This window comes from Sporosarcina koreensis, assembly GCF_042655825.1.
Classification (GTDB): Bacteria; Bacillota; Bacilli; order Bacillales_A; family Planococcaceae; genus Sporosarcina; species Sporosarcina koreensis.
On the sequence record NZ_JBHSNP010000011.1, the window covers coordinates 1 to 57,671 of the forward strand.

At 44.4% G+C, this 57,671-nt stretch carries 58 protein-coding genes (1 of these 58 running past the window's edge); 40 read left to right on the top strand and 18 right to left on the bottom strand.

Going from position 1 to position 57,671, the window contains the following annotated elements; all coding sequences use genetic code 11:
* Nucleotides 1-140: 140 nt before the first annotated feature.
* Nucleotides 141-1,886, bottom strand: coding sequence for a B12-binding domain-containing radical SAM protein (locus ACFPTP_RS06585; protein ID WP_381443126.1), 1,746 nt, complete (start codon nt 1,884-1,886; stop codon nt 141-143).
* A 196-nt stretch (nt 1,887-2,082) separates the two neighbouring features.
* Between ACFPTP_RS06585 and ACFPTP_RS06590 the strand changes: the two genes are divergently transcribed.
* Nucleotides 2,083-3,177 (top strand): ATP-binding protein, encoded by a 1,095-nt coding sequence (locus tag ACFPTP_RS06590; protein WP_381443128.1) that lies wholly within the window; start codon nt 2,083-2,085, stop codon nt 3,175-3,177.
* Nucleotides 3,178-3,261: 84 nt separating this feature from the next.
* Complete coding sequence (locus tag ACFPTP_RS06595; protein WP_381443129.1) at nt 3,262-3,702, top strand: MarR family winged helix-turn-helix transcriptional regulator; 441 nt, start codon at nt 3,262-3,264, stop codon at nt 3,700-3,702.
* Nucleotides 3,703-3,799: 97 nt separating this feature from the next.
* Here ACFPTP_RS06595 and ACFPTP_RS06600 read toward each other — a convergent pair whose 3' ends face one another.
* Entirely contained in the window at nt 3,800-4,441 is a 642-nt protein-coding gene (locus ACFPTP_RS06600; protein WP_381443131.1) for a hypothetical protein, read from the bottom strand.
* Nucleotides 4,442-4,490: 49 nt separating this feature from the next.
* Entirely contained in the window at nt 4,491-4,679 is a 189-nt protein-coding gene (locus ACFPTP_RS06605) for a YkvS family protein (protein WP_060210187.1), read from the bottom strand.
* Between the two features lie 308 nt (nt 4,680-4,987).
* On the opposite strand from ACFPTP_RS06605, the gene ACFPTP_RS06610 reads away from it, so the two are divergent.
* The 5 genes from ACFPTP_RS06610 (at nt 4,988) to ACFPTP_RS06630 (ending at nt 9,534) form a co-directional block, all read left to right on the top strand.
* Complete coding sequence (locus ACFPTP_RS06610) at nt 4,988-5,167, top strand: aspartyl-phosphate phosphatase Spo0E family protein (RefSeq protein WP_381443133.1); 180 nt, start codon at nt 4,988-4,990, stop codon at nt 5,165-5,167.
* A 16-nt stretch (nt 5,168-5,183) separates the two neighbouring features.
* Complete coding sequence (locus tag ACFPTP_RS06615; protein ID WP_381443135.1) at nt 5,184-6,119, top strand: AAA family ATPase; 936 nt, start codon at nt 5,184-5,186, stop codon at nt 6,117-6,119.
* The gene (locus ACFPTP_RS06620; RefSeq protein ID WP_381443136.1) at nt 6,119-7,324 is read left to right on the top strand and encodes a DUF58 domain-containing protein; all 1,206 of its coding nucleotides are present in this window, start codon (nt 6,119-6,121) and stop codon (nt 7,322-7,324) included. The genes ACFPTP_RS06615 and ACFPTP_RS06620 overlap by 1 nt, the downstream gene beginning before the upstream one ends.
* Complete coding sequence (locus ACFPTP_RS06625) at nt 7,270-8,511, top strand: hypothetical protein (RefSeq protein WP_381443138.1); 1,242 nt, start codon at nt 7,270-7,272, stop codon at nt 8,509-8,511. Before ACFPTP_RS06620 ends, ACFPTP_RS06625 begins: the two co-directional genes overlap by 55 nt.
* Nucleotides 8,512-8,661: 150 nt before the next feature.
* Nucleotides 8,662-9,534 (top strand): NAD(P)-dependent oxidoreductase, encoded by an 873-nt coding sequence (locus ACFPTP_RS06630; RefSeq protein ID WP_381443139.1) that lies wholly within the window; start codon nt 8,662-8,664, stop codon nt 9,532-9,534.
* A 167-nt stretch (nt 9,535-9,701) separates the two neighbouring features.
* On the opposite strand, the gene ACFPTP_RS06635 is transcribed toward ACFPTP_RS06630, so the two are convergent.
* Nucleotides 9,702-10,169 carry a YkyB family protein gene (locus ACFPTP_RS06635; protein ID WP_381443140.1) on the bottom strand — a complete coding sequence of 156 codons (468 nt, stop codon included), beginning with the start codon at nt 10,167-10,169 and terminating at the stop codon, nt 9,702-9,704.
* A gap of 219 nt (nt 10,170-10,388) precedes the next feature.
* Between ACFPTP_RS06635 and ACFPTP_RS06640 the strand changes: the two genes are divergently transcribed.
* From ACFPTP_RS06640 to ACFPTP_RS06705, 14 genes are all read left to right on the top strand, one after another.
* Nucleotides 10,389-12,095 carry a putative bifunctional diguanylate cyclase/phosphodiesterase gene (locus ACFPTP_RS06640; RefSeq protein WP_381443142.1) on the top strand — a complete coding sequence of 569 codons (1,707 nt, stop codon included), beginning with the start codon at nt 10,389-10,391 and terminating at the stop codon, nt 12,093-12,095.
* 129 nt (nt 12,096-12,224) lie between these two features.
* The gene (gene fadH, locus ACFPTP_RS06645) at nt 12,225-12,983 is read left to right on the top strand and encodes a 2,4-dienoyl-CoA reductase (protein ID WP_381443143.1); all 759 of its coding nucleotides are present in this window, start codon (nt 12,225-12,227) and stop codon (nt 12,981-12,983) included.
* Nucleotides 12,984-13,055: 72 nt separating this feature from the next.
* Entirely contained in the window at nt 13,056-13,292 is a 237-nt protein-coding gene (locus ACFPTP_RS06650) for a hypothetical protein (RefSeq protein ID WP_381443145.1), read from the top strand.
* A gap of 118 nt (nt 13,293-13,410) precedes the next feature.
* Entirely contained in the window at nt 13,411-13,848 is a 438-nt protein-coding gene (gene cbpB, locus ACFPTP_RS06655) for a cyclic-di-AMP-binding protein CbpB (protein ID WP_381443146.1), read from the top strand.
* Nucleotides 13,849-13,938: 90 nt separating this feature from the next.
* Nucleotides 13,939-15,426 (top strand): MDR family MFS transporter, encoded by a 1,488-nt coding sequence (locus tag ACFPTP_RS06660; protein ID WP_381443148.1) that lies wholly within the window; start codon nt 13,939-13,941, stop codon nt 15,424-15,426.
* Entirely contained in the window at nt 15,413-16,303 is an 891-nt protein-coding gene (locus tag ACFPTP_RS06665) for a LysR family transcriptional regulator (protein ID WP_381443149.1), read from the top strand. The genes ACFPTP_RS06660 and ACFPTP_RS06665 overlap by 14 nt, the downstream gene beginning before the upstream one ends.
* 80 nt (nt 16,304-16,383) lie before the next feature.
* On the top strand, nt 16,384-18,801 hold the full coding sequence (locus ACFPTP_RS06670) for a hypothetical protein (RefSeq protein ID WP_381443151.1): 2,418 nt from the start codon (nt 16,384-16,386) through the stop codon (nt 18,799-18,801).
* Nucleotides 18,798-19,727 (top strand): ABC transporter ATP-binding protein, encoded by a 930-nt coding sequence (locus tag ACFPTP_RS06675; protein ID WP_381443152.1) that lies wholly within the window; start codon nt 18,798-18,800, stop codon nt 19,725-19,727. The genes ACFPTP_RS06670 and ACFPTP_RS06675 overlap by 4 nt, the downstream gene beginning before the upstream one ends.
* A complete protein-coding gene (locus ACFPTP_RS06680; RefSeq protein ID WP_381444187.1) occupies nt 19,724-20,572 on the top strand; it encodes an ABC transporter permease in 849 nt (282 codons plus the stop codon). Before ACFPTP_RS06675 ends, ACFPTP_RS06680 begins: the two co-directional genes overlap by 4 nt.
* Nucleotides 20,573-20,585: 13 nt before the next feature.
* Entirely contained in the window at nt 20,586-22,040 is a 1,455-nt protein-coding gene (locus ACFPTP_RS06685; RefSeq protein WP_381443154.1) for a hypothetical protein, read from the top strand.
* Between the two features lie 22 nt (nt 22,041-22,062).
* Complete coding sequence (locus ACFPTP_RS06690; RefSeq protein WP_381443155.1) at nt 22,063-23,055, top strand: AAA family ATPase; 993 nt, start codon at nt 22,063-22,065, stop codon at nt 23,053-23,055.
* Nucleotides 23,055-23,927, top strand: coding sequence for a DUF58 domain-containing protein (locus ACFPTP_RS06695; protein WP_381443156.1), 873 nt, complete (start codon nt 23,055-23,057; stop codon nt 23,925-23,927). The genes ACFPTP_RS06690 and ACFPTP_RS06695 overlap by 1 nt, the downstream gene beginning before the upstream one ends.
* A gap of 14 nt (nt 23,928-23,941) precedes the next feature.
* On the top strand, nt 23,942-25,708 hold the full coding sequence (locus tag ACFPTP_RS06700) for a vWA domain-containing protein (RefSeq protein ID WP_381443157.1): 1,767 nt from the start codon (nt 23,942-23,944) through the stop codon (nt 25,706-25,708).
* Nucleotides 25,692-28,286 (top strand): VWA domain-containing protein, encoded by a 2,595-nt coding sequence (locus tag ACFPTP_RS06705; RefSeq protein WP_381443159.1) that lies wholly within the window; start codon nt 25,692-25,694, stop codon nt 28,284-28,286. Before ACFPTP_RS06700 ends, ACFPTP_RS06705 begins: the two co-directional genes overlap by 17 nt.
* A 42-nt stretch (nt 28,287-28,328) precedes the next feature.
* Here ACFPTP_RS06705 and ACFPTP_RS06710 read toward each other — a convergent pair whose 3' ends face one another.
* The 7 genes from ACFPTP_RS06710 to ACFPTP_RS06740 form a co-directional block, all read right to left on the bottom strand.
* The gene (locus ACFPTP_RS06710; RefSeq protein ID WP_381443160.1) at nt 28,329-29,525 is read right to left on the bottom strand and encodes an MFS transporter; all 1,197 of its coding nucleotides are present in this window, start codon (nt 29,523-29,525) and stop codon (nt 28,329-28,331) included.
* Between the two features lie 142 nt (nt 29,526-29,667).
* The gene (locus ACFPTP_RS06715) at nt 29,668-30,738 is read right to left on the bottom strand and encodes an ABC transporter substrate-binding protein (RefSeq protein WP_381443162.1); all 1,071 of its coding nucleotides are present in this window, start codon (nt 30,736-30,738) and stop codon (nt 29,668-29,670) included.
* Nucleotides 30,735-31,535: an ABC transporter permease gene (locus tag ACFPTP_RS06720; RefSeq protein ID WP_381443163.1), complete on the bottom strand. Its 801-nt coding sequence runs from the start codon at nt 31,533-31,535 to the stop codon at nt 30,735-30,737. The genes ACFPTP_RS06715 and ACFPTP_RS06720 overlap by 4 nt, the downstream gene beginning before the upstream one ends.
* Nucleotides 31,519-32,343, bottom strand: a complete 825-nt coding sequence (locus tag ACFPTP_RS06725; RefSeq protein ID WP_381443164.1) for an ABC transporter permease — start codon at nt 32,341-32,343, stop codon at nt 31,519-31,521. The genes ACFPTP_RS06720 and ACFPTP_RS06725 overlap by 17 nt, the downstream gene beginning before the upstream one ends.
* Nucleotides 32,336-33,439 carry an ABC transporter ATP-binding protein gene (locus tag ACFPTP_RS06730; protein WP_381443165.1) on the bottom strand — a complete coding sequence of 368 codons (1,104 nt, stop codon included), beginning with the start codon at nt 33,437-33,439 and terminating at the stop codon, nt 32,336-32,338. The genes ACFPTP_RS06725 and ACFPTP_RS06730 overlap by 8 nt, the downstream gene beginning before the upstream one ends.
* A gap of 16 nt (nt 33,440-33,455) precedes the next feature.
* Entirely contained in the window at nt 33,456-33,998 is a 543-nt protein-coding gene (locus ACFPTP_RS06735) for a helix-turn-helix domain-containing protein (RefSeq protein WP_381443166.1), read from the bottom strand.
* Between the two features lie 155 nt (nt 33,999-34,153).
* Nucleotides 34,154-35,608 (bottom strand): hypothetical protein, encoded by a 1,455-nt coding sequence (locus tag ACFPTP_RS06740; RefSeq protein WP_381443167.1) that lies wholly within the window; start codon nt 35,606-35,608, stop codon nt 34,154-34,156.
* A gap of 150 nt (nt 35,609-35,758) precedes the next feature.
* Between ACFPTP_RS06740 and ACFPTP_RS06745 the strand changes: the two genes are divergently transcribed.
* Both ACFPTP_RS06745 and ACFPTP_RS06750 read left to right on the top strand, forming a co-directional pair.
* The gene (locus ACFPTP_RS06745) at nt 35,759-36,208 is read left to right on the top strand and encodes a TlpA family protein disulfide reductase (protein ID WP_381443168.1); all 450 of its coding nucleotides are present in this window, start codon (nt 35,759-35,761) and stop codon (nt 36,206-36,208) included.
* 90 nt (nt 36,209-36,298) lie between these two features.
* Nucleotides 36,299-36,958, top strand: a complete 660-nt coding sequence (locus tag ACFPTP_RS06750) for a potassium channel family protein (RefSeq protein ID WP_381443169.1) — start codon at nt 36,299-36,301, stop codon at nt 36,956-36,958.
* 290 nt (nt 36,959-37,248) lie between these two features.
* Here ACFPTP_RS06750 and rnjA read toward each other — a convergent pair whose 3' ends face one another.
* From rnjA to def, 3 genes are all read right to left on the bottom strand, one after another.
* Nucleotides 37,249-38,916: a ribonuclease J1 gene (gene rnjA, locus ACFPTP_RS06755; RefSeq protein ID WP_381443170.1), complete on the bottom strand. Its 1,668-nt coding sequence runs from the start codon at nt 38,914-38,916 to the stop codon at nt 37,249-37,251.
* 5 nt (nt 38,917-38,921) lie between these two features.
* Nucleotides 38,922-39,131 carry a DNA-dependent RNA polymerase subunit epsilon gene (locus ACFPTP_RS06760; RefSeq protein ID WP_252503735.1) on the bottom strand — a complete coding sequence of 70 codons (210 nt, stop codon included), beginning with the start codon at nt 39,129-39,131 and terminating at the stop codon, nt 38,922-38,924.
* Nucleotides 39,132-39,419: 288 nt separating this feature from the next.
* On the bottom strand, nt 39,420-39,977 hold the full coding sequence (gene def / locus ACFPTP_RS06765; protein ID WP_381443171.1) for a peptide deformylase: 558 nt from the start codon (nt 39,975-39,977) through the stop codon (nt 39,420-39,422).
* A gap of 135 nt (nt 39,978-40,112) precedes the next feature.
* Here def and ACFPTP_RS06770 point away from each other — a divergent pair, with 135 nt between their 5' ends.
* The 8 genes from ACFPTP_RS06770 to ACFPTP_RS06805 all read left to right on the top strand — a co-directional run bounded on the left by ACFPTP_RS06770 (nt 40,113) and on the right by ACFPTP_RS06805 (nt 48,173).
* Nucleotides 40,113-40,754 (top strand): YkyA family protein, encoded by a 642-nt coding sequence (locus tag ACFPTP_RS06770; protein WP_381443172.1) that lies wholly within the window; start codon nt 40,113-40,115, stop codon nt 40,752-40,754.
* A 250-nt stretch (nt 40,755-41,004) separates the two neighbouring features.
* Nucleotides 41,005-42,120 carry a pyruvate dehydrogenase (acetyl-transferring) E1 component subunit alpha gene (gene pdhA, locus ACFPTP_RS06775; protein WP_381443173.1) on the top strand — a complete coding sequence of 372 codons (1,116 nt, stop codon included), beginning with the start codon at nt 41,005-41,007 and terminating at the stop codon, nt 42,118-42,120.
* 3 nt (nt 42,121-42,123) lie between these two features.
* A complete protein-coding gene (locus ACFPTP_RS06780) occupies nt 42,124-43,101 on the top strand; it encodes an alpha-ketoacid dehydrogenase subunit beta (protein ID WP_381443174.1) in 978 nt (325 codons plus the stop codon).
* Between the two features lie 45 nt (nt 43,102-43,146).
* Nucleotides 43,147-44,493: a dihydrolipoamide acetyltransferase family protein gene (locus ACFPTP_RS06785; RefSeq protein ID WP_381443176.1), complete on the top strand. Its 1,347-nt coding sequence runs from the start codon at nt 43,147-43,149 to the stop codon at nt 44,491-44,493.
* Nucleotides 44,494-44,497: 4 nt separating this feature from the next.
* On the top strand, nt 44,498-45,910 hold the full coding sequence (gene lpdA / locus ACFPTP_RS06790; RefSeq protein WP_381443177.1) for a dihydrolipoyl dehydrogenase: 1,413 nt from the start codon (nt 44,498-44,500) through the stop codon (nt 45,908-45,910).
* Between the two features lie 145 nt (nt 45,911-46,055).
* Nucleotides 46,056-46,913 carry a polysaccharide deacetylase family protein gene (locus ACFPTP_RS06795; protein ID WP_381443178.1) on the top strand — a complete coding sequence of 286 codons (858 nt, stop codon included), beginning with the start codon at nt 46,056-46,058 and terminating at the stop codon, nt 46,911-46,913.
* 12 nt (nt 46,914-46,925) lie between these two features.
* Entirely contained in the window at nt 46,926-47,882 is a 957-nt protein-coding gene (locus ACFPTP_RS06800) for an NAD(P)H-dependent flavin oxidoreductase (RefSeq protein ID WP_381443179.1), read from the top strand.
* A gap of 18 nt (nt 47,883-47,900) precedes the next feature.
* The gene (locus tag ACFPTP_RS06805; RefSeq protein ID WP_381443181.1) at nt 47,901-48,173 is read left to right on the top strand and encodes a UPF0223 family protein; all 273 of its coding nucleotides are present in this window, start codon (nt 47,901-47,903) and stop codon (nt 48,171-48,173) included.
* Between the two features lie 36 nt (nt 48,174-48,209).
* Here ACFPTP_RS06805 and ACFPTP_RS06810 read toward each other — a convergent pair whose 3' ends face one another.
* Entirely contained in the window at nt 48,210-48,836 is a 627-nt protein-coding gene (locus ACFPTP_RS06810; protein ID WP_381443182.1) for a YktB family protein, read from the bottom strand.
* Nucleotides 48,837-48,995: 159 nt separating this feature from the next.
* Between ACFPTP_RS06810 and ACFPTP_RS06815 the strand changes: the two genes are divergently transcribed.
* From ACFPTP_RS06815 to ACFPTP_RS06825, 3 genes are all read left to right on the top strand, one after another.
* Nucleotides 48,996-49,193, top strand: coding sequence for a hypothetical protein (locus tag ACFPTP_RS06815; protein ID WP_381443183.1), 198 nt, complete (start codon nt 48,996-48,998; stop codon nt 49,191-49,193).
* Nucleotides 49,194-49,332: 139 nt separating this feature from the next.
* The gene (locus tag ACFPTP_RS06820; protein WP_381443184.1) at nt 49,333-50,124 is read left to right on the top strand and encodes an inositol monophosphatase family protein; all 792 of its coding nucleotides are present in this window, start codon (nt 49,333-49,335) and stop codon (nt 50,122-50,124) included.
* Nucleotides 50,125-50,137: 13 nt separating this feature from the next.
* The gene (locus tag ACFPTP_RS06825) at nt 50,138-50,263 is read left to right on the top strand and encodes a hypothetical protein (RefSeq protein WP_381443185.1); all 126 of its coding nucleotides are present in this window, start codon (nt 50,138-50,140) and stop codon (nt 50,261-50,263) included.
* A 25-nt stretch (nt 50,264-50,288) separates the two neighbouring features.
* Here the strand turns inward: ACFPTP_RS06825 and ACFPTP_RS06830 are convergent, their stop codons facing one another.
* A complete protein-coding gene (locus ACFPTP_RS06830; RefSeq protein ID WP_381443186.1) occupies nt 50,289-50,474 on the bottom strand; it encodes a YlaF family protein in 186 nt (61 codons plus the stop codon).
* Nucleotides 50,475-50,570: 96 nt separating this feature from the next.
* Between ACFPTP_RS06830 and typA the strand changes: the two genes are divergently transcribed.
* The 3 genes from typA (at nt 50,571) to ACFPTP_RS06845 (ending at nt 53,877) form a co-directional block, all read left to right on the top strand.
* Nucleotides 50,571-52,412, top strand: a complete 1,842-nt coding sequence (gene typA, locus ACFPTP_RS06835; protein ID WP_381443188.1) for a translational GTPase TypA — start codon at nt 50,571-50,573, stop codon at nt 52,410-52,412.
* Between the two features lie 67 nt (nt 52,413-52,479).
* Nucleotides 52,480-52,812: a YlaH-like family protein gene (locus ACFPTP_RS06840; RefSeq protein ID WP_381443189.1), complete on the top strand. Its 333-nt coding sequence runs from the start codon at nt 52,480-52,482 to the stop codon at nt 52,810-52,812.
* Nucleotides 52,813-53,262: 450 nt separating this feature from the next.
* A complete protein-coding gene (locus tag ACFPTP_RS06845; RefSeq protein ID WP_381443191.1) occupies nt 53,263-53,877 on the top strand; it encodes a hypothetical protein in 615 nt (204 codons plus the stop codon).
* A 384-nt stretch (nt 53,878-54,261) separates the two neighbouring features.
* On the opposite strand, the gene ACFPTP_RS06850 is transcribed toward ACFPTP_RS06845, so the two are convergent.
* Both ACFPTP_RS06850 and ACFPTP_RS06855 read right to left on the bottom strand, forming a co-directional pair.
* Complete coding sequence (locus ACFPTP_RS06850; RefSeq protein WP_381443193.1) at nt 54,262-54,465, bottom strand: YlaI family protein; 204 nt, start codon at nt 54,463-54,465, stop codon at nt 54,262-54,264.
* A gap of 18 nt (nt 54,466-54,483) precedes the next feature.
* On the bottom strand, nt 54,484-54,984 hold the full coding sequence (locus ACFPTP_RS06855) for a peptidyl-prolyl cis-trans isomerase (RefSeq protein WP_381443194.1): 501 nt from the start codon (nt 54,982-54,984) through the stop codon (nt 54,484-54,486).
* Between the two features lie 191 nt (nt 54,985-55,175).
* On the opposite strand from ACFPTP_RS06855, the gene ACFPTP_RS06860 reads away from it, so the two are divergent.
* From ACFPTP_RS06860 to pyc, 3 genes are all read left to right on the top strand, one after another.
* Nucleotides 55,176-55,457, top strand: a complete 282-nt coding sequence (locus ACFPTP_RS06860; protein WP_252503717.1) for an Fpa/YlaN family protein — start codon at nt 55,176-55,178, stop codon at nt 55,455-55,457.
* Between the two features lie 81 nt (nt 55,458-55,538).
* Nucleotides 55,539-56,705 carry an FtsW/RodA/SpoVE family cell cycle protein gene (locus ACFPTP_RS06865; RefSeq protein WP_381443195.1) on the top strand — a complete coding sequence of 389 codons (1,167 nt, stop codon included), beginning with the start codon at nt 55,539-55,541 and terminating at the stop codon, nt 56,703-56,705.
* Nucleotides 56,706-56,730: 25 nt separating this feature from the next.
* Nucleotides 56,731-57,671: the beginning of a pyruvate carboxylase gene (gene pyc / locus ACFPTP_RS06870; protein WP_381444189.1), read on the top strand. 2,497 nt of this gene lie beyond the right edge of the window; 941 of the gene's 3,438 nt are visible here — the first part of the coding sequence; the start codon lies at nt 56,731-56,733; its stop codon lies beyond the right edge, outside the window.

Genomic DNA, 57,671 nt, shown 5'->3' on the forward strand with positions numbered 1-57,671 from the left:
AATAAACGTTTTTGCCCACGCAAAAACACCTCCGATGTTAGTACTTTTTACAAGTGTACCACTCCGAAGGTGTTTTATATTGTCTCAAAAATTCAGGTTAGCCCATTCCTCAAAGCAAGAGGGAAGATGCTTTTTGTTAATTAAACTACCACTTTTTCAAGAAAATGAAATTGAGGTGGTTGTCCTTTGCAGAAGAATGTGACAAGATAACCGTCTTCTTTTTCTGTACCATGTTCATAAATGTCCGTTGGTTTTACGGACACAGGGGTGATGAATGTATGCTTCCGGATATTTCTCTCGGTCAGTCGCGTAGGTGTCGCCATTTGTTCAAGTAGCACCTTATCATCCAACACTGCCCGTTCGATCGCAGCCAACGTATCCGGTTCCATATCATCATTCCACCAAATATGACGAGGTTGGAATGTATGATGCGCCAGATAATCGATTTTCATTAGACTGCGGACGATTTTCATATCCGCTTTCCCGTATTCGAGGAGGAACCCCTCTAGTCTCGTGTATAAGTCTTGAAGCTGATGACCGATTCTGGACCAGCCCATCGTTTCCCAGAATGTGCCGAATTGCTGGAAGAAGTCGAATGGCGTTTCAAACACTTCCGATACAAGATATTCAACTGTACGCGGCATTCGATTGTCATTCCAATACTTTTCTAGGACATCTTCGGTCTGCTTGATCCGTAGAATGTCATCGAATGTGAGGACATTATTGGATAATATTTCGTATGGTGCCTCATCGATGTACGTATAGCCGTATTGTTCGGCCTGAATGCGTAAACCAGTCCCTCTTAATAGCTTGAGGAAACCTAATTGCAGCTCTTCAGGACGCATTGCGAACACATCATTGAATGTATTTCTGAATGAATCATAATCCTCTTCCGGGAGACCTGCTATCAAATCAAGATGCTGTGCGATTTTTCCGCCGTCTTTTACCATATTGACGGTTCTTGAGAGCTTTTCGAAATTCTGTCTCCGTTTAACAAGTTCATTCGTCAAATCATTTGTCGATTGGACGCCGATTTCAAAACGGAAAATGCCGGCAGGGGCATTCTCATTCAAGAAGTTGATGACTTCCGGACGCATGATGTCGCCGGTTATTTCAAATTGAAAGACTGTTCCCGGCAAATGTTCATCAATGAGGAATTGAAACATCTCCATCGCATAGCTTCGGCTAATATTGAATGTGCGGTCGACGAACTTGATTGTTTTCGCACCATTTTTCATCAAGTAACGGATGTCATCTTTTACCGAATCGCGGTTGAAATACCGGACACCGACTTCGATGGAAGATAGGCAGAACTGACAAGAAAACGGACAGCCTCGGCTTGTTTCGATGTATGTCACCCGATTGGCGAGATGGGGGACATCTTCGGGAAATCTGAAAGGGGATGGCAGCTCGCGCAAGTCCAACTTTGGTCCTGGTGCTGTCGATCTCAACTTGCCATCTTCCATATAGGCGACCCCTTGTACTTCATTGATGCCGATTTTACCCGCGTGGTAATCGAGCAGTTGTTTAAACGTCCTTTCTCCTTCACCGATGACGATGAAATCGATTTCAGGAACTTTTTCCAACCATTTGTCAAAGTCATACGTCACTTCAGGTCCTCCGGCAACGATGACCAGGTCCGGATTCGTTTTCTTTAAGGTTCTGATGACCTTGATGGACTCTTCAATATTCCATATGTACAAGCTGAATCCGACAATATTTGGCTTTTTTTGATAAATATCTGATACAATATTTAAAGTCGGATCTTTAATTGTATATTCCGCCAGTATCGGTTCGTATTCTGGCATTGCAAATGATTTCAAATAACGAATAGCGAGATTCGTATGAATATATTTTGCATTTAATGTTGTTAGGACTATGTTCATATGCCTGCTCCTTTGATATAATACTTATTACGGATGAAAATTTTAGTCTTTTTGTACCATTTTATTACGACAGATAATATGAAATAATCAGAATTGAGGGTGCTTTATTTAATTAAAGTGCGATTGAAAAGGTTTCGTCCGCATGAAATCTTGTCGTTTCACATACTGTTTGGTAATAGGCACAGGAGGTATCAAATTGAGTGATTTCGATAAAAATCTTAAAATATACTACAATGCATTCAAACACTCTTCAAATTTTTTGTTGGTAGTGGATCCTTTTGGCGAAATCATTGATGTGAATGAGATGCATTCAGTGTTTATCAATCAAACGAGGGATGAACTGATCGGACGTAACATCGCAGAAGTGTTAGCCATCGTCGATCCGGACAAAAATGAACCAATTCAAGATCACCTTGCAAAGGTGAAGGAGCATCGCTGTGTCCAATCCATAACAACTTATCAAAGATCAGCGGACGATACAAGATATTATCATATAACAACCTACTATGACAATGATACAGATATGTTTATTTTTCAGTTGTCGGACGCTACCGAAAAAGAGAACCTCCAAGTGCAATTAGCGCATTCGGGTTCATTATCCGCGGTCGGACAAATTGCGGCAAGCATTGCCCATGAAATTAGAAACCCGATTACAACATTGAAGGGATTTACCCAACTGTTGAAAGTATCGGCTACCGAGGATTCAATCCGCTATATTTCTGTTATCGAGGATGAAATCGAAAGAATGGAAAACATTCTAGGGGAAATGCTTGTCCTCTCAAAACCGTCCGAAAAGAAGAAATCCATCTTCTCGCTGGAAGTGTTGGTCGGGGACATGGTTTCAATACTTTCTCCAAAGGCGGTCATGGAGGGAATAGAAGTTGTTCAGCAGACGGAATTGAGCAGTAATCCACTCATTTTCGGCGATCCGGATAAAATGAAGCAAGTACTTTTGAATTTATTTAAAAATGCATTGGAGTCGATGCAGGTCGGGGGGAAGCTTTCCATCCATTTGTCAGAGTCTGACGAAAAACTGGTCCTCTCCATTACAGATACGGGAAAAGGGATGACTCGCCATCAAGTGAGCCAAGTGTTCATGCCTTTCTTTAGCTCAAAGCCTGGCGGAACAGGGCTGGGGCTGCCTTTCGTCCTAAAAGCTATAGAAGACCATGGCGGAACGATCGCTGTGGAAAGTCAAGTCGATATAGGTACGAAATTCACATTGAACTTCCCTAAGGCTAAAGAAGGCGCAATAAATACGATAACAAGCAAGCGGTCCATCGTCTCTTGAACCGATTCGTTTTGACACATTCGTCCATTTGTAGCTATAATAGTGTCGAGTCGTTGACAGGAGAACAAGAGGTGGATCCGAACTATGGAAAAAGATACAGAACGAGCTTTGAAATTATTCATCGTCCTTTCCAGAGCAAGCAAGGTTGTCCTGGAAGAGGCGAATAGACTAATAGAATCCTATAAACTGAATCCTACAGAATTTGCTGTCCTGGAACTTTTATACCACAAAGGAAGGCAGCCGATTCAAAAAATCGGGCAAAAAATATTGCTTAGCAGTGGGTCAATGACGTATGTCGTTGATAAGCTCGAAAAGAAAGGGCTTCTCGAACGTGTGTATTGTACGGAAGATAAAAGGATAACTTATATGTCCATCACTGCTGCAGGCAAGGCATTGATCGAGGAAATTTTCCCGTCTCACGAAGAGAAAATCAGTGAGTTGATGTCCGCCCTTTCCGAATCAGAGCAGGATACGGCAATCGAGTTACTGAGAAAGTTAGGATTATCGATTAAGAATCTTTCATAATTGGAATCATACAAAACGCCGAACAGGCATGACCTGTTCGGCGTTTATTTTGGTATCCGACTAGACTTCGGTCGCCGAGAAAGCGCCCTCCGCTTGGTTATTGAATCGTCTGTCCCATGTTCAAGAAATCAGTTTTGTATTTTTCGTCAGCATTGTCGAACAACGTCAATCTCACGACCATGCCGTCTTTTTCAAATACAACGCCTGTAACAGGTCCAGTTTCCGTATCGACCTTGAACGCTTTAGCATTCTCGATTCCTTTATCAGCAGCATCCGAATAAACATCCGTCAATTCTTCGGGCTCTTCTCCATTGCTCGCCGCTATCAATACATCCTGCATATTATCCAATAAATAATCATATGATCCATCTTCAGCAGGTTGAGTTTCAATTCGCATAAAAGCGTTCGGCTCATCGTCTGCGTACAAACTATCCCGTCCAGGCTCTTCGCTTGTTAACGTATATCCGGGCAATACTTCCATCGCATATGATTGGGCGTCGCTTTTCGTCAGTACAGCATCCGACATATCAGCAGCGGAATCTTCAGCGCCTTCACCTGCAGTGTCTGTACCGGTGTCAGTTGATGTCCCATCCGTCGAGCTGCCGTTTGTCTCATCGACAACTTGTCCCGGTTCATTTGGCGTTGATCCTTCCTGTTGCTCCGCGTTATCAGTGCCACAAGCTGTAAGGAGAATCGCAGCCGCAAATCCTGTGCATACCATTTTCCAATTGAATTTCATTGAAAATCCCTCCTATTCATTTATTGGACGAACGAAATTGGGAAATGTTTCATTCGTCGCTGCCATGGATGATTGTATAGCGTTTATGATTAACAACAGTCTTTTCTTCCAGTTCCAGTTCATCGAAATTTTCCATATACGTCAAATCGACGATTACAGAGTTCTCATTCACTTTCTCTACAATTCCTTGCAAGCCATCTTTAAACTCTATAATATTTCCAACTTCTGCGATTTTCATAATGAAACAGCTCCTTAAACAGATTATCTTTTATAGTTTGCCTTAAAAAAGCCGTGACGTAAAGTGTTTCATATTAAAAAAAGCGTTTTCACTTGTCCCGCTTTAACTGGCAGTACGACTCCCACTTAGTGGGAGGTCAACTGCCAGTTAAAGCCCGATTGGTTCAACTAACAATCAATAGGTGAAAACCCCTCTCAAATGATTGAAGTTTCACTTTATCGGAAAATGTAGTAAATTGAATTTCTTTTTCAGTATAGAATCATGTATAATTATCTTTTAGGTATATCTACACTCGGGAGGTATTGCGCATGAAACAGATATTGGAAGTTGAAATTGAGTCAACGCGCAAGGAATTGATCACCGTGGCGGGCCAAAAAGGCTTATCTTCAATGGAAACTTTGAAAATAAGTGAAGTGCTCGATCGTTTGATCAATGAATATAATTCCCTAGAAGAGATGCCTGAGCATATGGAATGGATAGAGAAATAGAAAGGGTGGGGTACTATTGGTAACAATAAAAGATTTTCGAAAAGAATTGAACCAAGCGGTTATCGGAAGAGAGAAAGAATTCGACTTGATGCTCATCGCGTTATTACAACAAGGGCATGTATTGCTGGAAAGTGTGCCGGGCTCCGGTAAAACGATGATGGCCAAAAGTTTTGCGAATGCATTCAAAGGAGATTTCAAGCGTGTGCAATTCACTCCGGATGTTTTGCCGTCCGATGTGACAGGCATCCGTTATTTTAACCCGCAATCCCAGGAGTTCATCCTGAAAGCAGGTCCGGTCTCAACTAATATATTATTGGCGGATGAAATTAACAGGGCGACTCCCCGTACCCAATCAAGTCTATTGGAATCGATGGAAGAAAGACAGGTGACGATCGATGGGGAAACGCTGTCGTTGCCGACTCCTTTTATGGTAATTGCAACCCAGAACCCGATTGAATCCCAGCAAGGAACGTTTCCTTTGCCAGCAGCCCAGCTGGATCGGTTTTTGTTCAAGTTAACTATCGATTATCCATCTTTTGAAGAAGAACATGCAATTTTGCGGCAATACGGCAAGAACCCTGGACAGATCATGACCGCGGCTGTCATCGATGCTGGGACGGTCGGAACATGGGCAGCTGAAGCCTCGGAAGTGACGGTCCATGAGGATATTGAAAAATATATATTGAAAATAGTAAGGGCGACAAGAGAACATCCTTTCTTGGAACTTGGCTTAAGTTCCCGTGCCGCGCTTGCAATTCTTCAGGCTTCGAGGACGAAAGCTTATATTGATGGCAGGGATTACGTCACTCCGGATGATGTCAAAAGCATTCTGCCGCCGGCCGCTTTGCACCGGATGGAACTTTCGACGGAAGGGGTACTGACGAAAACTATTGAAGAAGTGCTAGATGAGATCACGAATTCCATCACGGCACCGCTTGAGGCGACTGTCTGATGAAGTGGATACGCTATGAACATGGGTTCAGATCGATACACCAAGGGATGGCGATCACCGTAATGTTTTTCTTGTACGCCTTCATCTATATGCAGGTGTGGCTAGCTGCGTGTTTTGCCGCAGTGTTTGCGATGCTCGCCTTTCAGAACATCTATTTTTCCAAGGTTGGACAGGGCCTTTCAGTTAAATTCCGTGCAAAGCAGAAACGGATTTTAATCGGTGATGGGGAAGAACTTGTCTTGGAATTTGAAAATGGAACTGTTCCAATTTGGAATGGAACGTTGACCCTTTCTTTGGAAGATGCAGTAGCACCTAGCTCGGATAATAAAAAACATTACAGTGGAATATATGATCTTACGGTGCCATTTGCGATAGGCGGGAATAAAAAAACGGAAATCCGCATACCTCTTGAAGGCAAAAAGCGTGGATTGTCGAGAGTGACAAGGGTCATGCTTGAAATTCCACATTTATTCGGAGATGGCTTTGTCAATATGGAGCTGAATGAACCGATTTATTATCAAAGCTTGGTGTATCCAAAGGTGACTCCGCTTGGCAGGGAATTGAAGTCATCCCCTTACAAACCGGGGGAAACCGAACAGAAGCAGTCACTGTTCATGGATGCGTTCCAGCCGATTGGTACACGGGATTATATACCGACTGATCGTTTTGATCAGATTCACTGGACAGCAAGCGCCCGGATGCAGAAATTGCAAACAAAGGAATTTCTGCCGGTCAGTTCGCAAAGTGTTGTTCTTATTATGAACGCGATTGAGAAAGACAGAGGTTTTTTGGACTTTGAAAAAAAGTTGGAGCGGCTAGTATCGTATGCGGACTATTGCATGAAGAATGATATTCCGTATTCCGTGGCGATTAATATCCGAAGTTTCGGAGGAAAACCTTATTTATTGTTGCCAAGCGGATCAGGTAAAGTGCAATTTCAAAAAGTGATGGTTATGCTTGCCAAGATATCGGATAAGCATGCGAAATTGCCATACGAGGAAATGCTTTGGCATTTGGAAAGTCATGGGGAGCTTCCGCAGACTGTCGTTTTGATCACCCATGAAAACAACCGAGTCAAAGCTTTGGCAAAACAATGGCAGAAACGTTACGAAGTCATCTTGGACAATTCCCACGAAAGGAATGAAAGGATTTGGGACAATCAACAGAAAGAGACCGGAACCGATTCAACTTATCTGAACGTCTAATTGTCGAAATGTTCCCCCTATCCTATTTATTCATTTTCTTTTTAGGGGAAACTGGTTCCATCATGCCTTATGTTTGGATACTCATTTCAATCATCGCAGGGATTATCTCCTTTTTCCTGTTTTACAATCGCGATTATTCACTTGGTTATGGTGCTGGATTGGCATTGGTTATTACAGCTCCGTTGCTGCTTTTTAACGCGCCGCTTTTGAATGTGCTGATTTTCTTTGTTTACGTATTGTGGAGGATTCAGGCTAATTTCAACGGGTCTAGAATTCAAGGATGGCCATTTTTATCTGTGAATACAATCGTGTTTGTCATTCTTTTCTTCTTGGCACGATTGCTATTTGCCTTTAATAGTCCAGAGGTTTTAATGAAGCAGCAGATTATTCTGTTCCTCGTTACGTCATTCCTTTATTTTTTCATACGGATGATCTCAGTTACCGTGAACAGCCGGCAACTAGGTAACTTCAAGGTGCGGGAAGCAGGCAAGGTTTTCGGTTACATCGTCGGATTGGGAGCACTTGTATTTGTAGCCGTCTTTTTCGCGCTTGATCCTGTGAGAAGGGGCATAATTGGTGTATTGGGCTTTCTCTTTGGAGGCGTTCTCACTCTATTCGGGAAATCGATGGATCCTATCCTTGAGTTTTTCAAATCGGGCGGAGAAAAGTTTATTGAAGAAAACATGGAGGAGCCCGACAGTGGGTTCATTGACTTTGAATTGCAAGATGAACTGCATACGTACGGAGCGACATCTTCCATTTTCGAATACACTTCGTTGGCATTAACGCTAGTCATTCTCATTACGTTAGCGATTCTTCTCATGCGAAGAAAAGGGAAGAAGCAGAATGTGGAACAACTTGAAAAATACTCTTTCTCTTTTAGAGGGAAAAGAGAAAAGCCGCAAGTGGAGCGCCGGTTAATGTATGACTACTCATCAGCACGCGATGAAGTAAGGAAGACTTTTGAACAATTCGAGAAAGAGGCACAAAATTATAATTTCAGCCGCATGCATGGGGAAACCGTAAAAGAATGGTTCTCGCGGATGGGCTGGAAGCAGAATGATTTGATACTATCAATTTATAATGACGTTCGTTATGGCTCGCGCACACCTTCCGAAAAAGAGCATTCTACGTTCATTCAAGAGATTGAACAAATTAAAAAAACTTTTTTCGAAAAAGAGGTTTAAGTTGTTTTCAAACGGGGGACATTATAATTGAACACAGCAACATTCTCATTTCCCCCTTTTGAGGACGGACCCTAATACAGGATCTGTCCTCCTTTTTTTGTCCAAAACGCTTATAATGGATCATGAGAGCGAAAAAGTGGAGGGGTTTAGATGGGGAAAAGGAAAATTGCATTTATCGGAACCGGTGTGATGGGCAGCAGCATCGTCAAACATTTATTGAAAGCCGATTACGAAGTGACTGTCTTCACACGCACAAAGGAAAAAGCGGAAGCGCTTGTTGGCCTTGGAGCAAGCTGGGCTGAAACAGCCGGCAAAGCAACAGCCAATGCGGACATCGTATTGACGATGGTCGGTTATCCTTCCGATGTCGAAGAAGTCTATTATTCGGAGAACGGGATTCTGCAGAATGCCCGCGAAGGAATGATTTTTATCGATATGACGACGTCCAGTCCAGCATTAGCTAAACGGATTGCCGCCGATGCGGAGCAAAAGGGGATCACGTCAATCGATGCTCCCGTTTCTGGGGGAGATATCGGCGCGCAAAACGGGACGCTTTCCATTATGTGCGGAGGGGATGAACGGACATTCGATGAAGTGCTTCCCCTCTTGCAAGTGTTTGGCAAGCAGATTGTCTATCAAGGAAAAGCCGGGGCCGGCCAGCATACGAAGATGTGCAATCAGATCGCCATTGCGACCAATATGATCGGGGTATGTGAAGCGCTTGTCTATGGAAAGGAAGCTGGCCTGGATGCAGAGACAGTTCTCCAATCCATTTCGTCGGGCGCTGCAGGATCATGGTCACTTTCGAACTTGGCACCGCGGATGATCAAAGGAGATTTTGAACCGGGCTTTTACGTCAAGCATTTCCTAAAGGATATGAATATTGCCTTGGCAGAAGCGGAACAGATGAAGCTGCCGTTGCCTGGACTGCAATTGGCGAAGGAAATGTACAATGAACTCGTCGAAGAAGGATATGGCGAAAAAGGGACGCAGGTTTTATACAAACAATATAGGACAGAATAAAAAGAAATCGCCCCGTAGCATATGCTATCGGGGCGATATGTTTATTTTCGTCTAGACTCCGGGTGGCAATTGCTTGGGTCATAAGTCAGCTCTGCTGTACGGCAAATATCGCCGTTTCGCAAATCTGCCTTATGCCTGTCGCAATTAACCGCCACCCTCCGCTTTTGTTATTTTCCATCCAAATATGAAGATCTAAACGATTGTGTATTGGAAACTTTCGGCCTCGGCCGTTTTGGGATGAATGCTTTTTTCCTCGGCTTTGCCGGCGCTTGTTGCTCCCCGACAAAATCAATCAATAATTCCTTGGCGGTTTTTAGATTCATTCGCTCTTGCGGATTGCGGAAAGTTTGGTCTTGCGTGCCTAAATGGGGAAGGGACGTGAAGTCGCCTTTTTCCGGTAAGGTATGAAAGAGGAAATCGCTGCACTTCACAAGCACAGTGGAGCTTTGCTGGCTAAGCTGAGGATTGTCGACAAAATGCAAGCCGATTTTTTTTGCATCACCCGACTGTAGCAGTTGCTGGATCGCTTTGTTTTTTAATGTATATAGTTCACGATTATTCGTTGCTGTTTTCGCATGCCGATTCACAGTATAAATGGCGATGGCGAGTTGACGCAGCGTTTCTTCTTTTTTCAATTGATTCCCCCTCTTTGTTTGTTGCATTTCGTTCAACCCTATCATACTTGTTCCCAAAACTTTTTCAAAGCGATTCGCACAAGATAACCGAAATTTTTGCGAACGGCTATTTTTTTGTCGAAAATGAAGGTATACTTGTAAAATAAAGTAGAAAAATCTGTTTCGGCGTCTATAACAAAATTATTTTACATAGGAGCAGCGACATGCATGGAGGCATTCATGGACAATAACAGACTACAGGATGAACTGATGTTGGAGCGGAAAGCCCGATTGGAATTCGAGCAAAAATACATGTCCGTCATCAATCATAATTTGGATCCGATTATTACAATCAATATGAATGGCCGGATTACATATGCGAATATCGCTGTCCATAAAGCATTCGGCTATCGCTTGAAAGAATTGACGGGCCGTGCCGTTATAGATTTGATCGGTGAAGAGAAAATTGATCACTTTAATAACTTCCTTTCGCATGCATTTTCAGGGGAATCAATTGAAATGGAAGGGATTAAATTTTTCCATAAATGTGGCAAATATTTATCTGCATACATCAAGTCGATCCCGGTTACCGTACGGGGGAATATACAAGAGATCCACTTGATCTTGCGGGATACTTCCTTTCACCACAAAAACAACGAAAGGTTATTATTCCTTTCTTATCATGACCAATTGACGGGTTTATGGAATAGGCGGGCATTGAAAGAGCACTTTGAAGCTGATGCGGAGTACGCCTTCCGAAGTGATGAAATGCTCTCGTTAATCCATTTAGATTTGGATCGTTTCAACACGATCAATGATGCAATCGGTAGAAGTGGCGCAGATGAAATCCTGAAAATGATTGCAGAACGTATTAAGATGGTTATTCCGAAAGCGGCCAAGCTGTATCGGAGTGGCGGGGATGAATATATGATTTTGCTTAAAAACCATTCCATCGAAAAAACGGAAAAACTTACACAAAGGATTTTGAGCGATTTCACAAAACCGTTCTATTTTGATCATCAGGAATATTTCATTTCGTCCTCGATCGGCATTTCGGTCTACCCGGATGATGGTTCGGAATTGGAGGAACTGCTTCAAAAAGCTGAGCAAGCTGTTCGGTTCGTCAAAGAACGCGGTCGTTCCCATTACCGTTTTTACCGTGAAGAGATGAATACGGCTTTCACTGACACCGCCTTAATGGAAGCGCATTTGCGGCGCGCGATCGAGTTCAATGAGCTTGAACTTCACTACCAGCCGCAAGTGAATTTGAAGACTGGTGAAATTGACAGCTTTGAGGCGCTGTTACGTTGGAATAACCGGAAGTTTGGCTTCGTTTCTCCGACTCAATTCATACCGATGGCAGAGGAGTCAGGACTGATTCATTCGATTGGAGATTGGGTGCTGGAAGTCGTTTGCGCACAGTTGAAGGAATGGCAGGATAAGCAGTTCCGGCCTGTCCGTATTGCGGTCAATATTTCACCGAAGCAATTTCGGACCGGCGCATTCGCGGAGAAAGCGAAAAACATCATCGAAAAGCATGGAATTCATCCTTCATCATTCGAGGTGGAAATAACGGAAACTGCCTTGATGAATATGAAAGACACACTTTCAACCTTACAGAAATTGAAGGAAATCGGCGTGACGATTTCTGTTGATGATTTTGGTACAGGATACTCTTCACTCAGCTATTTAAAACAATATCCGATCGATATTATTAAGATCGATCGCTCGTTCATCAAAGACATCGAACTGGATGAAAAGAATGAGGCGATTGCCAAAACGATCATCAATCTGGCCCATAATCTTGGGATGCAAGTCATTGCAGAAGGCGTTGAGAAAGATCTGCAGGCAAAAATCTTAAAAGAAGCAGATTGCCATAAGGCACAAGGTTTTTTATTCAGCAAAGCTGTTCCAGCTTCGGAAATAGAGGAAAAGTATTTTGCATAAAGATTCGTAAGACTTCCTTCAACAGTCAAATCCTGTGAGAAGGGAGTCTTTTTGTAATAGTGGTCGTTTAATAGATAGCTATGATACAATTATGAGTGAATATTCATTCATAAGAAAAGGGGGATTAGTATGTTTACAGACAAAGTGATTATCGTAACAGGCGGATCAAGCGGAATGGGGAAATATATGGCGAAGAAATTCGCTAACGAAGGCGCACATGTCATCATAACGGGACGTGATGCAGACCGCTTGGAAGAAGCACGGAAAGAAATAGGGGAACGAGCACATACTTATCAAATGGACGTGCGCAATATTGAAAACGTACAAGGGATGGTTGAATTTGCCGATGAAAAGTTCGGCAAAATCGATGGGCTCGTGAACAATGCAGCCGGAAACTTCATTGTGCATGCTGAAGAACTTTCGCCGAATGGCTGGAAGTCCGTCATTGACATCGTGTTGAATGGAACATTCTATTGCACAAGCGCGGTCGGAAACTACTGGATTAAAAAAGGTCAAAAAGGCGCCATTTTAAATATGCTTGCAACATATGCCTGGGACGCCGGTCCTGGCGTTGTACACTCGGCTGCCGCAAAAGCCGGTGTCATGTCATTGACAAGAACACTTGCAGTCGAATGGGGACGGAAATTCGGATTCAGGGTGAACGGTATCGCGCCAGGCCCAATTGAACGCACAGGCGGCGCAGAACGCCTATTCCAATCCGAAGAAGCAGTGAAACGCACAATCAACTCAGTCCCGCTCGGGCGTGTAGGCCAACCGGAAGAAATCGCCGAACTAGCAGCGTTCATCATGTCCGACAAAGCCTCCTACATGAACGGCGAAATCGTCACACTAGACGGTGGCCAATGGCTCAATCAATATCCGTTCTAATAAAAATAGTATCAATTTCCTCAATCTGCACACCCTAATTCAAATTGGTGCAGAGGGAGGTTTTTATCCAAAATGGCTATATGGATTATTCCGACAGCGATCGTCTTTGTAATATGTGGCCTAATCGGATGGAAGGCAGTCAGGAAATGGGATGCAATCGCTGCATCGTCGTTCACTGAAAAAGACCACAGAATACCGGAAGCCATTGAAGATCATCCGTTTTCATTGAACCCGATTATCTGGGTGATCGGCGTTACGACCCTGTTCATATTATTTGTCATTTTCTATTATTGGGCCTCTTCCGTTTAGGGAAGAGGTTTTCTTCTGCTCCCTTTTTCATATTTCGATGGGATGTTTACTGACTCTTATGGTATGATAGGGTTGTAGAATTGTTAAGACAGCTTATGTTCAGAAGGAGCGAATTTCAATGATTTCTGTAAATAACAGGGATTTTCTTCAGGTGCCGATTGCCGATTATCTGATTCCCGCTGAAAAAGTGGCATGTGTGCAAGTCGGCAATAACGCGGAACACGCCCTTCTCGTCCTGACGAAAACCGGTTATTCTGCAATACCTGTCATTGATGTAAAGAACCAACTAAGGGGACTTCTAGGGATCGGGATGATTACAGACTCCATCTTGGGATTGGAACGGATCGAATATGAAAAGCTGGCTGATCTGAAAGTCGATCACATCATGCAAACAGACATCCCAGCTATTAAAACAACTGATAAATTCCAAAAAGGATTAGACTTGCTCATCAATCATACATTCCTATGTGTCACTGAAGAAGACGGCACATTTGCGGGCATACTGACGAGAAGAGTCATGTTGAAGGAATTCAAAAAATATCTGTACACGAAGTAATTTTTGTTCCAAGGATTTTTCCTTGAATAGAAGGCTCCAATCGGGGCCTTTTCCTATTTATCGGCCTTTTTGGTGGAAAGGGGAATACGTATGAAACTACATAAAAAGACGAATCGACCGCTTGTCCTCGTATCCGTCATGCTTGCGATGTTTGTCGGAGCGGTTGAGGCGACGATCGTATCAACAGCAATGCCGGCGATTGCAGGTGAACTTGGGGGCTTTTCAAGATACAGTTGGATTTTTTCTGCCTATTTGCTTATGAGTACAGTGACCGTCCTCATTTACGGCAAGCTTGCGGATCTTTTCGGCCGTAAGCCGATTTTTTTCGTCGGCTTATCTATTTTCCTTTTCGGCTCCGTTCTTTGCGGATTTGCAACATCCATGGAACAGCTCATTGTTTTCAGATTGATCCAAGGTCTGGGTGCGGGAGCCGTCATGCCGATAGCGACAACAATCGTGGGGGATATTTATTCCACCGAGGAACGTGCAAAAATCCAAGGGTATTTATCAAGTGTTTGGGGCATATCGGCGGTGTCTGGACCGGTCATTGGAGGATTGATCGTCCAATATTGGGATTGGAAATATGTGTTTTGGGTCAATGTACCGTTAGGCATTCTTGCTATGGTTGGCATTTACTTTTTCCTTCATGAGCCGAAAACCGAAAGAAAGGTCGCGATTGATTATAAGGGAGCGGTGCTTTTGACAACTTCTTTATCGATCATATTGTTTTGGCTCGTTGAAGGGGGACAATCCTTTAACAGATCCTCATCGTTAAGTCTTCTTCTCATCATTTTAGGTGTAGCGCTCTTTATTTTGTTCATATGGATTGAAAGGAAGGCGGAAGATCCAATGATGCCGTTCTCCATTTGGAAGAACCCGGTCATCCTTTACGCCAATCTCGTGTCACTGACAACAGGCGTCATCCTTATCGGCGTCTCCTCTTATTTGCCGACGTATGTGACAGGTGTCATGGAGCAGTCGGCCATGATTGCAGGGTTCACATTGACGGCTATGTCGATCGGGTGGCCAATCGCTTCTTCCGTTGCGGGCCATTTATTGATCAGGTTCGGAACGTTTACGGTTTCATTTGCTGGAGGCATATCCCTTGTTGCCGGTTCTCTCATGTTTGTTGCGATGACGGGAGAATCTGGTCCGCTATGGGCTGCATTTTCCAGCTTTTTCGTCGGAGTCGGAATGGGCTTGACGAGCACTTCCTTCATTGTAACAATCCAAGGAGCTGTCAGCCGTGAACAAAGAGGATCAGCGACTGCAGCGAACATGTTCATGAGAAACTTCGGAAATACTGTTGGAGCAGCCATTTTTGGCGCAGTGTTGAATGGATCATTGATGTCTGCTTTCCGGGGAAAAGACCTAGATTATGAGGTGAACGATATTAATCTGTTATTGACAGAGGAGTCAAGATCGACACTAGGAACAACAAAAATGGAAATCTTACAGCAAGCTCTCGATGGATCGTTGCAATGGGTGTATGTGGCTGTACTCTTATTTGCAATTATCAGCCTGCTGCTTATATTGCGGATACCGAGAGGAAAGGTGGTTCTTCATGACAACAACTGAGTTGGAAATCATTAAAGCATTGGCAGAGGAAGGCAATATGCGAAAGGCGGCTGAACGGCTATTTTTATCACAGCCCGCTTTGTCTCAACGCCTGCAGACGATTGAAAAGGACTGGGGAACGATGTTATTCGTCCGTTCCCAAAAAGGACTCGAGCCGACCCCTGCTGGTGAACTTGTCATTGCGTTCGCAAAAGAGACCATCCTGAAAAAAGAGGAAACCGCTGAGATGATCGCTTCTTTGGCGGATAAAGTGCATGGGACCCTTAAAATTGCATGCGCATCCATTGTCGGTCAAACTTGGCTTCCGCAAGTGCTGAAAGAATTCGTTCAAATGTACCCGGATGCAAAGGTTTCATTAATGACGGGATGGAGTTCTGAAATTGTGAAGGCCCTTTATGAAGGGGAAGCGCATATAGGAATTGTCCGCGGACAGGTCGATTGGAAAAGCAGGAAATCGTATTTGTTCAGGGATCGCCTCTATTTGGTCGATCAGGAAATTACGTCCATCAATGAATTGTTGGAAACTGAACGTCCATTCATTCAATTTAAAAGTGATTCGAATTATTATATGGAAATCCAGCGATGGTGGCAGCGTCACTTTTTGCAATACCCAAAAAGGCAAATTACAGTCGACCAGATTGAAACGTGCAAGCAGCTCGCTTTGAATGGAATCGGCTATGCGATTTTGCCGTCCATTACATTGGCGGGTAATGAGAAAGTGAATAAAATTCCTTTACTCAATAGTGAGGAGGAATTCGAACTGACGCGGGATACATGGTTGATTGGCTATGACTCCATTTTTGAGCTGAAGCAAGTTAGCGCCTTTACTGAAGTGCTCAACGCGCATGCCGAAAAATTGAGAAAAGAATTAAAGTGAAGGGAACTTTCCTAATTTTGCTACGTACTAATTAGGAAAGGTATACAGAATATTGGCGGTGTCCAATAGGGGGAGTAAACATGTGGAAGAAACAATGGGGAATCATAATCGCCATATTTGCCTTTTGCTTATTCGTGCCGGCGATCCACGCATCCGCCGCGCCTGAACTAAAAGTGAAGGTGACTGCCGGTTTTGACGGAAAAGCGAAATACGGCAAAGGAGCTCCGATCACAGTCGAAATCGAAAATAACGGATCATCCGCATTTACCGGTGACATGGTCATTGACACACAACAGTCATATGAATCCGGTATTGGAGAAGTTTTTTCGCTGGATATCGCAGCAGGTGAAACGAAAACTGTGACATTCATCAATCAAAAAATGTTCGATTTCAATATGTACGGGATGAATAACAAATCCATCTTTTTTTATGAAGGAGGATGGAAGAAGGGCAAAGAAATCGCGCATAAAGGAACTCAGCAAATTACTGTCGCAATGTATCATGACGACACGAAAATCATGACGGTATTCACCGACAATATCGACCGTTTGTCGGCCTTGAAAGGAATGCGGCTTGCCAACTATCCGAGCACCCAAATGATCGATGCTAAAAAAATCGCGGCATTAAAACTGCCTGAAGAGGCAGCGGGATGGGGACCGACGGATATGATCATCGTGGACGAATATCCAATTGCGGACATGTCGGGGGCTGAGCAAAATGCCATACTGAACTGGGTCCGCTCAGGCGGCATCCTCATTTTCGGAAGTTCCGATCATTTGGAGACGGAGTCAGGGGTATTTGCGGAGCATTTGCCGTTAGCGCTAAATGGTAAGAAGACAATCGGTCCTGAAGTATTCAATGAATGGACATCGAGGGAAGATTTCGATCAGGAAGTCTCGCTTGCACAAGCGACTTTGAATCCTGATTCGAAAATCATTTTTTCCAAAGGGGCTGACATTCTTGCCGCATCAAAGCCGCTAGGCAAAGGGCTTGTTTTGCAAACAACTTTTTCGGTCGGAGATGAACCGTTTTCGAAAATGCATGGAGCCCCGGCGGTTTGGAAAAACTTGCTCGATTCGGCAAGCCAATCAGTGACTTCAGGCGGGATGATGCCGTATTATAACGATCCGATGGAATCATTGCGTTGGACAATCGGAAATCCAAATGAACTTTTTCCTTCCTTTAAAGTTTCCGCACCATTTCTATTCGGTGTGATCATTTTCTACATCATTATTATTATCCCGGTCTTATATATCGTATTAAAACGGAAAGACAAAAGGGAACATGCATGGTGGATCATCCCATCCATCTCTGTTGCGGTATCCATCATCATTTTCGCTTATGGTGCAAGGGATCGGATTAGTCAAGCGCAACTTCAGCAAACCTCCGTTTTCGACGTTGAACAGGATGGAAGAATTTCCGGTTATTTCGTCGAATCCATTTTGACGAACAAAGCAGGCGATTTTGTTTTCACCGCGCCAAAAGAGACAACAATGTCCACGTACACCCCATATTCGATGGGACTGTTCGGACCATCTCCTATGGGGGCGAATTCACATAAACGGGCGGTTCTTGAAAGAAGCGCAACAGGTTCGAACTTGCATCTCAGAGATATTGGCTACTGGGATGTCGCCACAGTTTATGGGCAAACTACGTTGGATGAAGTCGGAAATTTCGATATTAACCTAACAGTCAAAGACAAACAACTTACAGGTGAGATTACAAATAACTTTCCATTCTCAGTGAAGGAAATTGCAATCTGGTCTGGAACGAGCCGAATAAAAATCGGAGATCTCGGTCCTGGCGAGACACTGAAGGTGAATGAAACATTGAAGACTTCGACATTGGTTCGGAAACGTTCTTCCAATTCGATGTATATGGGGCAAATGCCAAGTACGACTGATGATTTGATGAAAATGAGAAAAGACAGTCTCATCACATTTTCGGGCGAGTTTATGAGCAATGATCCGAAGCCGGCGCTCATCGGTTATACAGATACAAAAATCGTTCCGATAGAACTGGAAAAGACAAAAGCGGCTACGGATTCCTTAACGATGCTGTCGCAGTCATTCACACCGAAAGTCGAATTCAGCGGTGAATTCACGGTCGATCCGGAAATGATGAACATGACGATGATCTCCGAAGCAAATAGCATACAGGCCCACCCGGTCGGCTATGTGGCGAATACGTATTACTTCGACGAGGATACGTATATTCAAACATGGCAAGTGCCTGAGGATTTGATGCAAAAAGTTTCCGTCTGGAAATCGATGGACATTTCGAAAATTCAAAAGCAGCTCTACACATTGCAAATATGGAACGCAAAAACAGAAACCTATGATCCACTTGAATCCGAACGGAAGTTGACGTTGGATTCGATTGAAGATTATATTTCCGCTGATGGAAAAGTGAAGGTCAAAATAGAATTCATCAATAAGCAGCATGGCAATGAAGGTCAAGCGCCTGAAATTAAGTTGCATGGCGAGGTGAAGAAATGATTGAGATTAAAGGTTTGACGAAGAAATATGGTCAATTTACCGCGCTCGATAATTTGAATTTGACGCTGGATGAAGGAACGGTCTTCGGATTTGTCGGTGCCAATGGTGCCGGCAAATCAACGACATTCCTAATTATCTCTACATTATTGCAGCCGACTTCAGGTGATGTTTTCATCGATGGAGTGAGTGTGCGGGAAAAACCTGCTCAAATCCGTAAACTGATCGGTTATATGCCGGACTTTTTTGGAGTGTATGATCAATTGAAAGCCGATGAATACCTGGACTTTTACGGTGCGAGTTATGGAATACCCGAAGAGGAAAGAAAGAAACTAATTCCGCAACTGTTGGAATTGGTGAATCTGTCCCACAAGAGATATTCATATGTTGACTTATTATCCCGTGGGATGAAGCAACGATTATGCTTGGCGAGATGTCTCATCCATGATCCGAAAGTGCTCATTTTGGATGAACCGGCTTCGGGGTTGGATCCGAGGGCACGGGTTGAAATGCGTGACATATTGAAGACGTTGAAAGGCATGGGGAAAACGATTTTGATTTCCTCGCATATTTTACCTGAATTGGCAGAGATGTGTGATGAAATCGGCGTCATTGATAATGGTAAATTAATAGCTCACGGTTCGGTTGCAGAAATCCAGAAAAAACTGCAAGGCGAGAAAACGATAACAGTCCGCTTGGCGGCGAAAATCGATGAATCAATCGCATTTTTTGAAGAGCAGCCATTTGTCACCTCTATTGAAAGGCTCGATGACGAAGAAGGGATTTCTTTCATATACAGAGGTGAGGAAGTGGAACAGATTGACATGCTGAAACGGGCGATACTTAATGATTTACCGATTGTCTCTTTCATGGAGCATGACACGAACTTGGAAGATGTCTTTATGGAAATAACGAAAGGAGCGGACTGAAGATGAACTTTAATAATCCGGTTCTTTTTAAGGAATTGAAGCTGAGATTCCGGACCTTCAAAGGTTTCAATGGAATTCTCTTCTTTCTGTTGGCTATGTGTATTTTCGTCTTCGGTTATATATTCCTGACGGTCAATATGACGGGTACTTCCTATTTCAGACCGAGTCAAAGTTTTGTTCTGTTCGCCTTCCTTTCTTTTATCCAACTGGGCCTCGTCCTGTTTACTGCACCGGGCTTGACGGCGGGATCGATCAGCTCTGAGAGGGAGAAACAGACATTGCCGATTCTGTTGACGACATCACAAAGTTCATTTCAGATTATTTCAGGGAAAATGCTTTCTTCTGTGGCTTTTCTATTGCTGCTCATTGTTGCGGGGCTTCCTGTTTATAGTTTGGTCTTCTTATTTGGAGGAATTTCTCCAGCCGATTTCGTAAAGATATTCCTCTTCTTGTTTGTCACATTGCTTGCAATCGGCAGCATAGGCGTCATGTTCTCCACGTTGATTCGCAGAACGGTTGTCTCAATGATTGCCACATACGGTACAATGCTTTTCTTATCTGTAGTGACCGGTTTTCTGTTCATTATCGTCATTCAAATGAAAGCATTTAGTCAGATGGGTACAGTGACATCACCGTCTTATCTAGGACAGTTTTTAGCCTCCATCAATCCGGCGGTGTTATTCGCGACATTCCTCTCCCCTGAATTGAACAGGTCGATTTCTGAAATGACGAAGATCGATTTTCCAATTTGGGCAGGCTATTTGATTTTTTACGGGATCATTACGGTAGTTGCACTATTCATCGCCGTAAAAAAACTACGTGTCAATATGAAAAGATTAAAATGATGGGGTGAGACGGATGGAAGAAAAAACAGCATTGCATCGATATGTCAGAAGGGCTCTTGTCTCAATGCGCTTCGAACGATCTGTCTATATGCTGCAAGCAGGGCTTTTCATGACTGCTTTGTTGTCCGCATTGTTCCTTGCTGCTTCCAGACTGTTCATATTGCCTCATTATGAATGGGTTGCTTTTTGGATCGCTGTCATCGCTATTGTGATTACGATTGTTGTGCTGATTCTTAAGAACGTTCGCAGAGATGAAGCTGTCTGGAAGTTGGATCAATATGTTCCAGACAATTTACTCGTGACCGCTTTAGATGATCGGGTTAAGAAATCCGATTTTGCACAAGCAATTGAGCAACGGGCAGAACGTGCAATCAGCAATGCTTTTTCGAAATTCAGGAAACGGGATAAAAAATACGTGAATGGAAAAATGCTTGCGGGCTTTTTGATCTTGCTTGCTTGTTCCGCCCTATTGCTTATGTTCCCTTCAGAGGCACAGCAGGAAGCAAAAGCTGTCGCAAAAGAAAAGGAAATCATCGAGGAATTGAAGAAGGAAGTGGCGGAGCTCGTCAAGAAAGAAAAAGATCCTGAGCAGAAAAAAGAGTTGGCAGAGCTTGCAGAGAAACTTAAAGAAACAAAAACCACCGAGGAAACATTGAGGGAATTGGTGAAAAAACAAAAAGAATTCAAGCTGAAGGAACAGCGATTAGCCGAAAAGAAGACAGCTTCCGAAAATGGCTTAAGCGAGTCCGAGGAATTGGAGCTAGAAGAACTTAAATCGATTGTTGACCAACTCGCGCAGCAAGCAGGAAAAGCGCAAACAGCATTGAATAAAATCGGCAAAGCCCCATCGTTGCCAGCTTTGGCAAGTGCCGGAACCCCTCCTGCAGCAAACAACGGCCAAGCCGGTACAAACTCCAACGCCAAACCCGGCACTGGCCAGTCCCAGGTTGGCAGTCAAACAGGCAGTCAAGGCCAAGGTCAAGGTCAAGGTCAAGGCCAGGGCCAAGGTCAAGGCGAAGGCGAAGGGCAAGGTCAAGGCGAAGGTCAAGGCGAAGGCGAAGGGCAAGGTCAAGGCGAAGGTCAAGGCGAAGGGCAAGGGCAAGGTCAGGGCCAAGGTCAAGGCCAAGGTCAGGGCCAAGGTCAAGGCCAAGGTCAAGGTCAAGGCCAAGGCCAAGGTCAAGGCCAAGGATCGGGAGCAGGAACTGGTCAAGGCGGACGGAATCTACTTGCGATTCCCTCAGAACGATTTGGCGGTTACACCGATCCTTCCGTCGTAGGAGGAAAACTTGGCGAAGGGGAGTTCATCGAAGAAAATGAACGTGAAGGCCTTGTTGAAAGAGGAACATTACGGCCCTATCAAGAAGTGGTCGGAAGCTATAAAGACGCCTATTTGAAAGGTTCGGATAAAATGAATCTCCCTGCAGATTTACAGCGGGTCCTTTCCGATTACTTTTCATCAATTGAATGACTAATGGATGGGAGTTGTACACATGTCGTTTTCACCTGAACAATTTGAAGAAATGAGCAAGACGCTAGCAGAAGTACGGGAAGAAATCGGTAAATTCATTGTAGGACAACAAGAAGCCGTGGAATTCTCGTTATATTCCATTTTAGCGGATGGGCATGCTTTGCTCGAAGGATTGCCCGGCTTAGGAAAGACGATGTTAATTCGCACAATATCCGAAGTTTTGGACTTGTCTTTTTCCCGTATTCAATTCACTCCGGATCTTATGCCCGCCGATATTACCGGAACGAGCATATTGGAGAGGAATCATGAAGGCGTTCAACGATTTGTATTCAAAGAAGGGCCGATTTTCAGCCAAATGGTGCTAGCAGATGAAATCAACCGTGCGACGCCAAAAACCCAAAGCGCCTTGCTTGAGGCGATGGGCGAAAAAACCGTGACAGTGCTTGGCGAAACGAGGAAGATGGCTAGACCTTTCTTCGTGCTTGCCACGCAGAACCCGATTGAGATGGAAGGGACCTATCCTTTGCCTGAAGCTCAAATGGACCGGTTTTTATGCAAAATTTTACTGCCGTATCCCGTTAAGGAAGAATTGAAGGAGATTATGTTAAGGACAACGGGGCCGAATACCGTTGCCATTAAAAAAGTGATGGATACGGAAACGATTGTCCTTGCTCAGGAAATGGCGAAAACGGTTGTCATTGCTGATGAAATGATGGATTATGCTGTCGATCTTGTATCGGCTACACATCATCGAACAGGAGAAGAAGATGATTGGAATCAATATGTCCAATACGGCAGCGGTCCCCGTGGATTGCAATCCATCATCAGATTGGCAAAAGCGAGAGCGTTGATGGCTGGCCGTTTCCATGTGTCGATTGCGGATATCAAAACAGTCGCCAAACCTGCCTTAAGGCATCGGATCCTCATCAATTATGAAGGGGAAGCGGAAGGGATCGACGTCGATAAGCTTATCGATCGTCTATTGGAGGACATTCGCCAAGGGGCGCAAGTCTGATGAGAGAGGAACTATTTCCCGATCGGCTATCCAGACGATTAGGATCGCTATCGATCGTCTCCAGAGCGAGACGGCTGGGCCATCATAAAGGGACGCATCGCTCAAGTAAAACAGGAACTTCATTGGATTTTTCAGATTTCAGGGAATATCACCCGGGTGATGATCTGCGTCATATCGACTGGAATGTATTCGCCCGAACGGATAAGCCGTTTATCAAGCAGTTTTTGGATGAACAAGAGATGCGGGTACATATACTGCTTGATTCCACGAAATCGATGGGTACGGATGGAAAATGGGATTTCGCACGTCAATTGGCGATCGGATTAGGGCATATCGGATTAAAAAGCGGAGATACCGTTTCCTTTTCCACATGGTCAGCTGATCAAAGTAACTTCTTCCGGAAAAAGGGCGCATTGCATCGGGCTTCATTCTCAAAATATGTTTCGCAATTGCAAGGACCGGTTTCTGATGGGGATTTTGCAGATCAAGTGTTAAAGCATGTCCCTAAAGCGATGACAGTCCTCTTCATCATTACCGATGGTTTGGAACAAGTGGAGAAATGGGAGCGGCTGTTCAGAAGATTGCCGGGAATTTGCAAAGATGTCCGGATCTTAACTGTCCACTCGCCGATGGAAGAGCTCCCTGAATACGAAGGGGATGTCCGCCTTGTCGATGTGGAAAGTGGATCAGTCGTGGAAGTATCCATGAATCAAAGAATCGTCAAGGAATATAAAGAGAAGAAATTGAAACATGAGGCGGAACTGACGGCAATGGCGAGAAAATACGGAATCCAGCTTTTACGTACAGAAGTTGCGGAAGGCGCAATGGACAGTTTTACGAAAAGGATGAGGCATGCCGGATGGTTGCGTTGAAAGGGGGCGGCTAAGTGGGGTTCGATCAATTCAGTAATCTATGGACGGCAATTTTCCCGTTGGCCGTCCTTCTTTATTATTTTTTCCGAAAGAAGTATGTGACGACAACGATTTCTTCAACTTTGTTCTGGGAAAGATCTATGCGCGAGACAAAGGTTTCACCTTACTTGAAAAATTTGCAGCGAAATGCCTTATTTTATTTGCAGATGGCGGCATTATTGCTATTGCTGTTCATATTACTACGCCCGTTTTTGCCAAAGGATACAATCACCGAAGGTCATACAATATTCGTCGTGGATACTTCCGCGAGCATGGCTGCCAAAGGTGATGAACATTCGTTATTGGAAATGAATAAGGAGAAGATGCGTGCGCTCACTGAAAAATACGCGGAGGGGCCGATTTCCATCATTACGACAGGGAAGGAGCCTTCACTATTGCTTCGGGAAGAAGCTGATAAGCGCCTTGTCCTTGACGCGATTGACAAACTGGAATTGAACTATGAGCATGAACATCTTGCACGGTCACTGGAATTTGTCCGATCAATCGCCTCAGAGCAGGGGGCGGATGTCCATATTTTCACTGATTATCTTGACCGTTCATCGTTCATGGAAAGTGAAAGCGGCATTACCTGGATCGTCCATAACAATGAACAGCCGATCGATAATGTGGCAATCGGGAAATTCGGCGCCATACATACTGCGGATGGTACAGAGGCCATTGTGAAGCTATCCAATCAAACATCTGCCAAACAAATGGGCAAGGTGATTGTGAATAATGGGTTGACTGGCGGGAAATTGGCTGAACAGGAATTTTCCGTTGACGAAAATGAAGACACTCTTCTATCATTCAAAGACTTGCCTGCGTTGCCGGCATTCCATGTGCATCTGGAAGTGGAAGATGACTATATGATCGATAATGAGGCGTATATCATCGTAAGCGATGAATCTTCAGAAGTGATTATTGACAATCAGCTGCATGAATTGGTGAAGAAAGCCTTTGAAGCAATTGGACTCTCTGTCAGTTCGGGTTCCATCAATGAAATGACAGCAGCAAGAGACCATGCAATGATCGTGACGAATGAAACATCGTTTTTGGAGGAAGGAACTGAACCGATCCTTTTGATAGGGAGGAATGATTCAACTGCCGAGCCGGTAGCTGGTGAAATAGAATCTACGAATGATGCATTGTTCTCCATCGCATCAATCGATAACGTTTATATAAGTGCCCTCTATCCGCCTTTTGATGGTTATTCAACGTTGGCAGCAATAGATGGCAAGCCATTCATCCAGCGATCACCGAGAGGCGATATTATCATCTTGACGGATATTGGGTTGACGGATTGGCCTTTGCACCCTTCGTTTCCGTTATTCTTTTGGAGTTCGATGGAGATGCTGCGTTCCGGAAGTGATGTGGCCGGTACATTCACTCCGAATGAAAGGAAAGCTTTATTGACAGGCAGTGGAACGGATGGAATCGAGGTTTTCACGATCAATGATAAGTATGTTGCTACTTATCCATCTGGAGGGAATTTTGTCGCCCCATCAAAACCGGGTATTTATAAATTGATGGACGGCGGAACGGAAAGGTATTTAACCGTTCAACTGGAGCAGGAGGAGAAATCGGGTGCCAATGGCTCAAGTTTTAAACTCGGGGCTGGAATTGCCGATGAAAATGGGAAAGAAGAAGGTAAACAAATGATCGGATGGCTTCTCCTTTTGCCAGTCCTCCTTCTTTTATTAATAGAGTGGGAGGTGCAGAGACGTCGTGGATATCCGAATTGAGGAGCCGTTATGGCTATTGCTGCTCATACCGATCGCCCTTTACTTTGTCTATGCTTGGAAGTCTTCAAACATGCGAATCGCGAGTAAAGGGACGATACTCTACGCTCTAAGGAGCCTGGTCATTCTCTGTATCGTTTTTGCCCTTACCGTTCCTTATATGCTGTTGCCCGATGACGAGGAGCAGATCATTTTTGTTGTCGATCGCTCCGTTTCGGTAGCAGAGGCGGGCCAATCAGCAGAAGAATGGATTGCTGAAAGCTTGAAGGCGAGAAATGCGAATCAATCCGTCGGTATTTATTCATTTGCAGGGTCTTTCCGGACAGATATCCGATTGACGGATGCCGAATTGGAAGTGCCGAAGCTGGAACCGATGGAATCGAATGGTACAACGAATATCGCAAACGCGCTTGATTTATCCGCGGCGGTTGCAAAATCTGATCTGGCGACGAGAATCGTCCTATTATCCGATGGACTGGAGACGGAAGGATCAGTTGAAGAGCTGTTGCCGAAATATGAAAATAGCCATGTTCAAGTCGACACAGTCGTGTTGCGGCGAACGAATGTTGCAGATGCTTCTATCTCATTATTCGAGACGCCAAGGACCGCCTTTGAAGGGGAGCGGCAATTATTGCGCGTTGAAGTGGAGTCATCCACACGAACCGTAGGCCAATTGCTCATCTACTTGAATGATGAGGAGATCATTCGTGAGCAGGTGGCCCTTGACGAAGGTGCGAATCAATTTGCATTCCATCATAAGACAAGCGGAACGGGCCTGTTGAAATATGAAGCAAAGCTGATCGTGCCTGACGATGGCCTTCTTGAAAACAACCGGATGCTTTCCGTCACGATGCTGGAACAATCTCCGAGAGTACTAGTTGTAGAAACAGAAAGAAGCCCATCCGTCATCCCGTCTCTCCTTGACAGGCATGCGATGGAAGTTGACGTAATGGATGCCGAAAATCTACCTGAATCATTATCCGGCTATTTAGGCTACAGCGCAATCATCTTTGACAATGTGCCGGGTCATCTAGTCGGGGAACATAAAATGACTGTCATTGAGCAGGCGGTCAAAAGCTTCGGTACAGGATTCATGATGGTTGGAGGCGACGAAAGCTATGGGTTAGGCGGCTATTTCAAGTCACCGATCGAGCGTTTATTGCCCGTCGAAATGGAAGTGAAGGGGAAAGAGCAACTGCCATCCCTTGGACTTGTCATTTCATTGGACCGCTCTGGTAGTATGTCGGGATCAAAAATCGTTATTGCGAGGGAAGCGGCTGCTCGGGCAGTGGAGTTGCTTCGGAATGATGATACTTTTGGCTTCACGGCATTTGATCATGAAATTTGGGAAGTCATTCCAGTTGGCCCTTTGCGGGATAAACAAGACGCGATGGATCAAATCTTGTCCATTCCGGTAGGTGGAGGAACCGATATTTTCCCTTCTGTCGCAAAAGGGTACGAGGATTTGGCGGATCTGAAGCTTCAACGAAAGCATATCATCCTGTTGACGGATGGCCAATCATCCATGCCTCCAGATTATGAAGACATCATAGCGGAAGGCAAAACTGCGAATGTCACATTGTCGACAGTGGCGATCGGAACCGATGCGGACAGCGCATTATTGGAGGAGTTGGCGGACATCGGAGGCGGCCGCTTCTACAATGCTGTTGACGAATCCACGATTCCGGCGATATTGACCCGGGAAACATCGATGCTGACGAGGACGTATATCGAGGATGATCCATTCTATGTTTCACTAGGTAATGTTCCTGAATGGACGTCAATCTTCCAGGAAGGCGTCCCTCAGATGAATGCCTATGTTGCGACGACACCGAAAGGCACTGCGACAATCGTTGCTGAAAGCCCAAAGGAGGACCCCGTCATCGCGGAATGGATGTACGGACTTGGTCGAACGATTGCGTTCACCTCTGATTCAACGGGGAAGTGGTCTGGGGATCTGGCAAGATGGGAAGGCTATTCCGGCTTCTGGAATACAGCAGTTTCAAGATTGCTTCCGTCTTATGAGGATGTTCCTTATCTGATCACGCATGATCGTGGAGGCACTTATACGATTACCGATAGTTCCAGGAAATCGGCGTTCTTGGAAATTGCCATTGTGGATGAGCAGGGGAAAGAGGTACCTTACCAGTCGGAACCATTGGCGCCCGGGAAAGTCAGGGTCACATTAGAAGCGGACCCGGGCCTCGTCTTCTTCGGCATTTCCGATGATAAAGGCGGTCTGTTCGAAGCAGGCGTATCAGTCCCTTATAGTGCGGAATACAAACCATCGGAACCGAATGTCGCTTTGCTTGAGAAAATAGCCGAGAGGACGGGCGGTAAGCATCTTGAAGATCCCGCAGAAGTTTTCCGCCCGCATCCGTTTAAAAGCGGGGATCGGAAGCCGATTGCGGATTGGCTCATTTTGACCGCGATGATATTGTTTTTCATCGATATTACACTTCGCCGCTTCGGCATGTTTTCAAGTTTGCTCAATCGAAAAGAAATAAGTGTCGAAGAAGTACCGGAGGTCAAAGCGGATGACCATGTCGCAGAGTTATTGAAAGCGAAAAAGAAACGTTAGAAAAACCCTTATCTCCCGTTTTTGTGGAGATAAGGGTTTTCATTATGTCCTCGTCGAGGCGAGGAGTAGTGTGTTTTTTCTCGACCAGAAAGATGCGATTCCGAAGCAGATGAGGAGAATGGCAGTGCCTAGGATATAAGGGAATGTAATATTGACATCGAAAATGGATCCGGCTAGAGCCGGGCCGACCATATTTCCTAAACTCATATACGCATTCATCATCCCGGCAGCATATCCTTGCTCCTCGCCCGCAAGCTTCGATACGAGCGTATTGACCGCTGGACGTAGCAGGGAAGTTGCCGTTGAGAATATCGTTGCGACGAGTAGGATTGTCCAAAAGATATCTACGAAAAGAATCGCTATCATCGAAATAGCTGCAACGACCAAATTGAATAGGATGATACGCATTTCCCCAAATCTCTTAAATAAATGATTGATGACAAACGTCTGGACAATTACACCGACAAAGCCGCCGACTGTTATCAATACCGCAATTTGAGAAGGGGTGTATCCGTATTTATGGTCAACATACAAGGAAATGGTCGATTGGAAGTTCGCGAGTCCGAAGGAAAAAACGAACATGACAATCAACATGACAAAATAGGGGGTTTTCGTCGACCGTGCTAATTGCTCGAATAGATTTTCCTTCTTCACGAGCACTTCCCCGACTGAAACGGAAGGCGCCGGATTCGGTAAAATGAAAATCGAGAGAATCGCTGCAAATATGGCAGCCCCCGCGGCAAAATAAAACGGAAAGAGCAAGCTGATCTTAGAGAGGAATCCACCGATTCCAGGACCGATCATGAAGCCTAGTGACATGGATGCCCCTAACAGCCCCATCCCTCTGCCCCTGCCTTCCAATGTAGTGATGTCTGCGACAAACGCCATCATCGGGGGAACGATGAATGCTGCCCCCATGCCGGAAAAGAACCGGGCGACAAAAAGCATCCAAAGTTCAGTCGACAAGCTGAATGCAAGCTGTGCAGATCCATAAATGATTAAACCGAAAATAATGATTTTCTTTCTTCCGTGCCGGTCGGATAAATCCCCTGAAATAGGAGAAAAAATGAATTGTGCAAACGAAAAAATTGCGATAAGGAATCCGAGCACTCTTCCGGCGACGCCGAATGTCCCCAAAAATTCCGGCATGATCGGTATGATGAGTCCGATGCCTGCCATAGCAATGAACATATTGAACATCAGTATGTATAAAGCCAAGTTGTTTGATTGTTTCTCCATTAAAGGCCATCCGCCCCTCTAAACGATTTCTTGTTATTGCAATATCTTACCATAGAAGCATAAGAACACTTAATGGAATGCCTACATCCCATTTCAAAAAAACACCCTTAAACGGGTTGATCGTTTAAGGGCGATTGACGAATCATTTCATATCCATCTTGAATTCCAAGAAAAGTTCATTGTAGACGCCTAATAGTTCTAGTCCTAAATTTTTATACACTTCCAAGTGGCTTCGCGTCTCTTCGTCGGGATAAAAACGTTCATCCTCGACGACTTCGGGGTCCATCAAGTCAAGCGCAGTCAAATTTGGAGTCGAATAGCCGACGTAATCGGCATTTTGTGCCGCCACTTCAGGGTCGAGCATGAAGTTGATGAAAGCATGTGCGCCGTCGATGTTCTTTGCGGTTTTCGGAATAACGATATTATCGAACCATAAGTTCGATCCTTCCTCGGGAATGACATAATCGATATCTTCATTTTCATCCATCATATCTGCAGCTTGTCCCGACCATGTCAGTGAGACGGCTGCTTCGTTATGGATCATGAGCTGCGTCACTTCATCCCCGATGACCGCTTTCACATTCGGGCTTAACGTCTTCAATTTGTCGGTTGCTTCGCGAAGCTCATCAAGATCAGTTGAATTTAAGGAGTATCCCAACGAGTTCAGACCCATGCCGATCGTTTCCCTCGCGCTATCGACAAGGATGACACGTTGCTTCAAAGAAGGATCCCATAGATCATCCCAGCTCTCGAACGTTTGCCCTTCCAGTAATGTCGGATTGAATGCAATGCCAACAGTACCCCAGAAGTAGGGGACCGAGTATTCATTGCCGGGATCGAAAGGCAGATCCAGGAAATATGGATCAACATGTTTGATATTCGGGATTTTACTATAGTCAATCGGCAACAGAAGATTCTTTTCCTTCATCATTTCGATTGTGTATTCGGATGGAACGGAAATATCATAGGCTGTGCCGCCTTGTTCGATTTTGCTCATCATGCCTTCATTCGAATCGAATGTTTCATAGATGACTTTGATGCCCGTCTCCTCTTCGAATTGCTTAATCAGATCAGGATCGATATATTCCCCCCAGTTATAGACCGTTATCGTCCCTTTGCCTGACTTGCTTCCTTCACTCAACTCGGCATTGATGAAAAGCAATATGCCGGAAACAAGAAGAATCAGGATGGCTGATTGGATAAGTGATCTCATTTCTTCACCCCCGCAAGTGGCGTCTTCGATTTCCGGCTAATTGCATAGTAGCCGAGCACTAAAGCGACTGTAATGATAAAGATGAGTCCGGAAAGTGCATTAATCGTTAAGCTGATGCCTGTTCTAGCCATCGAATAGATTTCAACCGATAATGTCGAGAAGCCATTACCAGTTACGAAGAACGTGACAGCGAAGTCATCAAGCGAATATGTCAAAGCGAGGAAAAACCCAGCGAATATGCCTGGTTTAATAAAAGGGAGAATGACCCTCGTCATGACATCTTTCCTGGACGCGCCGAGATCGAGTGCGGCGTCTATCAACGATGAATTCATTTCCGACAGCTTCGGCAACACCATAATGACGACAATCGGTATGCTGAAAGCAATATGGGAAATCAGAACAGAAGCGAATCCGAGCTTCACACCGATCATCGTAAACAAGATCAGGAATGACGCCCCGATAATGACATCCGGACTCACCATCAAAATATTGTTCAAGGAAAGCACTGCATTCCTCATTTTTTTATTGCGCATGAAGTAGATCGCCAAAGCTCCCATGACGCCAATTACCGTCGACAATAGCGCGGAAAGCAGGGCGATGATGATTGTATTAAGGACGATGATGATCAATCGCTTGTCCTCAAAAACTGCAGCATAATGCTCCCATGTAAATTCTTCGAAATTGGACATCCCGCCGCCCGAATTGAATGAGTAATAAATCAAATAGAAAATCGGGGCGTATAGGATAATGAAGATGATTGCTAAATATAGTTTCGGAAGCTTACCTAGCTTTTCCATTGTCTGAAGCCCCCTTTTCTTTACCATTCGTGACGATCATGATGATGAACATGAAGACGATGAGGAAGACGGCGATTGTCGAGCCCATTCCCCAGTTTTGCGTCACTAAAAACTGCTGTTCTATGGCCGTTCCGAGCGTGATGACTTTATTCCCGGCAATGAGCCTTGTAATCATGAACAATGATAACGCGGGAATGAAGACGACTTGGATGCCAGATTTCACACCGTTTGTCGTCAATGGCCAGATGACCCTTCTGAAAGTTGTCCAAGAGCTTGCCCCGAGATCACGCGATGCGTCGATCAAAGCAGGGTTCAATTTGTCCAGTGCATTGAATATCGGCAAAATCATGAATGGGATGAAAATATAGACGGAGACGAACACGAAACTGAAGTCGGTGAACAGAATTTGCTGCTTACCGATGCCGATGGTCTCCAAAAATGCATTCAACGGCCCATATAGCCCCATCAACCCGATGAAAGCGTATGTCTTCAGCAATAGGTTGATCCAAGAAGGGATGATGATGAGCAATAGCCAAAGATGCTTATGTCTTGTCTTTGTTAATAAATACGCCGTCGGATAGGCGATCAGCAATGAAAAGAATGTAATAAGGAATGCATACCAAAACGAGCTGATCGTCAATTTGAGATAGACGGACGTGAAAAAGTTGCGGTAATTCGCAAGCGTGAAGTTGCCTGCCAAGTCGAAAAAGGAATAATAGACGATTAATGCAATCGGTGCCAGGACGAACAACAGGATCCAAGCTGTGTAAGGGATCGAGTAGATTGAACGTAGGCGGGATTTATTCATCGTCGTTCGCTCCATAGGATTCGAGTCTTGCATCGTATTCCTCTTCCGATTCGTTCAACCGCATAACGTGAATGTCCTCAGGATCGAAATCGAGACCGATCTTCGCTCCGACTTCCGCTTTCTTCGTAGAGTGGACAAGCCATTCATTGCCATCCTGATCGTATGTCGATAGTTCATAATGGACGCCGCGGAACAATTGCGTATCGACTGTCACATTCAATTTGCCTTTATCGACTGTCGTGATTTCCAAGTCTTCCGGTCGAAGGACAATATCGACTTTTTCATTCGGTTGGAGGCCGGCGTCCGCGCAATCGAAACGCTTGCCTGTGAATTCAACAACATAATCCTCGATCATCCGGCCCGATACAATATTCGATTCACCGATGAAATCAGCAACAAATCGGTTGATCGGCTCGTCATAAATGTCAAGAGGAGTGCCCGATTGCTGGATGGCCCCCATATTCATGACGAAAATTTCATCGGACATGGCAAGTGCTTCCTCTTGGTCGTGCGTGACGAAGACAAACGTCTTGCCAAGCCGCTGTTGCAACTCGCGAAGTTCGTACTGCATTTCGGACCGAAGCTTCAAATCTAATGCGGATAATGGCTCGTCGAGCAAAATCACTTCAGGATCGTTGACGATGGCACGTGCAATCGCCACCCGCTGACGTTGACCGCCGGACATTTCCGTAATTTCCCGATTCTCATAGCCCGCCAAGTTGACGAATTTCAATGCTTCTTTCACCCGTTTGTCGATTTCATCCTTACTCACTTTTTTGATCCGTAAGCCGAATGCGATATTCTCATATACATTCAGATGGGGGAAAAGTGCGTAATCTTGGAAGACTGTATTCACTTGACGTTCATTTGCAGGGACGTTGTTGATTTTTTTACCGTTGAAGTAGATCGACCCTTCCGTCGGTTCGATAAAGCCTGCTATCAATCGTAGGATTGTCGTCTTTCCGCAACCGGAAGGACCTAATAATGTGTAAAACTTTCCGCGCTCCATTTCAAATGAGACATTATCCAATACGGTCGTTCCGTCGCCGTATTTCTTCATGACATTCTCAAAGCGGATAATCGGCTGATTTGTCATTTTGGTAGTTCCCCCTTCATAAATATGATTCTGTCGCTACAAGAAGCAATTCGCTCGGGCCGTCATTTGCATTCGATATCCGATGATGATCGGACGCTTCGTAATAGACCGAATCGCCCTTTTCCGCTGTGAAAGTCCGGTTGCCGAGCTCAATTTCCACTTTTCCTGAAAGAACGTAGATGAACGTTTCGGCAAGGGAAGGCTCAAATTGCTTGAATTCACCGTTCCTCGAGAATGTAATATGGATCGGCTCCATCTCATTTTCATTCGAACGGGGAACGAGCCAGCGGATACTATACTTCAGCTCATCATTGACATAAGTTGTTTGGTCGGCAGGCGAGTAGACGACTTTCATGTTTTTCTTCGGCTCATCAAAAAATTCCTTCGGCGTTGTGCCTAACACTTCCAAAAGGGAAAATAGCGTTTCGATGGATGGGGAAGTGAGTTCCCGTTCCAGTTGTGAAATATACCCTTTCGTCAGGTCGGTCCTTTCCCCGAGTTCCTCTTGGGTCAATCCTTTTTTCAATCGAAGACTTTTGATTTTACTCCCGATATGCATGGTCGACAATTCCTTCCTTGAATCATGGAGTTTAGTATTACTGAACTTTGTGTTTACTTTAAGCCTATTTATTATACAAAATACCCCTCGGAAATCAAGATGTTTTTTTAAAAAATACCGGAATCCATTTTCAGGATTCCGGCATATGGCTAAATCTATTGGTCAAGCATGTCTAGCTTGTTCCGTCGCCGTCTTCGCAAGTACATTCGGCCAAATGTGGAGAGGATCAAGTAAACCGATAATCCGATTCCCGTGACGGCAGTGATCAATGAAATCCATTCGAATACCGTGTAGGAGGGATATTCTTTCCAGCCTGAAGGGGCCTCCCAGTCTGGAATAACGAGGTTCATGCCGTAAATACCAGATATGACGGTGAATATCGTCAAAATGAATAAAAGCATATTCAATCGGCCAGCTTGGCTATTTTCCTGGCTCTTATATAACTCTTGCAACGTCTTGCTCACTTCATTGAAAAGCGCATCGATCAAAAAGGTCTTCCTGAACAACTCCGCCAATTCCTTACCTTCTGATCGGGTGCTGATTTCCTTGAAATAATACGACGATGAAAAAACAGTGATCAGTTGAATAAGCGATCTGACGTAAAACTCATCCTTTTTCCAATCGATTTCACTGTATTCGAAGGAAACGCGCAAAAGCATTATTTTATAGAAGTAATGAAGCAGCAAATTATAATAATGCGTTCCCATGTACTGGGATAATTCATTCGTCAATTCTTCTCGCGGCCGATTGGATACGACAGAGAAGCCATGCTCGGTTGCAATCATATACAAATGGGGCACCCAACGGTCATGCAATGACTCAGACAATGAACGTCGAATATAATCCGGATTCGTTGAAGAAATGAAAGGGGATCCATCGGGACTCCTACCATTCAAATTTCCGATCCGGTATAGCTGCTGATCTGAAATCTCCGCTCCAGTTTCCGTAATCAGGAAAGAAGAAACGAACATCCTTTCATCCTCGAAATAGGGAAGCGATGCAAAATGACCTTTCAGTTTCTTGTCATGTAAAACAGTCTCTTTAATAAAAGGGCATAAATGTTCGAATAAGTAATCGTGGATGGAAAATTTTTGTCTTGTTCCGGGAATGCAGATCATAGCTCCTGCGCTTTCCTTCAGATTCGGCTCAATAGCACGGAAATGTTGGATGAAATCAAGGACGTCGCTTAAATCCGCGGAGGCATTTTCCATCTCGATCCGCAATGCCAGGAATGCGATTCCAAAAGGCCCAAGGATGATATCGATGCTCCTTATGTAAAAATCATACCGTTCATTCCTCAGCTGCATGATATGACCTTTTTGAATCAGTGCTGTATATCGATGGAAGCCCTTCAATTCAGGCGAACCGGGGAAGAGTTTATGTTCTATATACGGATAGAAGTATTGTTCGAGTTCCTTGCCTGCAATTTCGATTCCATCTCCATAAATAATGTTTTCATTCTCTTCATCTATATGAAAATAAGTGTATCCATTCGCTTCCAAGCTCTCGATCGTTTCCCGTCTTTTCTTCTGATCGAAGCCGAATGGAAGGATGAATGTCATATGGGAACGGATCATATTTAATTGTTCTACTTCCTGGGGTATTGGCATAGCATTGCCTCCACTGTCGGTTTCTCAATAAGTGGCCAGCCACTTACTGTATCATTCCCTTTGACAAAGTGCGTCTAAACATTCCATCCCGAATTCGAATTCGTCCGCATAGAATAAGCAGTGGGATTTTTTATTCGGAGGAGATATAGGATGAAATTATATGAACAGTTGCCGGAATTGGATGGAGCGACCGTCTGGTTGAATGGAAGATGTGAAAAAGCGGACTTGGTTGGGAGTAGACCGACGCTCATCCATTTTTGGTCAATCAGCTGCCACCTTTGTAAGGAGGATATGCCCTATATGATTAACTTACGAAGTCGGTATAAGGGAAGATTGAATGTAATCGCGGTACATATGCCGCGAACGGAAGATGATTTGAACTTGCAACAGATCAAAAAAGTCGCCGCGGAGCATAATATTACCCATCCTATCTGCGTAGACGGAGAATTGATATTAACCGATGCGTTTGAAAACCGGTACGTCCCTGCCTATTATGTTTTCGATAAAAATGGGCAGTTGCGCCATTATCAAACAGAACGAAGCGGTATGAGCATGCTTAAGAAACGTGTAGACCGTTTATTGAATGAGATGAATAGATGAGGCGGCCAAATTTGGGTCGTCTTTTCTTTTTCCCGCGAAAATAATATGCTACACTAATTTTATCCATATAGCGGATTGGAGCGGAATTGAATGAAAAAGGAATTTGTCGTCATTGGATTGGGAAGATTCGGTGGAAGCATCGTTAACGAATTGGTGGAATTGGAAGCGGATGTAATGGCAATCGATATTTCGCCTGATCGTGTCGAGGAATTTGCACAGATTGCGACGACTGCAGTGGCGGCCGATACGACTGACGAATCGGCACTCCGGTCATTGGGAATCCGGAATTTTGAACATGTCGTTGTTGCGATAGGAGAAAATATCCAAGCGAGCATTTTGACAACGCTTATCCTGAAGGAGATTGGCGTCAAAAAAATCACCGTGAAAGCGCAGAACGACTACCACGCGAAAGTTCTACGGAAAATCGGGGCGGATCAAGTCGTCCATCCTGAGCGGGACATGGGGAAAAGGATTGCAAACAATTTAGTTTCCAATAATATTTTGGATTATCTGGAACTATCCGATGAATATTCGATTGCGGAGATTCGTGCGAATGAGAAGCTTGCCGGATTTACGTTGATTGATCTAGATATCCGGGCGAAATACGGAGTCAATATCGTGGCGATTAAGCGAGAAGCGCAAATTTTAGTGTCACCGGCAGCAATCGAGGAGATTCAGCTGAACGACATTTTGATTGTTATCGGATCTGATTTGGATATTCATAGATTTGAGAAGAAGGCCCTTCATTGATGAATGGTCTTTTTTTTGTGTAATTAATTGGATTTTCACTTCAGGCGGACGCTTTCCAATCGAACGCAAAGGGTTCGATTTGCCGTATTTCTGCGCCTTTTGCAGAAATTAAGGCAGCCCTACAAACCCTGCTCCTTAAGGGTCGCAAAAAATATTGCTCGCAACGCTTCGCTTGTGCTCGCAAAAGCCGTTCTTCGACACGGCTTTCGCAGGAGTCGCCGCCTTCCGTTTCAATCCTAGCTAAATATATTAAAAATAAAAAGCCCTCATTATGAGGGCTTTTTAGTAAGTCAGACTTCCATAACGACAGGTAATACCATTGGTCTGCGTTTTGTTTGATCGTAAAGATAAGGTGAAAGAATATCGATGATGTCGCTTTTCAATGAACCTGCTTCAGCAGGGGAGTTTGCGAGTTTCTTGTTCAATTCCTTCGATAATAAATGCTGCGCTTCGCTGATCATCATTCCGGATTCCCGCATATAAACAAATCCGCGTGAAATGATATCCGGTCCTGAAACAACTTTGTTGCGTTTCTTGTCGACTGTAGCGACGACGATGACCAATCCGTCCTCCGACAGGATTTTACGGTCGCGCAATACGACGCTTCCGATGTCGCCTATGCCGCTTCCGTCGATGTATACGTCGCCGGATGGGATTTTCCCTGCAATTCTTGCAGAATCCTCTGTTAGCGCAAGTACATCTCCGTTGCTCATAATGAAGATATTGTCTGGATCGACATCACAACCGATTGCTAGCTCTTTATGCATTGTTAACATGCGGTATTCACCGTGAATAGGCATGAAGTATTTTGGTTTGATCAATCGAAGCATCAGTTTCTGTTCTTCCTGTGAACCGTGACCTGATGTATGGATGTTATTCAGTGCGCCATGAATGACTTCGGCGCCGGCCCGGAAGAGGGCGTTGATCGTCTTATTGACGCTAAGCGTATTACCTGGGATCGGCGAGGACGAAAAGATGACCGTATCGCCTGGTTGAATTTGCACTTGACGATGTGTTCCGTTTGCAATACGGGATAGTGCAGCCATCGGTTCACCTTGGCTTCCCGTACAAAGAATCATCACTTCGTTCGCGGGCAAACGGTTAAGCGATTGGGTATCCACGAATAATTCTTTAGGTGCGTTGATGTACCCGAGTTCCCGTCCGATTGTGATAGCATTGTCCATGCTTCTGCCGAATATGGCGATTTTTCGGCCGTATCGTTCAGCGGCCTCAATCACTTGCTGCAGACGGTGGATATTAGAGGCGAATGTTGCAAAGATGATTCTTCCATCAACTTTCCGGAAAATTTCATTCAAGCTATCGCCGACTTTCCTTTCGGACATCGTGAAGTTAGGCACTTCCGCATTCGTACTGTCCGATAGGAGACAGAGCACACCATCGCTTCCGAATTTGGCCATTTTGGCAAGGTTCGCAGGTTCCCCGACAGGCGTGAAATCGAATTTGAAGTCACCCGTATGGACGATGTTGCCCGAAGGTGTTTTGACGACAACGCCAAAAGCGTCAGGAATACTATGAGTTGTCCTAAAGAAAGAGACGGAAGTTTTCCTGAATTTGAATACATCATCTTCCTTGAACTCGATCATCTTCGTCGTTCTCAGAAGGCCGTGTTCATCGAGCTTATTCCGGAGCAATCCGAGCGCCAATTTACTGCCGTAGACCGGTATGTTGATCTTACGCAGCAAATAGGGGATTCCGCCAATGTGGTCCTCGTGACCATGTGTAATGAAGAGGCCTTTGATTTTTTCGACGTTCCGTTCCAGGTAGGTGTAGTCCGGAATGACGTAATCGATTCCGAGTAAATCGTCCTCGGGGAATTTGATTCCCGCATCGATGAGAATGATTTCGTCCTGGAATTGGACGCAATAGGTGTTTTTGCCGATTTCCCCAAGTCCGCCTAGGGCGAAAACAGCTGTTTCGTTATTTTTTATCAGTTTCATAATGCTTAGACCTGCTCAAGCTCGAAATGAGGGGATGCTTGCTCATATTCGAGGTGTTTGCCTTCAAGCAGCTGGATCAGTTCAATATTGTACTCCCGGTTCTTCAGCTTTTCGCGGACAGATCTTTCAGAATCGGCTTCGATGTACAGATGTTTTGTGTTTTCACGGATTGGTACTTGTGTTGCGTTTTCTTGGTAGTACACTTTGTAAATCATGGTAAGCTCTCCTTTTTTACGTTCGTTTGAATCTTTCTCTTCATCTTAGCATGTCGCTTGTTTAAAATAAACTATGATGATTTTCTTCATCTATAAGGAATATCAAATCACAAAAAAGAAAAGCCCGCCGTTGTGGTGGCGGGCGTTGACTATGCGATTGTCTTTTTGCCGAGTATGCCATTGAGCCGTTTCAACAGTTTACGTTTGAGGCGCTTGTACATGGGCATATCACTCCTTGAGGACATTATATAGGAATTCGAAATTTCTGTCAAGTTTAAATTCCTTGTTTTAGTCCCTTTCGAAAGGAGTGGCATCCGGGATGACTTTGAATGGTGCGGCAGGGTCGATATGATCGTAGAACATGACGCCGTTCAAATGATCGAGTTCATGCTGGAAGGCGATGGCGGGAAGTCCTTTCAGCCGCATCTTGAACTCCTTGCCTTCCGGGTCGAATCCTTTCACCGTAATTCTCGCATAACGCGGTACAAAGCCGTCGACATCCCGGTCGACGGAAAGGCAACCTTCGCCTGATGTGAGATAAGTTCTCTCTACAGAGTGGCTGACGATTTTTGGATTCACAGCGACGATGCTGAGCGGTTTCTGGCCTTCTTCTTCAATATGCAAGGCGAAAATCCGTTTTGAAACGTTCACTTGCGGAGCTGCAAGTCCGATGCCTGGACGTAAACCATACTGCTCACTTTTTTCCTCGTCCTGGCTATTTATAATGTATTCAAGTAGATCATTACATAACTTTCTTTCATCCGCGGCCATTGGAAATGTCACTTCTTCCGCCATTTTACGCAGTGTCGGATGGCCTTCGCGAATAATATCATCCATTAAAATCATTGCATATTCTTCCTTTCGATAATCATGCTGTACTTCTATTATAAGCCAACGTTGAAAAGAGGGTAAAGGTTTTTGTGCATGCTTGAAATGCTTTATGGATACGTTTATAGTGAAACTCAGATTGGAGGAAATTCTATGAAGAAAAAAGTTGTTAGTTTAGTTGCAATCGGCATGTTGGCTTTATCCGGATGCAGTATTGGGCAGTCGACCGAAAAGCAACTTTCAGAAACGTTGAATAAAATGAATGTGTCGGAAACTGAATACCGAGATACACAAAGTAAATTGACTGAGCTTGAAATTGCAGAACAAAAGACATTCACTGAAACGATGGAATTGACAAAAGAAGATGTAGACAAATTGCGTTCGAAAATCGGAGAATTGGAAGCTCTGTTAGATGAAAGGCTTGCTTTGATAGACAAAGAGGAAGCTGCAATGAAAGAGGCAGGCGAATTTGTCAAAGAGCTTGACACAATTGCAGAGAAGGCATCCGATACTAGCAGTGATCAAATTTTAAAGCTGAAAGAAGTTGCGGAAAAACGGTATAACCTACATTCCGCTTTCATTGAGGAATATAAAAAGCTTGCCGATATCCAAAAGGAGTTTTATGGCATGCTTTCAGCCGAAGATGTCGAACTTGATGACTTGAAACAGAAAGTCGAGGAAGTGAACGCGCAGAATGCAATTGTCCAAACTGCCATCAGAGAGTTTAATGAAGCGACGAAAAAAGTGAATTCCTTGAAAGAAGATGTATTTTCAAGTTTAGAACAAGAAGAATAAAGGAAATGGGTAAAGTGGAGACAAACGAGGCTCCACTTTTTCTTTTTGTGAATCTATTATAATACAGATGGAATATTGTAGTAGTACAGTATTGCGCTTTACTATAATTCAGAATACAAAAGCATTCTCGAACACCGTTAATAACAGTGATTGACCTATTTGGCCTCTTTAAGTATACTGTTTAGTGAAGACGGTTGTATCAATATTGGTAACAGTAATAAATAATACAGATAAAAGGAGAGTTGCCGACATGGCTGCAAAAAAAGAAAAGCAGTTCGATCCGGTGAAAACGCTTCATTCTATTGAAGAACAGTTTGAAATGTTCCAGATCTTGAATGAAGAAGGCGAGATTGTAAATAAAGATGCGGATCCGAACTTATCCGACGAACAATTGACAGAATTGATGACACGGATGGTCTATACGAGAATTTTGGATCAACGGTCAATTTCTTTGAACCGCCAAGGAAGACTTGGATTTTACGCGCCGACTGCAGGTCAGGAAGCATCCCAGCTTGCATCTCACTTTGCGCTTGAAAAGGAAGACTTCATTCTGCCGGGATATCGTGATGTCCCACAGCTAATATTCCACGGTTTACCATTACATATGGCGTTCTTATGGTCCCGAGGACATTATCTAGGAAGCGCTTTCCCTGAAGGTTTGAACGTTCTATTTCCGCAAATCATCATCGGAGCCCAGTATATCCAGGCGGCGGGTGTTGCGCTTGGATTCCAGAAACGCGGAATTAAAGCAGTTGCCATGACTTACACAGGTGACGGCGGTACATCACAAGGTGATTTCTATGAAGGAATCAACTTTGCAGGAGCATATCGTTCGCCTGCAATTTTCGTTATCCAAAACAACCAATATGCGATTTCGACACCTCGTGAACTGCAAACGGCGGCGAAGACGCTTGCTCAAAAAGGTGTAGCGGCCGGAATTCCAAGCATCTTAGTTGATGGAATGGACGCGCTTGCAGTTTATGTTGCAACACGTGACGCAAGAGAACGCGCAATCAACGGAGAAGGTCCGACGTTAATCGAGACAATGTGCTACCGATACGGTCCGCATACAATGGCTGGAGATGACCCGACACGTTACCGTACTTCCGATACGGACAACGAATGGGAAAAACGCGATCCGCTCATCCGTTTCCGTAAATACCTAGAAGGCAAAGGCATTTGGAATGAAGAGAAGGAAAATGAAGTGATCGAGCGTGCAAAAGAAGAAATTAAAGAAGCAATCAAAAAGGCGGATGCGGCGCCAAAACAAAAAGTGACAGATTTCATGAAAATCATGTATAAAGGCGATATGCCATCCAATTTGCAGGAGCAATTTGAGATGTATACAGAGAAGGAGTCGAAGTAACCGATGGCACAAATGACGATGATTCAAGCGATTACCGATGCAATGCGCACGGAGCTTAAAAATGATGAAAACGTCCTCGTCTTCGGTGAAGACGTTGGGGTGAACGGCGGCGTTTTCCGTGCGACGGAAGGGCTGCAAAAAGAATTTGGCGAAGAGCGTGTATTTGATACGCCGCTTGCTGAATCAGGTATCGGCGGGCTTGCAGTTGGGTTGACATTAACAGGTTTCCGTCCGGTCATGGAAATCCAATTTTTCGGTTTCCTGTTTGAAGTGATAGACTCAGTCAGCGGTCAATTGGCACGTCAATCATTCCGAACAGGTGGTAAATACAATGCGCCTGTAACGATCCGTTCGCCATTTGGAGGCGGAGTTGCTACACCGGAAATGCATGCGGACAGCTTTGAAGGGATAGTTGCATCCCAACCAGGCTTGACTGTGGTCATTCCATCTACACCGTATGATGCGAAGGGTTTATTAATTTCAGCAATACGCGATGAGAATCCGGTTGTATTCTTGGAGCATATGAAGCTTTACCGTTCATTCAGACAGGAAGTTCCTGAAGAGGAATATACGATTCCTTTAGGAAAAGCGGATGTGAAACGTGAAGGTACTGACCTTTCAATTATTACGTATGGTGCAATGGTGCACGAAAGTTTGAAAGCAGCAGAGGCGCTTGAGAAGGAAGGCCACTCTGTAGAGGTCATCGATTTGCGGACAGTTCAGCCATTGGATATCGAAACAATCATTGGTTCTGTTGAAAAGACAAATCGTGCGATCGTTGTTCAAGAAGCGCAAAAGCAAGCGGGAATTGCGGCGAATGTCGTTTCAGAAATTACGGAACGAGCGATTTTGAGCCTGGAAGCACCAGTTTTGCGTGTGACAGCGCCTGATACAGTCTATCCATTTGCCCAAGGCGAAAACGCTTGGCTGCCAGATGCAAACGATATTATCGAAACAGCGAAGAAAGTATTGACATTCTAATTCGGAGACGTAATGGCTCTCTGACAATACGAAAGGGTGATTCTTGTGGCATTTGAATTCCGTTTACCGGATATCGGGGAAGGGATTCACGAAGGTGAAGTCGTAAAATGGTTTGTTGCCAAAGGCGATAAAATCAATGAAGACGACACGCTTCTTGAAATCCAGAACGATAAAGCAGTTGTGGAAATCCCATCTCCTGTAACAGGTACAGTAGAAGAAATTCTCGTTGAAGAAGGAAAAGTCGCTGTAGTTGGTGACGTTTTAATCCGTTTTGACGCTCCTGGATATGAAAGTCATAGTGTCAAAGAAGAGGGCAAAGAAGAGACGGAAGCTCAAGTCCAGGCAACTGCGGAAGCAGGACAGGAAATCGATAAAGAAGAAGTAAAGAAGGATGAGCCTGAACAAAAGCAAGCTGCACCTTCTGCTCCAGCTCAAACTGGCGATGTTTCATCGAAACGTGTCATTGCCATGCCGTCGGTCCGGAAGTTCGCTCGTGAGCAGGAAGTCGACATCCGTCAAGTTCAAGGGACAGGTAAAAATGGCCGTGTCCTCAAAGAAGATATCGAAGCCTTCCTAAGCGGCGGACAACAGCAGCCTGCTCAAGCGGCTGAAGAGACTCAAGCTGCGGCTGAAGTGAAATCGAAAGAACAGGAAACGAAGCCTGCAGCTCCTGTCGCATTGGAAGGTGACTTCCCTGAAACGCGTGAAAAAATGTCGGGAATCCGTAAGGCGATTGCCAAGGCGATGGTCAATTCCAAACATACGGCACCTCACGTAACGCTGTTGGATGAAATCGATGTGACTGAACTTGTTGCGCATCGTAAGAAATTCAAGGAGATTGCTGCTGAAAAAGATATTAAGCTCACATACCTTCCGTACGTCGTGAAGGCGCTCGTATCTACACTGCGTGAATTCCCTCAATTGAACACATCACTTGATGATGAAAAAGAGGAAATCATCCAGAAGCATTACTACAATATCGGCATAGCGGCGGATACAGACCGTGGATTGCTTGTGCCGGTCATTAAGCACGCTGATCGGAAATCGGTTTTTGCGATTTCACAGGAAATCAGCCAACTTGCCGAAAAAGCGCGGGATGGCAAATTGAGCCCTGCTGAAATGAAAGGGGCATCTTGCTCCATCACGAATATCGGATCTGCAGGCGGCCAATGGTTCACACCGATTATCAACCATCCTGAAGTTGCAATTCTTGGAATCGGCCGTATTTCTGAAAAGCCGATAGTAAAAAATGGTGAAATTGTTGCCGCACCTATGTTAGCATTATCATTGGTATTCGATCATCGGGTGATTGATGGTGTTACAGGACAGCAAGCTCTGAACCACATTAAGAAATTGCTCGGTAATCCAGAACTTTTATTAATGGAGGCGTAAGCAAATGGTAGTAGGAGACTTTCCAATCGAAGTGGATACACTTGTTGTAGGATCCGGCCCCGGAGGATATGTTGCTGCAATCCGTGCAGCTCAGTTAGGACAGAAAGTCACGATCGTCGAAAAAGAGAATCTCGGCGGCGTATGTCTTAATGTAGGTTGCATTCCTTCGAAAGCCCTTATTTCAGTAGGGCATCGTTACGCATCCGCAAAAGATTCCGATGATATGGGAATCACAGCAACTGATGTGAAACTTGACTTCTCAAAAGCGCAAGCATTCAAAGACGGCGTAGTCAAAAAACTGACTGGCGGCGTTGAAGGACTTTTAAAAGGGAACAAAGTGGATATCGTCAAAGGCGAAGCTTATTTCGTCGATGCAAACACTGCTAAAGTGATGGATGAAACATCTTCCCAAACGTATAAGTTTAAAAATGCAATTATCGCGACTGGTTCACGTCCGGTTGAAATCCCTTCATTCAAGTATACGAAACGTGTCATCAATTCTACAGGCGCGCTTAACTTGGAAGAAGTTCCTGAGCATCTTGTCGTCATCGGTGGCGGTTATATCGGTACTGAACTTGGTTCAGCCTATGCAAACCTTGGTGCAAAAGTGACAATCATCGAAGGAGCAGACGACATTCTTGCTGGCTTCGAAAAGCAAATGACGCAAATCGTTAAAAAAGGCTTGAAGAAAAAAGGCGTGGAAATCGTTGTTAAAGCATCTGCCAAAGGTGTTGAAGAATCAGACACAGGCGTTGTCGTTACGTACGAAGCTAAAGGCGAAGAGCAAAAGGTCGAAGCGGACTATGTATTGGTCACTGTTGGCCGTCGCCCGAATACAGATGAAATCGGCCTTGAAGAAATGGGAGTCAAATTCCTTGAGCGCGGTCTGATTGATGTTGATAAACAATGCCGTACGAGCATTCCGAACATCTATGCAATCGGTGACATCGTATCCGGACCACAACTTGCGCACAAAGCTTCCTATGAAGCAAAAGTGGCTGCAGAAGCAATCTCCGGCGAGAAATCCGAAGTTGACTATTTGGCTATCCCTGCAGTCTGCTTCACAGACCCTGAGCTTGCAACAGTCGGCTTGAATGAACAACAAGCTAAAGACGAAGGTTTTGATGTAGTGGCAGGCAAATTCCCGTTTGCTGCAAACGGCCGTGCGCTTGCTCTTAACGCAACTGATGGATTCGTCAAACTTGTATCACGTAAAGAAGACGGACTTCTATTAGGTGCACAAATTGTCGGTGAAAATGCATCCGACATGATTGCGGAGCTTGGTCTCGCAATCGAAGCGGGGATGACATTGGAAGATATTGCAATGACGATCCACGCACACCCGACACTCGGTGAAATTTCCATGGAAGCTGCAGAAGTAGCTTTGGGTAAACCGATTCATATGATTACAAAATAATTAAAGATAGAAAGATAGCGTCCGGTGGCCAAAGTGCCTTTCGGACGCTTTTCTAATTTTGGTACCCAGTTCGTTTGAAGGTCCCTTCCGAGTCATGGTAGGATGAATTTATTGATTAATAATCCGGTAAAAAGGAGTGGATCATATGAAAAAAAGTTTGCTATACATACCGCTTCTCTCCATGCTGCTATTAGCCTCATGCAACGAAGAAGCGAAACCGGAAAAAACGGACGAAGCCGCACAACCTACCGAATTAGAAGAGGCAACAGAAGAGATCGTAACAGATGAAGAACAGCAAGATGCCGAGGCAGAGGCAGAACCTGAGGAGGATAAAGAACTTGCCGAAAAGGCTCCTCTATACGAACTGGATCCGAAAACATACTCCATTCAACCGATCGGTGATGCGAATCCTAAAGTCGTTCTTCTCACAATTGACGACGCTCCAGATAAAAGGGCTCTCGACATGGCGAAGACGCTAAAAAGTTTAAACGCTCCCGCCATCTTCTTCGTCAATGGCCATTTTATCGCCACGGATGAAAAGAAAGCGATCTTGAAAGAAATATATGATATGGGATTTGTTATCGGAAACCATACGAAGACGCATGCAAACTTAAAGACGCTAAATGAGGAAGCGCAGCGTGAGGAAATCATATCCGTCAATGACGTAGTTGAAGAGGTTACCGGTGAACGGCCCGTCTTTTTCCGCGCTCCGTTCGGGGTCAATACGGATTTCAGCAGAGCGCTTGCAATGGACGAAGGGATGCAATTGATGAACTGGTCCTATGGGTATGATTTCGAAAAAGAATATATGACGAAGGAAAAAATTGCAGATATTATGGTGAATACGGAACTGCTCCGTAACGGTTCCAATTTGCTGATGCATGACAGGGATTGGACTGCAGATGCTTTGGGAGATATCGTGAATGGATTAAGAGGTAAAGGATTTGAATTTGTTGATCCGAATCTGATTAAAGGATTGGATGAGAAACAAGAGGGAGAATAAGGGGGAATCGTAGTGGAGTGGAATACAAGAGTCACGGAATTGCTGGGGATTGACTATCCAATTGTCCAAGGTGGATTGGCCTATCTTGCCTATGCGGATTTAGCTGCTGCCGTTTCAGAAGCAGGGGGGCTTGGTCAAATTACAGCAATGAGCTTGGATTCGCCGGAAGCATTGCGTTCCGAAATCAGGAAGGTGAGGAAGCGGACAGCGAAGCCTTTTGGAGTCAATTTTGCTATCGGCCAGCATGGACGCCCATATGAGCATCTGCTCGACGTCGCTTTGGAGGAAAAGGTAGAAGTTCTTTCGGTGACAGGCGGAAATCCAGCGCCTTTCTTTGATTATGTAAAAGATGCTGATGTGAAGAAGCTCGTGTTGGTCGCTGCGAAAAGGCAGGCGGTCAAGGCCGAGTCGCTAGGAGCGGATGCAGTGATGGTTGTCGGGCAGGAGGGTGGAGGCCATTTGGGCCGTGATGATGTCGGTACGATGGTCTTGGTTCCCCAAGTGGTCGACGCTGTGAAAATTCCCGTCATCGCATCCGGAGGTATCGGTGACGGACGGGGCTGGATGGCAGCACACGCATTAGGTGCTGAAGGGATTGAAATGGGCACACGTTTCATCGCCACAAAAGAATGTGTCCATGCGTCAGAGGAATACAAACAAGCACTTCTTCGAACAGAGGAAACGGGTACCGTCGTTATTAAACGATCTCTCGGTGCTCCTGCAAGAGCACTTTCCGGTAATTGGACGGAAAAGATTTTACGTATGGAAGCGGAACATGCTGATTATGATAAACTAAAGGACTATATTAGCGGTGTTGCCAATCGAAGGTTCATCCACAATGGAGATGATCAAAGCGGTTTTGGATGGGCAGGACAAGTTGCCGGCATGATTGAAGATGTACCATCTGTGGCGGAATTGATCAGCCGCATGGTAAAGCAAGCGGAAGACATCAGAAGAAAATGGTCATAAGGAAAGGCGCTGAAGAAATTGGATTATAACTATCCCCTCAGTCATCATTGGACAACTGAAGAAATCATTGATGTAGTCGCATTTTTTCAAGTTGTAGAGAAAGCTTATGAGGCACAAATTGAAAGGTCGTCCTTCATGGATGCCTACAAAAAATTCAAGAAAGTCGTCCCTTCCATTGCGGAGGAGAAGACAATCTTCAAGGAATTTGAAGAAGCGAGCGGCTTTAACAGTTACAGAATCGTCAAAAAAGCCAAAGAAGGCACCGATGGAGATTCCATATCCTTCAAATGAAGAGAGTGGATGCATAATTATGCATCCGCTCTCTTTTTAGTTTCCGATTATAATATCGTAAACAGGGAAAAGTCTAGCAATCGTCTCTTCTGCGAAATTGAAGAACTCCTTTTCCGAAAGTCCCGTCGCATTATCGGGGGAAAGATGTTTGCCGATAATGAATTCCGCCTTTTTAACTGATGCTAATCTATCCAATAAACGTTCCACACCATCAGTGCCGATTTCATTTATGTTGAACGCCTCGGGCTTCATATGGTCGCCCGAGACGACGAAGCCTTCAGGTAAAGATGTTAGCACATTAACGTTTTGACTAAGCCTTTCAGCAATTCCCTTCTTGTCGGGATTCTCGTAAATGACCGCCAAAATGATGAATAGATGCGTTCCCCATAATCCGATTTGAAAGTGGGGCAATGCCTTATATCCGCGCTTCGCCGTAGCGAATGCAACCCAACTGTCATTCGGCGGATTGACTGTCCGCCTTGCATGTTTTGCGACATGTGGAAAAAATTCTCCTGTCCCGCGGGATGATAAATACGTTGAAATTTGTTCGCCAATCACTTGAAACTTTGGCTGGATCTTCGTTTGAAGTGCATTCATCCTATGCTCTAGTCCTTCAATTGAAAAGACATTAAAATCATCAGTTGTCCAAAAACCTTGTGTCAATTTAATACCTCCATTTCAATATCCACGTTTATCGTAACAGAAAATGGGGAACAATCTTATACAAGAAGGCTTATAACTAACCAAAGCAACCCGGACAGCATAAGTTAGAAGTAAGTAAATGCATCGTTGAAGAAAATCACATTCAAAGGGGTGTTAGTAATGAAACAAGTTGTCCATATTATTCGTAAAGCTGAAATTGAAAAGGAATATGTCAAACTTCTGCATCTCGAATTGGACTATGAACTGGCTACACTGTATGACGCTGTACAGGAAAGCGACGCCAAGCAAATCGAGAAAAGCAAAACGAGACTCACTGAAATCCATGGTGAGCTGGAGACTTTCAATGCTTTCGCTTAACCGAAAGTCGTTGAACCGAATTAGGCGCCTTCACTGAAACTCTTCAATCCGGGGGGGACAGTGCGAGGTCGCCTTTTTGTTTGGGAATAGGCTCTATGCTATAATAAAATAACTTGCATGTAGATGATGAGGTGTTGACATGAATTGGGGAGCGATTGACAGGTATGCGAAATCTTTAATAAAAGAAGCAGGCCACAAAATCCGGATTTCTTTTTTTAGTACGATCGATGTCGATTCGAAAGCGGAAGCAAATGATCTCGTTACAAATATCGATCGGGAAATAGAACGGTTTTTCATTAGCCGAATCAAAAGGGATTTTCCTGAACACCGGATATTCGGAGAAGAGGGTTTTGGCGACGAAATTGAGTCTCTTGATGGCGTTATATGGATGCTGGATCCGATTGATGGAACGATGAATTTCGTCCACCAGAAAAGGAATTTTGCAATCTCCCTTGGTATTTATGCCGATGGAATCGGCATGCTCGGATATATATATGATGTGATGAATGATGATTTCTATCATGCGTTTAAAGATGAAGGGGCATATTTCAATGATGAAAGACTGCCTGTCCTTCAAGAGACGCCGCTTGCGGAGGCAGTCATTGGTGTAAATGCGAGCTGGGTCGCGCCAAACCGAAGAATTGAAAATGGACCGATTGCAGATATGGTGCGTCATTGCAGGGGAACAAGATCATACGGCTCAGCGGCTATAGAGCTTGCATATGTTTCATCCGGCCGGATTGACGCCTATTTGTCATTGCGATTATCCCCGTGGGACATTGCAGGGGGGATGGTCATTGCGCAGGAAGTGGGCGCAGTCACTACGAATTTGAAAGGCGAACAACCGCATCTGCTCGGTCAGGACACCTTTATCGTCGCAAGGCCCGGTCTGCATGACGAAATTCTACGAAACTATATTAAACTCAAATAAACAAAAGCGGAGGGTGGCGGTAAGCTGTGACAGGCATAAGGCGGATCTGCGAAACGGCGGTCTTTGCCGTGCAGCAGAGCTGACTTATGACCCGAGCAGCTGCCGCCCGAAGCTGGATAATAAAAAAGGGGCTGCATGACTGCAGTCCCTTTCATAAGTTATAGTTACAAGATACCTTGTTCGCGCATTTTTTTCTTCGTCTTGAATCCATTTCCCATGACGAAGATAAGAGCAAGGATAGCGACTATGGCAACGGGGATACTACGCATACCGACAGCAATGCCGATACCGCTCATAGCAGCGACCGCGGCAAGGGAATAGAATACGAAAACCCATTTAATATCCTTCAATGTGAAACATCTCCCGAATAAAATGTTTTTTAAACCTGTTCTCATGTGCTATAATAACACAGTTAATCATCTGATAAAAGATAACGGAGTGAAAACATGACAAACAATCGTAATGATTTACGAAATATAGCAATCATCGCCCACGTTGACCACGGAAAAACAACGTTAGTTGACCAGCTTTTGAAGCAATCCGGAATCTTCCGGTCGAATGAACATGTGGAAGAACGGGCCATGGACTCAAATGATCTTGAACGTGAACGCGGTATTACGATCCTGGCGAAAAATACAGCGGTCGAATATAAAGAAACGAAAATCAATATTCTTGATACACCGGGACATGCCGATTTCGGCGGAGAAGTGGAACGGATCTTGCGAATGGTCGATGGTGTCATCTTAGTCGTCGACTCCTTTGAGGGGTGTATGCCGCAAACTCGGTTTGTATTGAAAAAAGCACTGGAATCCAATATAAAACCAATCGTCGTAGTCAATAAAATCGACCGCGATTTTGCCCGTCCTGAAGAAGTAGTCGACGAAGTGCTTGAATTATTCATCGAATTGGATGCGAATGACGAACAACTTGAATTCCCAGTTGTCTATGCTTCCGGTTTTAACGGAACAGCGAGCCTTTCGCCGGACCCAGCTGATCAGGAAGATACGTTGCAAGTGTTGTTCGACGCGATTGTTGAACATATCCCTGCTCCGATTGATAATCGGGAAGAGCCGCTTCAATTCCAAGTGTCCTTGCTCGATTATAATGATTATGTCGGTCGTATCGGTATTGGCCGCGTATTTAGAGGGACGATGAAAGTCGGCCAGCAAGTGACGGTTCTAAAACGTGACGGATCAACAAAAAACTTCCGAGTGACGAAAATGTATGGATTCCTAGGGTTGAAAAGAATCGAAATCCAAGAAGCCTATGCAGGTGATTTGATCGCTATTTCAGGTATGGAAGACCTTGACGTAGGTGAAACGGTTTGTCCGGTCGATCATCTGGAGGCGTTGCCGGACCTTCATATTGATGAGCCGACACTCCAAATGACTTTCCTCGTCAATAATAGTCCGTTTGCAGGGAAAGAAGGCAAATGGGTGACTGCGAGAAAGGTCGAAGAGCGACTTGAACAGCAATTGCAGACAGATGTTTCTTTACGTGTTGAACCGACAGATTCACCGGATGCGTGGGTTGTATCGGGACGTGGAGAGCTCCATCTTTCCATCTTGATTGAAAATATGCGACGCGAAGGATTCGAACTTCAAGTGTCGAAACCGGAAGTTATTATCAGAACGATCGATGGGGTGCGTTGTGAGCCTGTCGAACGTGTACAGATTGATGTACCGGAAGAATATACCGGATCCATCATCGAATCGATCGGCGAGCGTAAAGGCGAAATGCAAGATATGATCAATAACGGCAATGGACAAGTCCGTTTGATCTTCCTCGTTCCTGCACGCGGTCTGATCGGTTATTCCACAGAGTTCCTATCGCTTACGCGAGGATACGGGATCATCAACCATACGTTTGATTCCTACAAACCTGTAGCGCAAGGTAGAGTCGGCGGCCGTCGACATGGCGTGCTCGTATCGATGGAGACAGGAACAGTTACTGGATACAGTATCATGCAGTTGGAAGACCGTGGAACTATGTTTGTCGAAGCGGGTACGGAAATTTACGCGGGAATGGTCGTTGGGGAAAACAACCGTGATAACGATTTGACGATCAATCTGACTAAAGTCAAACATGCGACAAACGTCCGGTCAGCTACGAAGGACCAAACAGTGACGACGAAAAAACCACGGATTTTGTCATTGGAAGAAGCTTTGCAGTATGTCGGAGACGATGAATATTGTGAAGTGACGCCTCAGTCTATCCGTTTGCGGAAGAAGATCCTTGATAAAAACGAACGCGAACGTGCTGAAAAGAAGAAAAAACTCGGTGAGTGATTTATACTAATAGAAAGCATTAAAAAAGAATGCGTACAATCGCTTTGTTTAGAAGGGAATGTGCTACATGAATGGTAAAATCGGGGATGCAGAAACAATCGAAGCCATGTCACCAGTTGTTCGGATGATTTATGAGATGACTTCGTCTTCCATGACAGGGATCTTGTTGTTTGCGGTTGTTTTCATCCTTTCCGCCATTGTTTATAAGCTGGGATTCGCACGGAAAATCAAGCTTTGGCAAAATGTTGTCGTCTATAGCTTCCTCTTTTTAGGCTGCATCATTTTGACGTTTTTCGCCATATTCCTTCCGATCGTCGAAGGACTCATCGTTGCGGCGCTTATTTTGATCATTTATAGACTCCGCAGGATGAACGAACATAAAGAAAACTCCACCGTTTGACTGGTGGAGTTTTTTGTTTAATAACTGTCAAATTCTCTTACTACGCCTTTATATGCTTATAACATGTTACTTTCCATTCTGGCGCTCGCTTTCCGCGGGCATGGCTTGAGCCAATCGAACCGCGAAGGGTTCGATTTGCCGTATTTCTGCGCCTTTTGCAGAAATTGAGGCATCCTGCTCGCAACGCTACGCTTTTGCTCGCAAAAGCCGTTCTTCGTGACGGCTTTCGCAGGAGTCGGCGCCTGCATTCCAAGTAACGGAGTGTATTGTGTATAAAGCATGCATTGCTCAACATTTTTATTATATGACGACTCATTAATCAAGTGCTTATTGGAAGAGCAGAACTGCTTTGCCAGTCCTTTTTTCTTGGTTGACTAAAGAATCAGGATAGGTGATGAAGGATTGATGTAATTGAACTGGACATACTAACCTTAAACATTATCTAAGGTGATGAAATTGATCAAAAGCAGTCCTCTTCTATTGGTTTTATTTTGTTTATTAATTTGTGGGTTGAATTATGTCACAGTTAATGCAAATCTGATTGATACTTTTAAATCGATCGGGGAAAGCACCGCCGAAGCTGAATATAAATCCGCAATAGAAGTAATCGGCAACTATTTTATTGATATTGATACCAGTCGATGGACAAATGTTGATAATTGGTATGTTAAGGAAGAAGCAAATGAACTGAAATGCTTTATGGATGATAAAGAAAACCAGGAAAGAAAGTTAGGCTTACTCAATATTAAAAATGCTAGATTATTAATGTTGAAAGAATTACCATATGATTATGCTGAAAAATATTTACCAAATCGTTATATGGAGCAATTTAGCAATAAAAAAGTGTTTTATGTTGCGGTTGATTATAAGGTTTACCAAGAAAATGAGTATCACATAAATGGGGTTAACTATTTTTTTGTGGTTCTTGTATTAGAGGATAATAAATGGAGAATAGCATTAACTCCGCTCGTTCCAGTAAATTCAATTATTTTTGATGGTTACGGATTTGGAACTGAAGATGAAAAAACCTTCGATGAAAGAAGATTGAAGTTTCACGTTAATTAATCAGGATAAGTAATTTCATACTTACCGAGTGCTTAACAATAATGTTTTCTTTTCTGCTAACGGGTGCATTTGCATTTTAGTGAGATCTTTAGTTGATTGAAGCGGAAGACTGCCGACTCCGGGAGGATCAGCGGGACAGGTGAAACAACCAACGGAAGCGCAGCGAAAGCCGTTACGGAGAACGGCTTTTGCGAGTAAAAGCGCAGCGTTACGAGCATATCTTTGAATTCCGGGTTGGTTCAGCGCACGCCCTCCGGAAAGCGTGCAGTCTGTAGCGGAAATCAACGGTTACTTGCATTTTTTGTTTTAAAATAATCCAAAATTAATAAGAGATTGCTGTAAAGAAAGTCTGTATTAATTGACTTTCTAAGCAATCTCTTTTAATCAGAAGTTCTCTTCCGCACTATGGGAGCTGCGGTGGAAAATGAATTTTCCGGTGGAAAGTCTTACATTTGTTTGCTCCGTAATCCGCTCGCTGCAACTAGCGCACATATACGTATTAATGGGATGATTCCTCAATTTTTTTGCGAGAGGGGCATCATCCACGAGCTGTCCGATTTCATCGCAAAGGACACATTTGACTCGCATAAGCTACACTCCTTTGTGTCAGTCGATGACGATGCCAGTTACTTTTCGTAAAGGCTGTTCGATATTTGAACCATCCTTGAAAAGTAGATGGGCTGGCCCGTCATCCGTCAACGGCTTGCCGTCTTGGCTGAATTTGAATAGGAAATTGCCGATTTCTGAAACTTGGAACGTTTCCTCCGCTCCATCCATCGTCAGAAATGTGATCGTTTTAGCGTCTTCCGAGGGTACTGCATTTTTAATGAAATGGTCAACAGAGATACCGAATGTGCCAGTCACCATCTTCTGTCTGTCAAACTTCTTTTCCGTTTTCAACGTTGGCGGGAACGTGGCCCCTTCCATGATTTCACGGGACCAATGTTTGCCCATGCTTCTCTTATACTCTTCTTCTTCATCTCTTTCGACATATGCTTCCGTAAAGAAAGTGTTCAAGTCGACTTTACGGTCATCAAAGATCCATACTGTCGGATCAAGCGTGATTGAATGCTTTACATTGCCTTTTATCGTGATGATTGTTTCCAAGTGAATAGCCTCCTACAACACTAAATGAGCGTTTCCATATTGTATTTAGTATAACGCTTCAGATTGAAAGTGGAAAGCCATTGAATTTACGCATGATGTTCAAAAGGGAAACACTTGCAATTTACCCTCTTGAAAGATACAATTTATTCATAATCACCACGTAAGGATAATAGGTGAATGGGGGCGTCCTCATGGATATTGAATTACAGGAAACCTATCAGGAAAAAGCATTAAAACAGCTTCAAGCTGATGCGGATAAAATTGCACAACTCATAAAAGTACAGATGGATCATTTGACGATGCCTCAGTGCCCGCTTTACGAGGAAGTGTTGGATACGCAAATGTATGGCTTGTCCAGGGAGATTGACTTCGCTGTCAAACTGGGCTTGATTGAACGTGAGAAAGGAAAGGAAATCCTTTCGTTGCTTGAAAAAGAGATGAATGTCTTGCATGAGTTATATACAAATAAATAAACGAAAGACTCAAACTCATTACCGGTTTGAGTTTTTTATTTAACTTGAGGCGAAATTGATAGAAAAGTTGGGGGAAGTCCGATGGGAAGATACTTTAAAAAAATGTTGCGGAACTTTGATTTTCCATTATTTACTGTATATCTAGTACTTAGCCTTTTCGGGCTTGTGATGATCTACAGTTCTAGCATGGTATGGGCGGTCAATCGATATGGTTATGAACCTGATTATTTTTATAAGAGACAATTATTGAATCTTGCAATTGCATTTCCTGCTTTCCTGCTGACCTCCTTTTTTCCTTTCCAGAATTATAAACGAAAGAAATTGATGATATTTTCAATTGTCATCATGTTTATACTCCTTGTTCTCGTCCATTTCCTTGGCTCCGGCGAACATGTAGGTGCGCAAAGTTGGATTAAATTACCTGGCTTGGGCAGCATCCAGCCTTCGGAAGTTGCAAAGCTTGTCATCATCGTCTATTTTGCGAGTGTATTTGCGAAAAAATATGAAGCGGGTACGCTCGATTCTATTAATAAATCAATCGGCCCGCCAGTCAGCATTCTTATTTTAGCGATTGGCTCGATCATGATGGAAACCGATATCGGTACGTCTTTCATTATTATCATGGGCGCCTTTTCAGTCATCGCGGCGAGCGGCATTAAGCTTAAGACGTTCACGAAGCTGAGCGGTATCGTAATTCTTGCCATGATTCCAGTTATCACCGTTCTTTATTTTGCCTGGGATACAATCATGACAGATGGAAGAAAAGGGAGAATTCAAGCCTTCTTGAACCCTTTCGATTATGTCCAAGGATCGGGCTATCAAATTGCAAATGGATATATTGCGATAGGGACCGGAGGAATCAAAGGTCTAGGTCTAGGAAACTCGATTCAAAAGATGGGCTACTTGCCTGAGCCGCAAACGGATGTCATCATGGCGGTCATTTCGGAGGAGACGGGCATTTTTGGAACGATAATCGTCATTGGCGGGCTAGGGTTCATTGTTTTGCGCGCTCTTTCTATTGCAATGCGGGCAAAGGATCCGCAGGCGAGGATGCTGGCAGCTGGAATCGGCAGTGTCATCGGAATCCAAACATTCGTCAATATCGGGGGCCTGACCGGGCTTATTCCACTTACAGGAGTTCCATTGCCGTTTATTAGTTATGGCGGAACTTCGATGATTCTGTTATCTTTGTCTTTAGGAATATTGATGAATGTGTCAATGTTCGTAAAATATCAAAAAAATAAATAGAAGAGGAAGTGCTTACATGGTGGAAATGGGTCAAATTAAGAAGATTCTCGTAGCAAACCGCGGTGAAATCGCCATTCGTATTTTTCGCGCGTGCACTGAATTGGAGATACCGACTGTCGGAATTTATTCGGCAGAAGATAGGGGATCTTTCCACCGTTATAAAGCAGATGAATCTTATCTGGTCGGAGAAGGCAAAAAACCGATCGATGCTTATTTGGATATTGAAGGGATCATCAAGATTGCAAAATCATCGGGGGCAAACGCTGTCCATCCCGGATATGGCTTCCTTGCTGAGAACGAGGAGTTTGCACGCAGGCTTGAGGAAGAGGGCATCATTTTCATCGGACCGAAGTCAAAGCATCTTGATATGTTCGGGGACAAGGTGAAGGCTAGGGAGCAAGCAGTAAAGGCAGGAATCCCAGTAATTCCTGGCACGGATGGACCTGTTTCTTCTGTAGCGGAAGTCGCCTCGTTCGGAGAGAAACACGGGTTCCCAATCATCATTAAAGCATCTTTAGGCGGCGGCGGCAGAGGGATGCGCATTGTGAATTCCGCAGACGAGGTGCTTGAAGCATATGAACGTGCAAGATCTGAAGCTAAATCGGCGTTTGGTTCAGATGAAGTGTATGTAGAGAAATACATTAATAAGCCAAAACATATTGAAGTTCAAATTTTAGGTGATACATACGGCAATGTCGTGCACCTGTATGAACGCGATTGTTCAATCCAACGTCGTCATCAGAAAGTGGTGGAAATTGCTCCATCCATTTCATTGGACGACAAACTTCGCAATGATATTTGCGATGCGGCTGTCAAGTTGGCAAAAAACATTTCGTATATCAATGCGGGGACTGTCGAGTTCCTCGTTGCGGATGGAAGTTTTTATTTCATCGAAGTCAATCCGCGCATTCAAGTGGAGCACACGATCACTGAAATGGTGACGGGCATCGATATCGTCCATGCGCA

Excerpts from the sequence above, each read along its gene's own strand:
- ACFPTP_RS06730 (WP_381443165.1), bottom strand. The coding sequence starts at position 33,439 with ATGACAAATCAGCCGATTATCCGCTTTGAGAATGTCATGAAGAAATAC.
- ACFPTP_RS06720 (WP_381443163.1), bottom strand. The coding sequence starts at position 31,535 with ATGGAAAAGCTAGGTAAGCTTCCGAAACTATATTTAGCAATCATCTTC.
- ACFPTP_RS06745 (WP_381443168.1), top strand. The coding sequence starts at position 35,759 with ATGAAATTATATGAACAGTTGCCGGAATTGGATGGAGCGACCGTCTGG.
- ACFPTP_RS06760 (WP_252503735.1), bottom strand. The coding sequence starts at position 39,131 with ATGATTTACAAAGTGTACTACCAAGAAAACGCAACACAAGTACCAATC.
- ACFPTP_RS06780 (WP_381443174.1), top strand. The coding sequence starts at position 42,124 with ATGGCACAAATGACGATGATTCAAGCGATTACCGATGCAATGCGCACG.
- ACFPTP_RS06640 (WP_381443142.1), top strand. The coding sequence starts at position 10,389 with ATGGACAATAACAGACTACAGGATGAACTGATGTTGGAGCGGAAAGCC.
- ACFPTP_RS06795 (WP_381443178.1), top strand. The coding sequence starts at position 46,056 with ATGAAAAAAAGTTTGCTATACATACCGCTTCTCTCCATGCTGCTATTA.
- cbpB (WP_381443146.1), top strand. The coding sequence starts at position 13,411 with ATGATTTCTGTAAATAACAGGGATTTTCTTCAGGTGCCGATTGCCGAT.
- ACFPTP_RS06865 (WP_381443195.1), top strand. The coding sequence starts at position 55,539 with ATGGGAAGATACTTTAAAAAAATGTTGCGGAACTTTGATTTTCCATTA.
- ACFPTP_RS06770 (WP_381443172.1), top strand. The coding sequence starts at position 40,113 with ATGAAGAAAAAAGTTGTTAGTTTAGTTGCAATCGGCATGTTGGCTTTA.
- ACFPTP_RS06670 (WP_381443151.1), top strand. The coding sequence starts at position 16,384 with ATGTGGAAGAAACAATGGGGAATCATAATCGCCATATTTGCCTTTTGC.
- ACFPTP_RS06820 (WP_381443184.1), top strand. The coding sequence starts at position 49,333 with ATGAATTGGGGAGCGATTGACAGGTATGCGAAATCTTTAATAAAAGAA.
- ACFPTP_RS06725 (WP_381443164.1), bottom strand. The coding sequence starts at position 32,343 with ATGAATAAATCCCGCCTACGTTCAATCTACTCGATCCCTTACACAGCT.
- ACFPTP_RS06740 (WP_381443167.1), bottom strand. The coding sequence starts at position 35,608 with ATGCCAATACCCCAGGAAGTAGAACAATTAAATATGATCCGTTCCCAT.
- ACFPTP_RS06620 (WP_381443136.1), top strand. The coding sequence starts at position 6,119 with ATGAAGTGGATACGCTATGAACATGGGTTCAGATCGATACACCAAGGG.
- ACFPTP_RS06595 (WP_381443129.1), top strand. The coding sequence starts at position 3,262 with ATGGAAAAAGATACAGAACGAGCTTTGAAATTATTCATCGTCCTTTCC.
- ACFPTP_RS06815 (WP_381443183.1), top strand. The coding sequence starts at position 48,996 with ATGAAACAAGTTGTCCATATTATTCGTAAAGCTGAAATTGAAAAGGAA.
- def (WP_381443171.1), bottom strand. The coding sequence starts at position 39,977 with ATGATTTTAATGGATGATATTATTCGCGAAGGCCATCCGACACTGCGT.
- ACFPTP_RS06605 (WP_060210187.1), bottom strand. The coding sequence starts at position 4,679 with ATGAAAATCGCAGAAGTTGGAAATATTATAGAGTTTAAAGATGGCTTG.
- ACFPTP_RS06685 (WP_381443154.1), top strand. The coding sequence starts at position 20,586 with ATGGAAGAAAAAACAGCATTGCATCGATATGTCAGAAGGGCTCTTGTC.
- ACFPTP_RS06710 (WP_381443160.1), bottom strand. The coding sequence starts at position 29,525 with ATGGAGAAACAATCAAACAACTTGGCTTTATACATACTGATGTTCAAT.
- ACFPTP_RS06715 (WP_381443162.1), bottom strand. The coding sequence starts at position 30,738 with ATGAGATCACTTATCCAATCAGCCATCCTGATTCTTCTTGTTTCCGGC.
- ACFPTP_RS06850 (WP_381443193.1), bottom strand. The coding sequence starts at position 54,465 with ATGCGAGTCAAATGTGTCCTTTGCGATGAAATCGGACAGCTCGTGGAT.
- pdhA (WP_381443173.1), top strand. The coding sequence starts at position 41,005 with ATGGCTGCAAAAAAAGAAAAGCAGTTCGATCCGGTGAAAACGCTTCAT.
- ACFPTP_RS06690 (WP_381443155.1), top strand. The coding sequence starts at position 22,063 with ATGTCGTTTTCACCTGAACAATTTGAAGAAATGAGCAAGACGCTAGCA.
- ACFPTP_RS06610 (WP_381443133.1), top strand. The coding sequence starts at position 4,988 with ATGAAACAGATATTGGAAGTTGAAATTGAGTCAACGCGCAAGGAATTG.
- ACFPTP_RS06585 (WP_381443126.1), bottom strand. The coding sequence starts at position 1,886 with ATGAACATAGTCCTAACAACATTAAATGCAAAATATATTCATACGAAT.
- ACFPTP_RS06600 (WP_381443131.1), bottom strand. The coding sequence starts at position 4,441 with ATGAAATTCAATTGGAAAATGGTATGCACAGGATTTGCGGCTGCGATT.
- ACFPTP_RS06840 (WP_381443189.1), top strand. The coding sequence starts at position 52,480 with ATGAATGGTAAAATCGGGGATGCAGAAACAATCGAAGCCATGTCACCA.
- ACFPTP_RS06665 (WP_381443149.1), top strand. The coding sequence starts at position 15,413 with ATGACAACAACTGAGTTGGAAATCATTAAAGCATTGGCAGAGGAAGGC.
- typA (WP_381443188.1), top strand. The coding sequence starts at position 50,571 with ATGACAAACAATCGTAATGATTTACGAAATATAGCAATCATCGCCCAC.
- ACFPTP_RS06675 (WP_381443152.1), top strand. The coding sequence starts at position 18,798 with ATGATTGAGATTAAAGGTTTGACGAAGAAATATGGTCAATTTACCGCG.
- lpdA (WP_381443177.1), top strand. The coding sequence starts at position 44,498 with ATGGTAGTAGGAGACTTTCCAATCGAAGTGGATACACTTGTTGTAGGA.
- rnjA (WP_381443170.1), bottom strand. The coding sequence starts at position 38,916 with ATGAAACTGATAAAAAATAACGAAACAGCTGTTTTCGCCCTAGGCGGA.
- ACFPTP_RS06735 (WP_381443166.1), bottom strand. The coding sequence starts at position 33,998 with ATGCATATCGGGAGTAAAATCAAAAGTCTTCGATTGAAAAAAGGATTG.
- ACFPTP_RS06630 (WP_381443139.1), top strand. The coding sequence starts at position 8,662 with ATGGGGAAAAGGAAAATTGCATTTATCGGAACCGGTGTGATGGGCAGC.
- ACFPTP_RS06650 (WP_381443145.1), top strand. The coding sequence starts at position 13,056 with ATGGCTATATGGATTATTCCGACAGCGATCGTCTTTGTAATATGTGGC.
- ACFPTP_RS06750 (WP_381443169.1), top strand. The coding sequence starts at position 36,299 with ATGAAAAAGGAATTTGTCGTCATTGGATTGGGAAGATTCGGTGGAAGC.
- ACFPTP_RS06695 (WP_381443156.1), top strand. The coding sequence starts at position 23,055 with ATGAGAGAGGAACTATTTCCCGATCGGCTATCCAGACGATTAGGATCG.
- ACFPTP_RS06860 (WP_252503717.1), top strand. The coding sequence starts at position 55,176 with ATGGATATTGAATTACAGGAAACCTATCAGGAAAAAGCATTAAAACAG.
- ACFPTP_RS06845 (WP_381443191.1), top strand. The coding sequence starts at position 53,263 with ATGAAATTGATCAAAAGCAGTCCTCTTCTATTGGTTTTATTTTGTTTA.
- ACFPTP_RS06660 (WP_381443148.1), top strand. The coding sequence starts at position 13,939 with ATGAAACTACATAAAAAGACGAATCGACCGCTTGTCCTCGTATCCGTC.
- fadH (WP_381443143.1), top strand. The coding sequence starts at position 12,225 with ATGTTTACAGACAAAGTGATTATCGTAACAGGCGGATCAAGCGGAATG.